This is a genomic window from Psychrobacillus soli, from assembly GCF_006861775.1.
Taxonomy (GTDB): domain Bacteria; phylum Bacillota; class Bacilli; order Bacillales_A; family Planococcaceae; genus Psychrobacillus; species Psychrobacillus soli.
In genome coordinates this window covers 1-57671 of record NZ_VDGG01000003.1, presented here as the reverse complement: position 1 = coordinate 57671, position 57671 = coordinate 1, and the positions used below count along the sequence as shown (strand labels likewise).

47 protein-coding genes and 3 pseudogenes (1 of these 50 running past the window's edge) are annotated in these 57671 nt (G+C 36.8%); 9 read left to right on the top strand and 41 right to left on the bottom strand.

Annotation, left to right across the window (positions count from 1 at the left end):
- Both FG383_RS02185 and FG383_RS02180 read right to left on the bottom strand, forming a co-directional pair.
- Positions 1 to 1208, bottom strand: partial view of a GMC family oxidoreductase gene (locus FG383_RS02185; protein ID WP_142605208.1) — the 5' portion only. The gene continues 505 nt to the left of window position 1, outside the view; the window shows 1208 of its 1713 coding nt (coding positions 1-1208); the start codon lies at positions 1206 to 1208; its stop codon lies off the left edge, out of view.
- Positions 1209 to 1229: 21 nt separating this feature from the next.
- Positions 1230 to 1979, bottom strand: coding sequence for a gluconate 2-dehydrogenase subunit 3 family protein (locus FG383_RS02180; protein WP_142605207.1), 750 nt, complete (start codon positions 1977 to 1979; stop codon positions 1230 to 1232).
- Positions 1980 to 2215: 236 nt separating this feature from the next.
- Here FG383_RS02180 and FG383_RS02175 point away from each other — a divergent pair, with 236 nt between their 5' ends.
- Both FG383_RS02175 and FG383_RS02170 read left to right on the top strand, forming a co-directional pair.
- On the top strand, positions 2216 to 3025 hold the full coding sequence (locus tag FG383_RS02175) for an alpha/beta fold hydrolase (RefSeq protein WP_142605206.1): 810 nt from the start codon (positions 2216 to 2218) through the stop codon (positions 3023 to 3025).
- 431 nt (positions 3026 to 3456) lie between these two features.
- Positions 3457 to 3693 (top strand): LysR substrate-binding domain-containing protein, encoded by a 237-nt coding sequence (locus tag FG383_RS02170; protein WP_221887498.1) that lies wholly within the window; start codon positions 3457 to 3459, stop codon positions 3691 to 3693.
- A gap of 425 nt (positions 3694 to 4118) precedes the next feature.
- On the opposite strand, the gene hxlA is transcribed toward FG383_RS02170, so the two are convergent.
- The 18 genes and pseudogenes from hxlA to FG383_RS02080 all read right to left on the bottom strand — a co-directional run bounded on the left by hxlA (position 4119) and on the right by FG383_RS02080 (position 28330).
- The gene (gene hxlA / locus FG383_RS02165; protein ID WP_142605204.1) at positions 4119 to 4742 is read right to left on the bottom strand and encodes a 3-hexulose-6-phosphate synthase; all 624 of its coding nucleotides are present in this window, start codon (positions 4740 to 4742) and stop codon (positions 4119 to 4121) included.
- Positions 4742 to 5578, bottom strand: coding sequence for an SDR family oxidoreductase (locus FG383_RS02160; RefSeq protein WP_142605203.1), 837 nt, complete (start codon positions 5576 to 5578; stop codon positions 4742 to 4744). The genes hxlA and FG383_RS02160 overlap by 1 nt, the downstream gene beginning before the upstream one ends.
- Positions 5579 to 5590: 12 nt before the next feature.
- Positions 5591 to 6652 (bottom strand): mannonate dehydratase, encoded by a 1062-nt coding sequence (gene uxuA / locus FG383_RS02155; RefSeq protein WP_142605202.1) that lies wholly within the window; start codon positions 6650 to 6652, stop codon positions 5591 to 5593.
- A complete protein-coding gene (locus tag FG383_RS02150; protein WP_142605201.1) occupies positions 6649 to 7281 on the bottom strand; it encodes a bifunctional 2-keto-4-hydroxyglutarate aldolase/2-keto-3-deoxy-6-phosphogluconate aldolase in 633 nt (210 codons plus the stop codon). The genes uxuA and FG383_RS02150 overlap by 4 nt, the downstream gene beginning before the upstream one ends.
- Positions 7282 to 7292: 11 nt before the next feature.
- A complete protein-coding gene (locus FG383_RS02145) occupies positions 7293 to 8312 on the bottom strand; it encodes a zinc-binding alcohol dehydrogenase family protein (protein ID WP_142605276.1) in 1020 nt (339 codons plus the stop codon).
- A gap of 12 nt (positions 8313 to 8324) precedes the next feature.
- Positions 8325 to 9599 (bottom strand): TRAP transporter large permease, encoded by a 1275-nt coding sequence (locus FG383_RS02140; RefSeq protein WP_142605200.1) that lies wholly within the window; start codon positions 9597 to 9599, stop codon positions 8325 to 8327.
- Positions 9596 to 10084, bottom strand: coding sequence for a TRAP transporter small permease (locus tag FG383_RS02135; protein ID WP_142605199.1), 489 nt, complete (start codon positions 10082 to 10084; stop codon positions 9596 to 9598). Before FG383_RS02135 ends, FG383_RS02140 begins: the two co-directional genes overlap by 4 nt.
- 70 nt (positions 10085 to 10154) lie before the next feature.
- On the bottom strand, positions 10155 to 11153 hold the full coding sequence (locus tag FG383_RS02130; protein ID WP_142605198.1) for a TRAP transporter substrate-binding protein: 999 nt from the start codon (positions 11151 to 11153) through the stop codon (positions 10155 to 10157).
- 86 nt (positions 11154 to 11239) lie between these two features.
- Positions 11240 to 12250: an ureidoglycolate dehydrogenase gene (gene allD / locus FG383_RS02125; RefSeq protein ID WP_142605197.1), complete on the bottom strand. Its 1011-nt coding sequence runs from the start codon at positions 12248 to 12250 to the stop codon at positions 11240 to 11242.
- A gap of 10 nt (positions 12251 to 12260) precedes the next feature.
- Positions 12261 to 12797: a 6-phospho-3-hexuloisomerase gene (gene hxlB / locus FG383_RS02120; protein WP_142605196.1), complete on the bottom strand. Its 537-nt coding sequence runs from the start codon at positions 12795 to 12797 to the stop codon at positions 12261 to 12263.
- Positions 12798 to 12801: 4 nt separating this feature from the next.
- On the bottom strand, positions 12802 to 13758 hold the full coding sequence (locus FG383_RS02115; RefSeq protein WP_142605195.1) for a sugar kinase: 957 nt from the start codon (positions 13756 to 13758) through the stop codon (positions 12802 to 12804).
- An 18-nt stretch (positions 13759 to 13776) separates the two neighbouring features.
- Complete coding sequence (locus FG383_RS02110) at positions 13777 to 14781, bottom strand: LacI family DNA-binding transcriptional regulator (RefSeq protein WP_142605194.1); 1005 nt, start codon at positions 14779 to 14781, stop codon at positions 13777 to 13779.
- A 370-nt stretch (positions 14782 to 15151) separates the two neighbouring features.
- Positions 15152 to 16045: an NAD-dependent epimerase/dehydratase family protein gene (locus tag FG383_RS02105; protein WP_142605193.1), complete on the bottom strand. Its 894-nt coding sequence runs from the start codon at positions 16043 to 16045 to the stop codon at positions 15152 to 15154.
- A 24-nt stretch (positions 16046 to 16069) separates the two neighbouring features.
- Positions 16070 to 16528 (bottom strand): nucleoside deaminase, encoded by a 459-nt coding sequence (locus FG383_RS02100; RefSeq protein ID WP_142605192.1) that lies wholly within the window; start codon positions 16526 to 16528, stop codon positions 16070 to 16072.
- A 195-nt stretch (positions 16529 to 16723) separates the two neighbouring features.
- A pseudogene (locus FG383_RS02095) lies at positions 16724 to 20830 on the bottom strand (endonuclease); the annotation flags it as partial.
- Positions 20831 to 21625: 795 nt separating this feature from the next.
- The gene (locus FG383_RS02090; protein ID WP_142605191.1) at positions 21626 to 24634 is read right to left on the bottom strand and encodes a lamin tail domain-containing protein; all 3009 of its coding nucleotides are present in this window, start codon (positions 24632 to 24634) and stop codon (positions 21626 to 21628) included.
- Positions 24635 to 24935: 301 nt separating this feature from the next.
- Entirely contained in the window at positions 24936 to 27599 is a 2664-nt protein-coding gene (locus FG383_RS02085) for a 5'-nucleotidase C-terminal domain-containing protein (protein WP_185907820.1), read from the bottom strand.
- 251 nt (positions 27600 to 27850) lie between these two features.
- Positions 27851 to 28330, bottom strand: a complete 480-nt coding sequence (locus tag FG383_RS02080; protein WP_142605190.1) for a metal-dependent hydrolase — start codon at positions 28328 to 28330, stop codon at positions 27851 to 27853.
- Between the two features lie 183 nt (positions 28331 to 28513).
- Here FG383_RS02080 and FG383_RS02075 point away from each other — a divergent pair, with 183 nt between their 5' ends.
- Positions 28514 to 28924, top strand: a complete 411-nt coding sequence (locus FG383_RS02075) for a hypothetical protein (protein ID WP_142605189.1) — start codon at positions 28514 to 28516, stop codon at positions 28922 to 28924.
- 43 nt (positions 28925 to 28967) lie between these two features.
- Here the strand turns inward: FG383_RS02075 and FG383_RS02070 are convergent, their stop codons facing one another.
- The 3 genes from FG383_RS02070 to FG383_RS02060 all read right to left on the bottom strand — a co-directional run bounded on the left by FG383_RS02070 (position 28968) and on the right by FG383_RS02060 (position 32467).
- The gene (locus FG383_RS02070; protein ID WP_142605188.1) at positions 28968 to 29999 is read right to left on the bottom strand and encodes an SGNH/GDSL hydrolase family protein; all 1032 of its coding nucleotides are present in this window, start codon (positions 29997 to 29999) and stop codon (positions 28968 to 28970) included.
- A gap of 146 nt (positions 30000 to 30145) precedes the next feature.
- Entirely contained in the window at positions 30146 to 30805 is a 660-nt protein-coding gene (locus FG383_RS02065; protein ID WP_142605187.1) for a ribonuclease H family protein, read from the bottom strand.
- Positions 30806 to 31591: 786 nt separating this feature from the next.
- A complete protein-coding gene (locus FG383_RS02060) occupies positions 31592 to 32467 on the bottom strand; it encodes a helix-turn-helix domain-containing protein (RefSeq protein ID WP_246096816.1) in 876 nt (291 codons plus the stop codon).
- A 45-nt stretch (positions 32468 to 32512) separates the two neighbouring features.
- Here FG383_RS02060 and FG383_RS21445 point away from each other — a divergent pair, with 45 nt between their 5' ends.
- A complete protein-coding gene (locus FG383_RS21445; protein WP_281285236.1) occupies positions 32513 to 32638 on the top strand; it encodes a hypothetical protein in 126 nt (41 codons plus the stop codon).
- 159 nt (positions 32639 to 32797) lie between these two features.
- Complete coding sequence (locus FG383_RS02055) at positions 32798 to 33760, top strand: putative bifunctional diguanylate cyclase/phosphodiesterase (RefSeq protein ID WP_142605185.1); 963 nt, start codon at positions 32798 to 32800, stop codon at positions 33758 to 33760.
- A 28-nt stretch (positions 33761 to 33788) separates the two neighbouring features.
- Here FG383_RS02055 and FG383_RS02050 read toward each other — a convergent pair whose 3' ends face one another.
- Both FG383_RS02050 and tcuA read right to left on the bottom strand, forming a co-directional pair.
- The gene (locus FG383_RS02050; RefSeq protein ID WP_142605274.1) at positions 33789 to 34811 is read right to left on the bottom strand and encodes a tripartite tricarboxylate transporter substrate binding protein; all 1023 of its coding nucleotides are present in this window, start codon (positions 34809 to 34811) and stop codon (positions 33789 to 33791) included.
- 129 nt (positions 34812 to 34940) lie between these two features.
- The gene (gene tcuA, locus FG383_RS02045; RefSeq protein WP_142605184.1) at positions 34941 to 36449 is read right to left on the bottom strand and encodes an FAD-dependent tricarballylate dehydrogenase TcuA; all 1509 of its coding nucleotides are present in this window, start codon (positions 36447 to 36449) and stop codon (positions 34941 to 34943) included.
- A 177-nt stretch (positions 36450 to 36626) separates the two neighbouring features.
- On the opposite strand from tcuA, the gene FG383_RS02040 reads away from it, so the two are divergent.
- Entirely contained in the window at positions 36627 to 37484 is an 858-nt protein-coding gene (locus tag FG383_RS02040; RefSeq protein ID WP_142605183.1) for a LysR family transcriptional regulator, read from the top strand.
- Between the two features lie 219 nt (positions 37485 to 37703).
- Here the strand turns inward: FG383_RS02040 and FG383_RS02035 are convergent, their stop codons facing one another.
- The 16 genes from FG383_RS02035 to FG383_RS01960 form a co-directional block, all read right to left on the bottom strand.
- A complete protein-coding gene (locus FG383_RS02035; protein ID WP_142605182.1) occupies positions 37704 to 39191 on the bottom strand; it encodes a class I adenylate-forming enzyme family protein in 1488 nt (495 codons plus the stop codon).
- Between the two features lie 30 nt (positions 39192 to 39221).
- On the bottom strand, positions 39222 to 40403 hold the full coding sequence (locus tag FG383_RS02030; RefSeq protein ID WP_142605181.1) for a thiolase family protein: 1182 nt from the start codon (positions 40401 to 40403) through the stop codon (positions 39222 to 39224).
- Positions 40400 to 41191, bottom strand: a complete 792-nt coding sequence (locus tag FG383_RS02025; protein ID WP_185907819.1) for an enoyl-CoA hydratase/isomerase family protein — start codon at positions 41189 to 41191, stop codon at positions 40400 to 40402. The genes FG383_RS02030 and FG383_RS02025 overlap by 4 nt, the downstream gene beginning before the upstream one ends.
- Positions 41192 to 41340: 149 nt before the next feature.
- Positions 41341 to 42180 (bottom strand): 3-hydroxyacyl-CoA dehydrogenase family protein, encoded by an 840-nt coding sequence (locus FG383_RS02020; protein ID WP_142605179.1) that lies wholly within the window; start codon positions 42178 to 42180, stop codon positions 41341 to 41343.
- A gap of 80 nt (positions 42181 to 42260) precedes the next feature.
- Positions 42261 to 43403 carry an acyl-CoA dehydrogenase family protein gene (locus tag FG383_RS02015; protein WP_281285235.1) on the bottom strand — a complete coding sequence of 381 codons (1143 nt, stop codon included), beginning with the start codon at positions 43401 to 43403 and terminating at the stop codon, positions 42261 to 42263.
- Between the two features lie 299 nt (positions 43404 to 43702).
- Positions 43703 to 45169 carry an NAD-dependent succinate-semialdehyde dehydrogenase gene (locus tag FG383_RS02010; RefSeq protein ID WP_142605178.1) on the bottom strand — a complete coding sequence of 489 codons (1467 nt, stop codon included), beginning with the start codon at positions 45167 to 45169 and terminating at the stop codon, positions 43703 to 43705.
- The gene (locus FG383_RS02005) at positions 45135 to 46184 is read right to left on the bottom strand and encodes a zinc-dependent alcohol dehydrogenase (protein WP_142605177.1); all 1050 of its coding nucleotides are present in this window, start codon (positions 46182 to 46184) and stop codon (positions 45135 to 45137) included. The genes FG383_RS02010 and FG383_RS02005 overlap by 35 nt, the downstream gene beginning before the upstream one ends.
- Before the next feature lie 8 nt (positions 46185 to 46192).
- Positions 46193 to 46897 (bottom strand): ABC transporter ATP-binding protein, encoded by a 705-nt coding sequence (locus tag FG383_RS02000; protein WP_142605176.1) that lies wholly within the window; start codon positions 46895 to 46897, stop codon positions 46193 to 46195.
- Positions 46890 to 47612 (bottom strand): ABC transporter ATP-binding protein, encoded by a 723-nt coding sequence (locus FG383_RS01995; RefSeq protein WP_142605175.1) that lies wholly within the window; start codon positions 47610 to 47612, stop codon positions 46890 to 46892. The genes FG383_RS02000 and FG383_RS01995 overlap by 8 nt, the downstream gene beginning before the upstream one ends.
- Positions 47593 to 48594 (bottom strand): branched-chain amino acid ABC transporter permease, encoded by a 1002-nt coding sequence (locus FG383_RS01990; RefSeq protein ID WP_142605174.1) that lies wholly within the window; start codon positions 48592 to 48594, stop codon positions 47593 to 47595. The genes FG383_RS01995 and FG383_RS01990 overlap by 20 nt, the downstream gene beginning before the upstream one ends.
- Positions 48591 to 49472 (bottom strand): branched-chain amino acid ABC transporter permease, encoded by an 882-nt coding sequence (locus FG383_RS01985; RefSeq protein ID WP_142605173.1) that lies wholly within the window; start codon positions 49470 to 49472, stop codon positions 48591 to 48593. The genes FG383_RS01990 and FG383_RS01985 overlap by 4 nt, the downstream gene beginning before the upstream one ends.
- A gap of 22 nt (positions 49473 to 49494) precedes the next feature.
- Positions 49495 to 50721: an ABC transporter substrate-binding protein gene (locus FG383_RS01980; protein ID WP_142605172.1), complete on the bottom strand. Its 1227-nt coding sequence runs from the start codon at positions 50719 to 50721 to the stop codon at positions 49495 to 49497.
- A 24-nt stretch (positions 50722 to 50745) separates the two neighbouring features.
- A complete protein-coding gene (locus FG383_RS01975; protein WP_142605171.1) occupies positions 50746 to 51501 on the bottom strand; it encodes an SDR family oxidoreductase in 756 nt (251 codons plus the stop codon).
- Positions 51502 to 52665, bottom strand: coding sequence for an iron-containing alcohol dehydrogenase (locus tag FG383_RS01970; protein WP_142605170.1), 1164 nt, complete (start codon positions 52663 to 52665; stop codon positions 51502 to 51504).
- Positions 52658 to 53866, bottom strand: a complete 1209-nt coding sequence (gene lhgO / locus FG383_RS01965) for an L-2-hydroxyglutarate oxidase (protein WP_142605169.1) — start codon at positions 53864 to 53866, stop codon at positions 52658 to 52660. Before lhgO ends, FG383_RS01970 begins: the two co-directional genes overlap by 8 nt.
- Positions 53867 to 53870: 4 nt before the next feature.
- A complete protein-coding gene (locus FG383_RS01960; protein ID WP_142605168.1) occupies positions 53871 to 54518 on the bottom strand; it encodes a GntR family transcriptional regulator in 648 nt (215 codons plus the stop codon).
- Between the two features lie 743 nt (positions 54519 to 55261).
- On the opposite strand from FG383_RS01960, the gene FG383_RS01955 reads away from it, so the two are divergent.
- The 3 genes and pseudogenes from FG383_RS01955 to FG383_RS01940 all read left to right on the top strand — a co-directional run.
- A complete protein-coding gene (locus FG383_RS01955; protein ID WP_142605167.1) occupies positions 55262 to 55570 on the top strand; it encodes a DUF3870 domain-containing protein in 309 nt (102 codons plus the stop codon).
- A 279-nt stretch (positions 55571 to 55849) separates the two neighbouring features.
- A pseudogene (locus tag FG383_RS01950) lies at positions 55850 to 56977 on the top strand (CaiB/BaiF CoA transferase family protein).
- 195 nt (positions 56978 to 57172) lie between these two features.
- Positions 57173 to 57671: pseudogene (locus FG383_RS01940) on the top strand (acyl-CoA dehydrogenase family protein); the annotation flags it as partial.

Here is a 57671-nt window from a genome sequence, read left to right as displayed (position 1 = left end):
CCCCATGTAGGCGTATCACGCTGAATTGGATTTGTTTCAATCGGTCTCACACCAGTTTGTGTAATAGAAAGACTTGCCCCATGAATAAAATCTAAGTCGCTATGATCGAAACTATCCCCATTAAAATCATCAATCGTCATACCAAGTGCCCCCGCACCCATAAACGTATTCATCTGCTCATCAAAATAACCGTTAACACCAGGTAGAATTTGATAGCAATAGTTTTTTCCAAGCGTTCCCTTTCCGGTATCTGGATTATATTGTTCACCAATATTAGATACCATTAGCAGTTTTGCATTATTCATGACATAACTTGCTAGAACAACTACTTCTGCTTCCTGGATAAATTCTTCACCAGAAAGTGTATCTAAGTATTTAACACCAGATACTTTATTCCCATTTTTAATCACTTCAACGACATTTGCTCGGAATCGCATTTCAAAGTTATTCGTCTTCTCAGCAGTCGGTATTACGGTGATTTCAGGCGAGCTCTTTGCACCATATTCGCAGCCGAAACGCTCACAGAAACCACAATATTGACAACTATTTATCGCCGCTCCATCCGGATTTGTATAAGGTTCAGACAAATTGGCAGAAGGCAACATAAACGGATGATAACCCAACTTTTGAGTAGCGCTTTCAAATTTCTTTAATATCGGCGTCTTTTTCATCGGTGGCGTTGGGAATGGATTTGTTCGTTTTCCCCAAAAAGGATTCGTATCTTCACCAGAAATTCCAAGCGTTTGTTCATATTTATAAAAATATGGTTCTAACTCCTCGTAAGTAACTCCCCAATCTTGCAGCAAATAATCCTTCGATAATTTATTGGGTCCATATTTTTCATCCGTCATGGTTTTAATTTTAAAATCATACGGTAAAAATATCCAGGAATGCCCGTTCCAATGCGTACCTGATCCTCCTAATCCGTTTCCTAGTAAGAAAGAACCTAATTGGCGCATTGGCAACGCAGGCATTTTACGGTGATTTCGAATAGTAATGGTCTCTTTCGAAAGGTTTTGCATTAACTCATATCGAACCGCATATCGATATTCGTCATGGACTTTCAAATAATCCTCCGTATTTCGGGCTTCTCCTCTTTCCAAACCAACAACCTTTAGCCCTGCTTTCGCTAATTCAGCAGCCATTATACCACCCGTCCATCCTAACCCAACAACAACAGCGTCCACTTTCGGTAATGTAGTAGCCATTAGTAATACCCCTCTCTATTCTCACATACTGCCAAGCGATTTCGGCTCAATTTTTTGGAATTTGTCACTTTCAATTACGCTAATGTAGGACATTTGGTGTCCAGGGAACTCTTTCATTCTCCAGCCATCCATATTATTGTTTCCACTATACATCGGATCTGAGTATGCACCTTCTAAAGTTGCAGCTCGAAGCATTTTAAAGAAAAAAGCGGCGGTCGTTCCAGACATTTTCACTTCATCTTTCGAAAAAGCAGTTAATATTTCATCCATTTGCTCCGGCTCAAGACTTGAAAATCCACTTTCATATCTTTTATTAGCCTCTTCTTCTAATTTCTCAATTCCCTGCTTAAAAACTTCAGCGCGTGTCAAACGACTCTGATACCCTTGCGTTGGAGCACCCACCGCAAATGGTCCATGCATATACTCCCTCGAGTTGCTTCCATACTGCCCTGCTAATTGACGATCAATAAAATAAGGAACTCCTAACTCAATTGCACCTGGCCCTAAATCATCTTTAGGAAAAATTCGCTCCGTCGCGTTGGAAAGCACCTCAAAATCTCGATTATTTTTGAAAAACTGAAAACCAGCATTCGCATGTTGCGTATGATCACTCGGGCTCGTCCCTTTTGGTGCGGTAGTTGGACTAGTACCATTGACGTTATAACCAACCAATCCGCCAATTAGCCCCCCACCGATTAAAGCTCCAGCAGCAACCCCTGATGTTTTTAAAAAGTCTCTTCTCGTGGAAAGATTTTTCTTTTCTTCTGCCATACTCATAGTCTCCTTAAAAATAATGATTTCAAAAATTACCTACTCCGCAAAAGCATAGACAAATTTAACCACCCTCAAACATCCCTAGAAAATTTTGTTGTTCCAGAATTAAATATTTCTATTTTGTTACTGGTGCCTGGCACCAGTAACAATTCTGTAACAATCATTGAATATCTCTATTTCATTGCTCATACATTAGTAAAGTCGGTAAAAAGCTGTTCATTGGAGGAATATGAATGGGGTATTACGTGAAAGTGGAAAAAGGAGTTAATATTTTTGTGGAGGATATTAACTCAACTTCGAATAAAACTATTTTATTTATCCACGGTTGGCCTGCGAATCATCGAATGTTTGAGTATCAATTCAATCATCTCCCAGCGATGGGCTACCGTTGCATTGGAATCGATATTCGTGGCTTCGGAAAATCGAGTAAACCGTGGAGTGGATACAATTATGATCGGTTGGCGGACGATATCCGCATCATTATTGATACACTTGGTCTAGAAGATATAACCCTCGCTGGGCATTCGATGGGAGGAGCTATTTCCATTCGATATATGGCTAGATATAGTGGATACAAAGTGTCAAAACTAGCGTTAATAGGTGCTGCTGCCCCAGTTTTCACAAGACGACAAGATTTCCCATACGGAAAAACAGTGGAGGAAGTAGATAAATTAATAGAAGAAACGTACACAGATCGGCCTAAAATGTTAAGTGATTTTGGGGATATCTTCTTTGCACGCTACTTAACAAAAAGTTTTATCGATTGGTTCCATGACCTCGGCTTAGCTGCATCTGGCAACGCTACGGCAAAATGTTTAGTTTCCCTTCGAGACGAAGATCTTCGGAATGATCTGCGACTTATAAACGTTCCAACGGCCATTTTGCATGGAAAACAAGATAAAGTATGCTCCTTCGATTTTGCCGAATTAATGCATCGAAGCATAAAAGGTTCCATCTTGATACCGTTTGAATACAGTGGACATGGACTATTTTATTGCGAGATGGATAAATTTAATGAGGAAGTTGCAAAGTTCATTGGATGAAAAAGCTATTTCACAATGGACTTCCCTTTGTGAAATAGCTTTTTAATTATCAGAATAGTTTCCGATTTGTGTGGGTGCCAGGCACCCGAAATACCAGGCACCTGAAATAATAAAAAATCAATCTATTAATAGCGATGAGTATGATACGCTTCAATATAATGATCAGAATAGTTAGTCTATATAAAAGAATGGGGAACCATAGATGCAGTTGGAACAATTAGTACATATTCTATATGCAAATAATTTCGTTCATTAACAAAAGCTGCTTAGGAACTTTTTATTTCATAGTTTGCACTTAGTCAATCTATTTCTAAATTAGAAAAAGAGATAGGAGTAATATTATTTACCTGCTCTCGAAATGGGGGTGTTCCTACAGGAGAAGCCTCATTTTTTTAGAGCAAGCACAGAAAATAATGGCGGTTATTAATGAAATGAAAGACAAATCTATGGAAATAAAACAATCGAATAGAAAGCTTATAATCGGTACGGTTGCAGGATTACATTTATACTTTTTAACTCCTGCTTTACTTTCCTTTCAAAAAAAATTCCCTCAACTCGAAATTGAGTATATTGAAGCGAGTTCATTGTCTTTAAGGGAATCTGTTATTAACCAAGAAATTGATATAAGCTTAATAGCTATTTATGAAAAGACAATATACAAGCTTTAATGGATATTCAGTTTTACGTACTAGTATCAAAGAATTCTGCATTATCCGATTAAAACTATGACTTACGAGGATTTAAATACACAGCCAATAATTATGTACAAGGGTGAATTCATGAATTGGTTTTTAAAAGATTATATGAATAGAAACGGAACTTTAAATATTCTTAAATCCATTTCACTTAACTAATTTTTCTGAATTACTAATTTCATAATACGTTTTTCCCTACACATTGAAAACTTCAAAAAATTAATAGTACTATAAGTAAAATTAATAGATTAAGGAATAAGCTATAAAACAGAAGGGAAGATACCATTGTTAAAAATATGGTATCTTCCCTTTCGTTTTATATAGTTATTTCAAGTATAAATTCCAAAAAATACTTTTTTATTGATTAGAAAGAGTTACAAAGTCGTGTTAGAAACCTGCTACTCCACATTTGCTAGTTGTTTAGCACTCGCACTAGGATTTTCACTACCTGTAATAAAACTTCCAACAATAAGGATATCAACACCAGCTTCCAGAAGTCCAGGGGCAGTCTCTATATTCACACCACCTGCAACTGCAATACGAATATCTTCTAATCCTTCAACTAGTTGAAACAGGAACGAGGTTGCTAACTCTCCCTCTTGCTGCATATCTTTTCCAACATGAAGACAAAATAGTCGTGCTCCAAGTGAATATATCTCATTTACACGTTCGGCATTCTCAACACCGAGTAAATCTACCATTACTTCGCCGTTGTAATTAGATGCTACTTCCAAACACTGTCTGATCGTCGCATTTGGAGAAAAGCCCATGACAGTTGTAACATTTGCACCCGATTCGAACGCCTGAGTACTTTCGTGCTTCCCTGCATCACATGTTTTCATATCAGCAACAATGATTTTTTCAGGAAAACGAGCCCGCATTTCTCGAACGGAGATCATACCGTATTCTTTAATCACACCTGTGCCAATTTCAATCCAATTGATAGACTCTTTTGTTTGTTCAGCTAAATTAATGCAATCTTCTATTGTCATACGATCTAGTGCTAACTGTAATTTATGCATTATACACCTGAATACGCCATAAATCCGCCATCAACAGGTACCGTGATACCAGTGACAAATCCAGAGTATGTATCATCCACTAACCAGAGCATCGTCCCCAACAAATCTTCTGGTTTTCCAAATCTTTTCATCGGAGTACTTGTTATTATTTTTTCAGACCTTGGAGTACGCGTTCCATCTTCATTCAACAATAGATTTCGATTTTGGGTTGTCAAAAAGAAGCCTGGAGCAATTGCATTAACACGCAAGCCAGTCTCTGCGAAATGAACTGCCATCCACATAGTGAAATTATTAATAGCTGCTTTAGCCGCACTGTACGCCGGAACTTTCGTCATTGGAGCGTACGCACTCATGGAAGAAACATTTAAAATGACCGATGAATCACGTTTTAACAATTCACGCCCAAACACTTGGCTAGCCAAAAATGAACCCGTGAAGTTTGTTGCAAACACTTGTGAAAATCCGTTTTCTTCTAACTCAAAGAAAGACTTCTCCGTATTTTCATTTTCATACGTTTCCACTGAGGTAATTGCATTTGAATGGTTTCCACCAGCTCCGTTAACCAAAATATCCACTCGACCAAACTTTTCTAGAATGAAATCACGGGCGCCTTCTAACGAAGTTCGGTCAAGAACGTCAGCCGCTACAGCAATAGCTTCCCCACCACTTCCGACAATCTCCTGTGCTACATCTTTCCCTTTTTCTTCTGTCCGATTCAATATTGCTACTTTCACACCATGTCGCGCTAATTCTACCGCCATTCGGGAGCACAATACTCCACTTCCCCCAGTAATAACAGCTACTCGACCCGACAAGTTTTCGTGTATAGGTATCATTTCATCGTCCTCCTATTTACTCGCTTTATAAGCGTCCCAAAGTCCGTGAAGATACATAATTCCTAAAGCTCGATCGTATAATCCGTACCCTGGACGACACTTTTCACCCCATAAATGACGCCCATGATCTGGACGTACATATCCTTCATATTCAATTGAAGATAGTTCTTTCACTACATTTGTGATATCTATTGATCCATCAGAAGTTAAATGAGACGTTTCAATGAAATCACCATTATCAAAGATTTTCACATTACGAATATGAGCAAAAGGTGAATACCGTGCATATTTCGAAGCCAAATCTACCATATTATTCAATGGATTCGCTCCCAATGAACCTGTACAAAACGTTAAACCATTTGATTTTGAATCCGAGATAGACAACAATCGTTTAATACTTGCTTCACTAGTCATAATTCGAGGTAAACCAAAGATTGGCCAAGGTGGATCATCCGGATGAATCCCCATTCTAATATCACACTCTTCGGCTACTGGCAATATAGCTTGCAAGAAATAACTTAAGTTTTCCCATAATCTTTCCTCATCTATTTCTTTATACGCTTCAAACAATTCACCAATACGAGCCATTTTTTCTGGTTCCCACCCTGGTAATGTCAAATCGCTTGCTTCAGAAACCGTTTGGACTAACTCTTGTGGGTCTAATCCTTCTACTTTCGCCTTCTCATAAAATAATGCAGTCGAACCATCTGGCAATGGATGATACATATCTGTTCTTGTCCAATCGAATACTGGCATGAAATTATAACAAATTACCTTCACACCGAACTTGGATAAGTTACGGATAGTTTCTTTATACTTTTCAATATATTGATCACGCTCTGAATTACCTAATTTTATGGACTCGTGAATGTTAACACTTTCAACTACATCCGCATGGAATCCAAAAGATTGAATATATTCTACTTCTGAACGAATCTCTTCTAACTCCCAAACTTCCCCCACGGGTTTTGCATGAAGTGCCCAAACGATTCCTTTCACATTTGGAATCTGTTTTACTTGATCAAGCGTTACAGTATCGTTATCACGACCATACCAACGAAAAGTCATATTCATTTTGGATCACCTCCTGTAAGTTCTACATATTTCTTCGCAAGTTCCATAACGGCGGAAACACCATCATTACGATATGCTTTCGTTAAATCACTGCCTATTCCAACCGCTACTGCTCCTGCGTCAATCCATTCCGAAGCATTTTTCAGTGAAATACCTCCTGTTGGCATCACTCGTACATTAGGCAATGGACCATTTACAGAACCAATAAAACTTGGTTCAAATTGATTCGCTGGAAACAGCTTAATAATGTCGCAGCCGCTTTCAACTGCCCTTACCATTTCAGCAATTGTCATACATCCTGGGAAGTACGGAACACTATATCGATTACATAATGTAGCGATTTTTTCATCGAAGTTAGGACTAACGACGAACTGTGCGCCATTCAAAATAGCATCTCTTGCAGTCTCTGAATCTAGAACAGTTCCAGCACCAATTACTGCGTTCTCGTCTAGTAGAGCTTCAAACACTTTTCTCACTTGAGGTGTTGTATAAGTTACTTCAATAGCACGAATGCCACCAGCAATTGCAGCTTTTGAAATGGCAATGGCTTCTTCAAAAGAACTACCACGTACAACCGCTACTACTCTTTCATTTACAGCTTCTTTTATGCTTTCATACTTTGGAAACATAGTATTCCTCCTCACTCAAATACGATAACCGCTTTTCGAACTTTATCCGGATTTTCTTCCACAAACTTAAACGCTTCCTGTACATCATTAATAGAAAATCGATGAGTAATTAGTCCATCATGACTTAGCTTACGTTCGTTTAATAAAGTGACCACTTTACCAAATTGATTTGTTTGTAAACGTGATCCAACAATTGTTAATTCCTTTTTCGTAATAGGCAATTGAGCAATGGAAGAAGGTCTTTCGTCAAATCCAAGCACCACTACAGTCCCAGCAACTGATGCAACTTTCACGCCAAGTTCAAATGTAGACGGTAAACATACAGCATCGATAACCACATTTGCCCCTTCTCCATCGGTTATTTGGTTCACTTTGTCGATTACAGACTCTTTTCCAGCGTCGATGACAAAATCTGCTCCATTCTCTTTAGCAAACTGTAAACGTTCTGCACTCAAATCTGTCATCATTACGGTAGCACCATTAATTTTAGCCATTTTCAAAATGCAAATTCCAATAGGTCCACAGCCTTGTATTAATACTGTATCTCCTGCAGAAACTCCACCACGCCAAACAGCTTGCGCTCCAATAGTATACGGCTCTGCTAAAACAACCTCATCCCATTCTAAATCAGCGTCTACAATATGTAATTGGTTTTCAGGTAATACGATAAACTCACGCATGCCTCCGTCTTCATGGACACCAAAGACAGATAATTTTTCACAAACATTTCGTCTACCACTTCGACATGCGTAACATGTTCCACACGTTCTGATTGGCTCTACTACCACATGATCACCGACCTGAACACTTTCTACTCCCTGACCAATCGCTACAACTTCTCCTGTAACCTCATGCCCAACGATACGTGGGTATGTAGCTAGAGGGTTCGTTCCATGATAAATGTGCATATCCGAGCCACATATACCAACTCTCTTTACCTTTACTAGTACATCCGAATCCCCTACTACTGCTGGTTTTTCAATATCAATTAATTGTAATTCTAACGCTTTAGGTATTAATACTGCTTTCATCATTTCATACACCTACTTCAATAGACTTGGTAAATACAACGTAATTTGCGGTACAAATGCCACAAGTAAAAGGATAATTAAACTTACACCTAAAAACGGAAGTAATTCCTTCGTCGTTTTTCCAATGGAAACTTTACCAATTTGAGAAGCAACGAATAAACAAACTCCTACTGGAGGTGTGATTAATCCGATAACTAAGTTCAATACCATCATGACACCAAACTGAACAGGATCCATTCCAACTTCCATTGCAACTGGCAGTAACACTGGAAATAGTATGACTAATGCTGCAATAGTTTCCATAAACGTTCCTACAAACAGCAATAAAAGATTAATTAATAAAATAACGATAATTGGATTATCCGAAATCCCTAAAATTACACTTGCTACTAATTGAGGAATTTGTTCACTAACCATAATCCAACCAAAAAGGTTCGCAAACCCAACTAACAACATAATAGAAGCTGTACTTGTCATCGAATCTAGCATAAGCGATGGTATCTTTTTAATTGGCAATTCTTTGTATATGAAGATTCCTACAACTAATGCATATAAAACAGCAATGATAGAAGCTTCTGTTGGTGTGAAATATCCACCTAAAATACCAAACAAAATAATAACCGTCATAAACAATGCCCAGAATGCACCTGTAAAACTCTTTCCAATCTCTTTCAAACTCTTACGTTCACCTTTTGGATAATTACGTTTTACGGAAATAATATAGGTAGGAATCATTAAACCAAGTCCTAGTAAAATTCCGGGTAAGGCGCCAGCTAAAAATAAGTCTCCAATAGAAACAGACGCAAGGGTCCCTACAATAATCATTGGTAAGGAAGGAGGAATGATTGGTCCAACAGTGGATGAAGATGCCGTTACAGCTGCTGAAAAACCTGCTCCGTACCCTTCTTTTTTCATCGCCGGTATTAAAATTGCACCAATACTAGATACATCTGCCAAGGCGGTACCTGATATCCCTGCAAATCCCATAGATGAGCCAACATTCGCTAGTCCAAGACCACCTCGAATATGTCCTATAAAGTTATTCGCAAAATGAATAATACGATCGGTTATGCCCCCTGCATTCATAAGGTTACCTGCTAATATGAATCCTGGGATACATAACAAAACGAAGGAGTTTAATCCACCAAACATTTTTTGAGGAATAATTGTAAGTGGAATATCATTTAAAAATAAATAAAATAAGGAGGAGAGTCCTAAACTAAAAGCAACTGGAACTCCTAGAAAGATTAACGCGATAAAAGATAGAAATAGCAATAATGCCATCATGAGTCTTCCCCCCCGAAGTCTTGACTATAGTCTTGTTCATTACGTATCAAATGAACAATTTTCACAACAGAATAAACAGCTAAAAACATGGACATGATTAAGATCGCTGCATGAATGAACGACATTTGAAACGGCATAGTAGCAGAAGTTTGACTATGACCGATTAATGTAAATCTGTAACCTTCATAAATCATAACTGCGCATAATAAAAGAATGGCTATGTATATTACTATTTCATAATATCGACGGAATGCATTGGACATCCGGTTCAATATTAAGTCTACATTGATAAATTCATTTCTTAATAGTGCAAGCGGTGCTCCAAAACAAATTGCATACAAAAAAAAGTACCGTGTTAATTCCTCTGTCCATATAGCTGTATAAGGTAAGTACCTCGACATAATTTGAATTGTTACTGTTATAATTACCCCGGCAAAACTAAGTACGGTAAGTAGACCTAAAATACGCTCTATAATTTTTCCCATGGTATACATCCCTTCCTTTCTATAGGAAAGGCACAGCTGACAACATTCATCAGAAGTGCCACTTCATGTGTTACTTAGCGTTCAATATTTTCTCATATATTTCAAATTGTTCTGGAGATAGAGTAGATTTAATAGCTGGCAACATGATTTCGCGGAATGCGTCTTGATCAACATCCACAAATTCCATTCCTTTTTCCTTTAAATCCGCTTCAATACTCTCAATTGTTTCTGTATATAACTCATCACCGAATTTTTGTGCTTCTGCTGCAGCCTCTAATACTGCTGTCTGTTGATCTTCGTTTAAAGCTTCAAATTGTTTATTACCTACTAATACATAAATCCAAGAATACACATGCTCGGTACGGTTAACAAAATCTTGCACTTCATACAATCCACCACTTTGGATTAAGTCCACAGGATTTTCTTGTCCACCAATTACGCCTTGTTGTAATCCTGTAAATACTTCGTTAAAGTCCATAACTTGTGGCTTGGCTCCAGCTGCTTCCCAAACTTTCAAGAACAATGGTACGTTTGGTACACGCATACTAAATCCTTTTAAATCTGCAGGTGTTTCAATTTTTTCGTTTGACGTTAAATTTCGTGGTGCACGAGTATGATAGTAAAGAGGTGTTAATTTTACTTTTTCTTTAATTTCCCCTTCAATCTCTTTCCCAATTTCACCTTCCACTACTGATTTCACATGATCAAGATCACGGAATGCATATGGAACAGCCATTAGTGCTGCTTTTGGTGCCCAGTTTTGCATCGTTTCACCGGAAATCACCATATCCGCAGTTCCCGCTTCAATTGCATTAATCGTATCCGTTTCTCCACCAAGCGAGTTATTTGGGAAAATAGATATTTTAATTTGTCCATCTGTTTTTTCATCTACTAAACTTGCAAACTCTTCAGCTGTTTTGTGCCAAATATGATTTTCATCTGCTAAGTGACCGAACTTCCACTTGATTACTTCTTCTTTCGAGGAACTTGAACTTCCTCCGTCCGAACTACAAGCTGCTAATAGAAGTGATGCTGCTAAAATACCAGAAAACAATTTCATTTTTTTCATTTGTTTATACCCCGTTTCTTTTTTATATGATAAGATTTGCAAAACACCCCTGTTAATTTGAACACATCCCCCCCTTCAACTATTCTTCAATTAGTTAGATAGTCGTAAACACTAGATGCAATTGTAATTCCGTTTTTGCGGTTGTTTTCCTCGTTTAATTGTTCTATTTCACCAGGTATATAAACTTTCGTGAATCCTGGAGCTGGTTCGGAATCATGTAACTCATCAATCATTTGATCCATATTAGTTAAGAAAGTTTCTAAATCATTAAAATTTGCCGGATTGATTGCGCAAAAATAGTGACCCAATTTACGTTTTTTATCTAAATCATCGTACATTTTCCCGATATGTGGACCAAATGCTGCACCTGCAAGTAGACCAGAAAAAACATCAACTATTAGAGATAGTCCATATCCTTTTGGACCTCCAAAAGGTGTTAAAGAGACTACTTCAGCTGGGTTGGTGACGGCTTTCCCTTCTGCATCGACACCCCAACCTTCTGGAATAGATTTTCCTTCTTCTTTGTGCTGTAACACTTTGCCAAGTGCGACTGTCGATGTTGCCATGTCCAAGATGAATGGTTTATGTGTTTTCGCAGGAATTCCATAAGCAATTGGATTTGTTCCTAAGAAGGATGTTTTTCCACCGAATGGAACGACAATTTTATCTGTGTGTGTCATCGCTATTCCAATTAAATTCGACTCTGCTGCTTTTTGGACAAAGTAACTTAGTGCACCACAATGACTACTGTTCATAGCCGTTACCATACCAACGCCATTCTCTTTCGCCATTTGAATCGCATGGTCCATCGCGATATCTCCAATGACATGACCTAAACCATCGTCCCCGTCAACAACACCCGTTACAGTTCCTGTTTGGTTAAATGAAATGTTTGCAGTTGGATTTATTCCTCCTGCTTTTATACGATTTACATAATGCTCTGTTCTCAAAACACCATGTGAGTTAACATTGCGTAAGTCTGCATGAATAAGAACTTCTGCTACTTTTTCTGCGTGTTCCTCCACTAATCCAGCAGCCACTAATTTGTTAATGGCCAACTGTTTAGCATCCTCCTGTTTGATCGTAACTGTCGACATGGTAGACCCCCTATTCCAAATTGCTATGTTTACTTTTCATAGTGTCGTTAGACTGTCCATTATTAAAACTGTCAATAATCGCTGCATCTAAAACTAGATGTGCTGCTTGATCAAATTGATTTCCTAAAGGTTGAATCGTATCTGGTTCACCTGGCAATCGATACTTTGTTGCGGCGTGTACGAGCAGCCCACTATATAATTCCAGTACATCTCTGTTAGTGGTGATTAGAAAGATTAATGCTTCAACTTTTGAAGCGCTTTCTAAAATATTTAAGGTATTTGGTGTCTTCCCAGAACCAGAAACTACAATCAACACATCCGATTTCTCAATAGCCGGTGTTGTCGTCTCCCCAATAACAAATACTGTCTTTCCACTATGCATCAGTCTCATAGCTATTGCTTTAGCAATGAGCCCTGATCTTCCCTCTCCACTGAAGAAAAAGCGATTATTGCTTTGGAAAATTTCCACAAGGTGATTGTATTCCTTGTCATTTATATTGGCACAAACCGTGCTTATCTCTCCAAGAATGGTTGAAATTGTATTCATACAATCACCTTTCAACTATGTTTTCATTATGAATAAAAGCATTTACTTCTTCTAAATAAGGAAGTCCTTCATTGTCACCGGAAACCGTGGTGACAAGAGCTCCTACACCATTTGCAAACTGCAATGTTTCCTCAAGTGAATAATTATGGAGATAACCATATACAAATCCTGCATCAAAACCATCCCCAGCACCTACAGTGTCAATTGCTCGAACTTTGAATGCTTTCGCCTCAGTCCATTTACCGTCCTGGTACACTTTGGAACCTTTTTCTCCGTCTTTTATTACTAAACTATTTATCTCATAGTTTTTTGCGAACTTTTCTAAATCTACAGTTGAATCGAAACCTGTAATTAGTCTAATTTCATCCAGTCCAGTTAGCAGTATATTTACATACGGAAATATTTTTTTATAGGTTTCTCTCGCTTCTTCAATCGTCCACAACTTTAAACGAATATTTGGATCGAATGAAACAGGAATTCCTTTTGATTTTGCAAGTTGTAAAATTCGCTCTGCAATTGAGAAATTCACATCATCAATAGCTAAGAAAACGCCCGTGATGTGGACTAAGCTTACTCCACTTAAAATATCATCATGAATATCCGATGGTTTGAGTGTTAATATAGGCGAATGATGTCGATAGTAAAATGTTTTGCCTGCACCGGATTCGCTAATTTCTTTAAAGTTCACGGAAGTTGGGTGATTCTCTACAAACTCTACTTCAGATACATCCACGCCTTCCCCTTTTGCGAAATTATAAATAACACGGCCAAACTCATCCTTTCCCAATCGGCTAACCCATTTGGCATTCAGACCCAATCTTGCACAGCCGATCGCAAAGTTTAGTTCTGCACCACCTAATTTTCGTTCAAAATGAGTAACATAACGAAGTGGTCCTGTTGTAACAGGGTTCATTGTAATCATGGCATCCCCTATAGTTAATACTTGAAAGTTAGTTGACATTCACCATTCTCCTTGCTGTTATAATGACTTCCGTTCAATCAAAGTCGGGGCATAACGTTTAATATCATATGTATTTTCTAAACTTTCTTCTGTCATCAGTAGCAACAGTTTTCTTACTGCTTCTTTTCCCATTTCAAATGTAGGCTGTTTAATGACAGTTACTGGTGGATTCGATATTTCTAAAAATGGCGAATCATCTATCGCTATAACGCTTACATCTTGTGGAATTTGAATATTATTTTCTCTTATGAATTTCAGTAACTCTATTAAAGACAAATCATTTGTAGCGAAAAATGCTTTCGGGCGAATATTCGAAGACCAAACCTTCTCAAGTTGACTTTTTATATTCTCTCTATCTACTGCAATGATCCAATCCAAATTTGGCTCAATGCCATTATCCAATAGTGCTTCTTTAAATCCATTTATACGCTCCACACGTGGAGTCACGTTTCGAATGATGGAAGTAGCTACTAAAGCAATGTCTTTTCTATTTTTTTGCAGAATCGATTCTACTGCAAGTTCAGCAGCTTTTTTATTGTCTAGTAAAATTGTTGGATACAAAGGTTCATCAATCTTTCTATCGACAAAAATAATTGGGAAATTCGCTAGCTTTAACCGTTGATATAAATCTACATTTCCATTCGTCGGGAAAATAATTAAACCATCTACTTGCTTAGCGACTAACATATCAATATAATCTCGTTCTTTGTCAGGGTCGTCATCAGCATTACACACAAATAAATGAAAATTATTGAACCCACATTCATCTTCTATGGAACGAATAATTTCAGTAGAAAAATTATGTAAAATGTTTGCAACAATAACTCCAATTGTTGCAGATTTCTTTTGCTTTAAGCTTTTTGCTGTAAAGTTAGGAATATAACCTAGTTCATTTATCACATCTCGAATTCTCTCCTGGGTGGAGTCTGCCATATATTGAAACCTGTTATTTATAAATTGAGATACAGTGCTTTTAGACACACCAGCTTTCTGTGCGACATCAGCCATTGTTACTTTATTCATAGCAATCCCCTTCTTAAAATTTCATAAATCGATTTAGAAAACCGATTTAGTAAAAGTATAAATGAAAGCATTTTCAAAATCAATCGATTTATTTAAAATATTTCTATTAATAATAATTAACTGTCATTTCGTTGCAACTATGATTCACGGAAAAATATTTTATTTATTATCATTCATTTTCAGTAAAATAATGTTGGAAAACTTAAAGTTAATGTATGTGAGTGGATTAACGGGAGAACTTTATTCTTGTAATAGAAGATCATTGGATATTCTATTACGAATTAGATAGTATTCGGAAGCTTGCGTGGCTTATTGCATAAGAAAATCCCCGATTCAAGTATTGCTTGATGGGGATTTCACAGTATTTTATTTATCTTTCCTTGTTAGACTCCAATATATCTCCAATGAGTACTGGCAGCCACTCATTTAAGTCTATAAATTGGAAACCTAAATTTCTAGCTTTTTCATTGTTTATTAACCAAGACTCGGAAATATTAAAAGGTGAAGCGTTCGTTTCATCTGGTATAGAAGAAATAATCGCAGAAATTTTTGTTTTTTCTTCTATAGTAGTAATCATTTCGCTTAATTTCACTTTTCCGTTAGACAATGCATTAATTGGTCCAGAGAACGCTGAACTACCAATCCAAGCTAGAAACTCCCCTGCTTCTTCTTCCGAGATAAAATCAATAGATGCATCTGGATTTATCAGATGTATCTCTTCATGATTCACTATTTTCTCAATATGAAAATGGAGTCTTTTCGTATAGTCGTTCAGTCCCAAAACGATTGGAAATCTCACTGCTACTACAGGAAATGACGCTTTTTGAAAAAATACCGCTTCCGCTTGTCGTTTTCCTTCATCGTATGTGAAGTCTTCTTTTTGTCCTGGAATAATGTTGTAGTCGTAAGGATTAAAATCTGCCTCGACAAATCCTACTTCCCCATGTCCTTCACCATAGACGGATTTAGAAGAAGTGAACACATATTTCTTCGTTTTGTCCCGGAACACTTCAATAGCTTCTAGTGCTTCCTGTGATGAATAACAAATTTGGTCGAAAATAATATCCCAAGTTTCATTTCCACATCGCTCTTTAAGCTCTGCAAAATTCAATCGATCTACGATTATACGATTGACTCTAGTTGAAAACGGATCTTGCGTTTTGCCCCTTGTCGCAATCGTTACATCGAAGCCTTCTGCTAACAATGTTTCTACTAAATGCACTCCGAAAAATCTTGTGCCTCCTATTACAAGTGCTTTTTTCATTTTTTCATCCCCCTTTTCTATTATTTATTGCTTGCTAAACCCTTTCCATAACTTCATTGGATTCACCATTTCTTCTTCAAGCTCCATAGAAACCATCGGCAACTCTCTCTCTTCTGGTTGCTTTTGTAAATCTTCATATATCAACGCAGACTTTCCCAGACCAACATTTTTTGCCTCTTCAAGACTTGCACAATAAAAAACCTTCTCTACTCCAGCAAAATTCATCGCAGCAAAACACATCGGACATGGAAATCCACTAGCATACATCGCAGTGCCAGATAAATCATTCGTTTGTAATTGTTCCTGTGCACGACGAATAGCCAATAACTCAGCGTGCCCACTAATATCATGTTTAATGTGTAGCTCATTAACACCCTCACCAATCACTTCCCCATTCTTTACAAGAACTGCACCAAAAGGTTGTCCCCCATTCCGTACATTTTCAATAGCCAATTCAACCGCTTGCTTCATAAACTTATCCATGATCAAACCCCTCTCTTTGAAAATATAATAGCATAACTTCCAATTATATTATTACGGGTGACTAGCACCTGTAATATCCCAACTTTTTAGTATAGCAAAAGGGGTTGCTCCAAAGTCGACTTTTACCGACTTTGGAGCAACCCCTATATTACATTTATATTACGGGTGCCAGGCACCCGTAATACTTCTGAAACATTAAGATACTTTTTGAACACTAGCTGATCCTGGTTGTTTCCAGATTAGGTTGACCCACTCTGGATGGTCGATGAATGGATTACGATTGCCTTGCCATTGTTGGATAATATTGTTTCGCTTACGTTCCACTTCATCAACTGGATCTTCGAGATGCCATTGTAAAAGCACTGAAAGTTTTCCATGGTAAGGATCTTTTCCATTATTAAGCTTTTCGTTTAGCTCTAAATCCACTTTATCACCCGGTTCGTAGCGAGTAGCCATGTAGAAGAGAATTCTTGCAACATCGCCTTTTACACGATCGGGTGGTTCAAATGAAGTTGCTGTTTTAAAACATCCGTTACATCCATTAACTGGACTCCCACCGTTATCAAAATCTAAATTCCCTCTCAAACCATTTACTTGTACATCTGTAGCTCTTAGATGATGAATATCGGTTCCTGGTCCTTTACTTGTCCCGAAGTCACCGTGTGATTTCGCCCATGTATGTTCGCGATTCCATTGTCCGGAATTTCCGCCATTGCTATTTTTAGAACGTGAAACTCCTGAATAAAATAAAATCACATTATTGTTATTGTTTGGATCTTCATCCGTCTCTCTTAAAGCTTCCCATACTTGAGCGTAAGTTAACTCGGTATGATCATCAATAATTTCATGAAGTGCGGCTTTTAATACTTGTCCCTCTTTACCAATTGCACCTCGGTAATATGTTTCAAGTGGTGACTCTTCTACTGAACCCACTGTAACTATAAAGCTTGTAGTAATAGATTTATCACCGTCAGTTGCAGTAACCCCAACAATATGGCTTCCAACTTCAAGGGTTAACGTTAATGTAGCTCCTTCAATAATCCCTTTTGTAGAAGTAAATATGAGTTTATCATTATCAGAATCAGAGAAGTAGTCTGTTAATAAAACCGATACCTTTTCCCCTCCAATCACCGTTGCATTAGGAATTGCTTTTTTAATAACTGGTGCATTGTTGTCATTAGGAAAAGAAGGAACCTCAGTAATGAGGTTCCCTTCTCCGTCTACGAATTCAATGTTTGCTGGTGATGCTCCGTTCTTGTATTCAATTTCAACATTATCTGGAAGAGCACGAATTTGTTTTACATTAGTACCATCAATAATTATTTTTTCAATAATAGTTCCTTTGAAATCAATAATCGCACCAGCTTTATTCGGTTTGATTGTTACTGTTTGATCTGCAAATCCATCACCGTGGAATTCTGCATAATCCCCTGTGAATAAAACACCATTTGTAATCGTAGTATTTTCACCAAGTGTAAGTGAAATACTTGGCTTCGTAATTGTTAGTTTGTTCGTTTTAAGGTTTTTGAAATCATATAGTTTCTGAGCTGTGATTGGTGTTACTACATCTTCTGCAGCCGCTAGATCAATTTGCACTAACACTGGGTCATGGTCAGATGCGCGACCTTGTGCATCCGTAAAGTTTGCATTGATATGAATCATATCGGCAACTGTAGCATTTACTAAATTATTAGATACTAAAATATGGTCAAGTACTTGGTTGTTCCCTTGGAAGAAGTAAGAGAAACGATCTTCAACTGGAACTTTATCAACCATATTTGTTAATACTCCGCCTTTAAGCGTTTCAAGTGCAGGTGTGAATTCAAAGTCGTTCATGTCTCCAGCAACCACAATATTCAAATCAGGATTTTTTGCAAGCCCTTCGTCGATAAAGTCGTTAATTGCTTGAGCTAGACCAAGACGTTCTGGAACTGACCCTAATACTGGTGGTTGAGTTGGGCCCCATAAAGATCCATCCCCACCTTTTGAATTTAAGTGAGCACCGATCACGACTACTCGTTCACCTTGGAATTCAAATTCAGCCGCAAGTGGTTTACGTGTATCATTGAACTTAGTTGGATCAATGAAACCTGGATTCAGCGCTAAATTACCCGCATTTGTCCAAGAGTTAGCATCCGTGCCAGTTCCTTTTGCTCCAGTTACTAGTGATACTCGTTGTGGATTATATAAATAACCTATACGAATATTACCACCTGGTGCACCACCAACTGTATTATCAACTGGAGTTACATCTACCCAATCATAAGATGGACCATCAGCAGCTTCTATTGCGTTAATTAAACGTAAGTAACTTTCGGATGCATCCGCATTACCAGAATCTGTTTGACCATCATTATCTTGCACTTCTACTAAAGTAATAATATCTGGTGATTTCATATTCTGAACAAACGTCCCTGCAATTTTCGCTACTTTTTCATCTTTTGTGTTATCTTTGTTATTTGAGAAGTTTTCAATATTATATGCTGCTACTGTTAATTTATCGGCTGCTTCTGTAATATGTGTCACCTCTTGAAGATTGTTTGCTTTTGTTACTGTTGGGAAAACATTATTCGTGTTTAATCGGTAACCATCTGTAAAGTTTTCTACAAACCCAATCAGATTTGCGTCAAAGCGGTCACCAGATTCATAGTCTTTATCCGACACGCCTTCAAGCATAATTTTTTCTGGATTATAATCATCTGCTGCGATATTTAAACCGCCATTGACATTAAATGTGTTGTTTGTTGTGCTTGGGACAACGATTGGCACATCATTACTATATGGTGGTCCAACTATTCTCGCATCCGGGAATGATACGTTCATATACTCGATTGATTCCCAGAAATCGATTCCATCTTCAGCTGGGTCAAATATAGCAAAGCCATCGTTGTCGATGATTTTGTTCGGTGGCGTAATGTCTTCGCCAATCACTAGTGGTGCTGGTAATTCTGCTGTACCGTCTTTCATGATAGATGTTGCCGCAATGCTTGTATCAGTTAATCTTGAATTACCACCAGTTTCTCCCACAACACCAGTTACTTTTACTTTATCACCTACATTTACCCCATGAGATGATTTGTTTACTTTGATAGCATTCGATTTTACATTGTCATAAGTTGAATTATTAGCCTCTTGCATAATGAAGTTTGAAGTATTAATTACGTAAGTAACCACTCCTTCAACTTCATTTACAGTTAAGCCAAGATATGACGAAGTATGATTTGCTCCTTGGATGCCGCTGATCGTTGCGCCATCAGTATTAATAATTTCATACGTAAAGGTTGCAATTGCACTGTCGGTTAAACCTTCTTTTACGGCAGTTGCTTTTATTGTCATTGGTTCATTTATTGTAATCCCGCTAGTATAGACCGCGCTAGACGTTGTTGGTGTTGACCCGTCCATTGTATAGTGGATAGTTGCACCTTGTGTAATTGTTGAAAGTGTAACACTTGTTCCCGCTGTTACACCGCCAGATTTAGAAGCTTGAACATTTTGAACTTTTGTAGTATCTTCAACCACTGAAATAGGAAGAATTTGATGGACCGTACCGTATTGTCCAACAATCCCTGTAATTTCACCATAAGTTACTCCGGCAACTAATCCTGAATCTTCTGTTTTATCATAGATAGCAAATTTACCATCAGCATCCGTTCCAGTAAAATCGCGACCCGCTCCAGTAATTGAAACATTTTTGAGTGTGACTAACTTTGATTCATTTTCTTCTATAACACCTGCACTTGTCACTTCAAGTGGTGCAGGAAGTGTGGATGCAGTTGGTTCACCCACTAATGTGATATTCGTTAATTGTATTAGACCACTGTATTCAGCTACCGTTCCTTTAACAGTAACTATATCTCCAACATTCGCAGAAAGGCTTGACGCTGGATAAATCGCAATAGCCCCAGTGCTATCTTGGATGTGAGCTGTTGCTGTATCTAATAATGCAGTCACTGTCCCCGTTACCATGACTTCTTGACCCTTTTTTTCTATTTCACGAGCTTCAGCAATAGAAATAGTTGTTAGTGGCGCTTGAATTGTGTAAGTAAATGTAGCAATGTCACTATTATCTAAATTTCTAGTGATATCATTATCTACTGCAATTGCCTTAATAGTTGTATCTTCAATAATTGTAATTGGTGCTGTGTATTCATTGTCTGCTGTCGTAGGTTCAACTCCATTAGTTGTGTAAAAAATAGCTGTATCTCCAGTTGTTGCAGTTGACAATTCAACTTTAGTGCCAGCTTCAACAGTACTAGAAGTAGGAGTTGCTTTTACTTCTTTCACCTGAGTTTCAACAACAGGTTCAGAAGCCTCATAATTTGTCCAAGTTATGTTGTCAATGGTAATTTGTCTCCCCGTTGGACTTGACTTACCCACTATTTTAATTGTAAACGGTCCAGCGATGTTGATGTTTTCTAGTTCAAATGTTTGAGTTGCAGTATTATCTGTATTAACGGCTGGGGAAACACCTTTAGACTCACCATTAATAAATACTTCAATTTGTCTTTCTCCCGCACTTGTATATGCCGTTTTATAATCTACAGAAATTTTACTAATACCATCTTGTATCGTATTCGATTCAATATAGGAAGCATTTCTAAGCATTAATCCTTTTCCATCAATAGTATAGGCATCAAGCCCACCTCGACTATCTGCATAGTTCCAAATAATACTATTGATACCAACAAAATTTTCAGTTACATAAGAATTTGTAGTATTCGTTAAATTATCAAACGTTTCTACAGTTTTAGTTGTTTCCGCTACTACTGTTGTTGGTAGAGCTGGGATGAACAGACTTGCTACTAAGATAACAGATAATACGGCATTAATTGGCTTCTTCCAATTCCATTTACTCATCTAAACAATTCTCCTTTTTTGTTAGGGATTCTTTGTTCATTATTAAGATGGCGAAACCTTCTACAACAAGTGAAGAAGGTTTCGCAAAAATTGTTATAGTATTACATCACCATTTGCATTTAATTTTTCAATCGTAATATTATCGGCACTGTTTGTTTAGCACTGTTTGTTTAGCACTGGGTGTTTTATTCCCCCAAAAACAGGAGAACTTAAAATATTCTCCTGTCCTTTTAATATGTTTTAATTAAAAATAATATTTTCAGCGCTAGCTCCATCATCATACTCAATAGTAACTTTTTCGCTACCACGAATTTCTTTTACATTTGTTCCACTAATCACTACTTTTTGAACTTCTATTCCTTTAAAGTCGATAATAGCACCGGCTTTTTTCGGTTTAATAGTAATTGTTTTATCTACAAAACCCGCACCATGGAATTCTGCATATTCTCCTGTGAATACAACACCATTATTGATTGTAGATGCGATATCTACAGTGATTGATACGCTTGGCTTGTGAATCACCAGTTTGTCAGTATGATAGTTTTTGAAATCATATGATTTTTGTGGAGTGATTGGTTCTACATTATCGTCATCTACACTTTCTTTATAATCAGATGTAATAGAACCTATAGATAAAGAGCCAGATTTTTCTCCATCTTTAAATCGATACACAGGTCTTTGACTATCTTTAGTAAAAATTGCCTCGGCAATAGCAAATCCTTCATTATTAGCACTCACATCCACACCACTTGCAGGAATGATATGAATAATTTCTGGATTTTGCTCTCCATTGAATGATATTTTTGCTGAACGATTATTATATCCATTGTCCGCAACAACCCACAATACATTTTCATACGTATCATAGTCAAGAGCCATAGCCCCACCAATTTTAGCGTCAATATCAGCAATTAGTAAAGAGCTTCCATCTTTATTTAAAACATATGCATATACATGACCATTATCTTCTAACGCCACAAAGAACACACCACTTGCAATTGCGTTTGGATAATTAGTTGCGTCAAATACTGTATTCGTATTTTGGTCATATAGTTTACCATTCACATTTGCGTTTGATACCCATTCTACAGCTTCAATCCCCATATTGGCAGAAACCACTGGTAATGAATCTGTGATATCCCATTGCTGTAATGCAATTAAATCATTGTCTTCTTTAAGTGGATCAACTTGCAAAATCATATTAAAGTTAACGCCTTTAACATTATTATCACGTTCAGAAGCAATATAGACAAAACCATTTCCATCTACTGTAATTCCTTCTGCATCCGGACCTGCTGCTTTTGCATCATCTGCATCTTTTTGGAATCGAACTCGCTTACCGTCTTTAAAACCTTTTGCAAAGCTTAGCTCTCCATTTTTTGAAACGTCTAAAATCCAAAACTTACCTGTACCATTATCTACTGCATATAATTGGTCTTTAAAGAAATCCAACCCTGAAGAATCTTCTAAAAATGTCGGTTCCTGATCAAAAATTACAACTTCACCATTACCTGGCCATGCAATCATTTCAGGGATATCTTCAAATTTATTCGGTGCACCTGGTGTTTCTTCTCTTGTATTTCTATATTCGGTTCCCTTTACATCTGGATACAATCCCCAAGTAGGATTTGTATGCTCTGGCCATGTTGCGCTAGCTATTAATCGATCATTTTCAAACAGACGTACAGAATCATTCTTTCCAAGTCCAAAACCAAATATTTCATCTGTTAATACCAAAAATCCATACGCTGGAATTGTTGTACCATTAGGAATAAGATATTGATGTGTATCATCACTATCTTTAATTATTACTCCAGAAATATCTAAAACTTCTCCTGTTGGATTAGCAAGTTCGATCCAATCAGGTCCATCATTTGGGTCATTTGACTGTACTTCATTTAATAGAACAGAATTTGTTACAATATTTGCTTTTCCCTTAGTCGAAGTGGGAAATTCTACAAGTTCTCCTGTTCCATCTGGAATACGTGCGTATACACCATTTGCATGTACTTCCCACGAATATTCTGCAATGGACACACCACCTTTATTGAAGATTGTAACTTGGTCAGCCTTTCCTAAACCAAATGTAAAATCCTTATTACCATCAAAAACATAAAATTCACCTGGATTAAGAACTGTTCCATCTGCTACGGGATTTATATCAGCAACATGTCCTACTGGGTCATTATCATATAAATACCAACCAGATAAATCTACAGTTGTTGTTCCTACATTATATATTTCAACCCAATCTGTTTCATCATCGTTAGACTCTACTTCATTGATTACAATCTGAGGATTATACCATTCGTTTGTTAGTCCCTTTGTTTCTTTCGTTAATCCAAACGAACCAGTCCCATCTGGATATCTTCCGAAAGACGCTAATGCTGCATCACCTTGATAACTAGCATGCTCAGTCCAGGAATATTCATCAAGTAAATTCCCGTCCTTGTCATATAAACGAATAGAATCTCCGCCACCAATACCAATTGCTGCCTCGAAACTACCTTCAGCAAATGCATCTGTCTGATCATCATATACTTGACCAAGCGAATTTGCTTCAACTACAAACAATGCTCCTGCTTGCAGACTTGTTCCCTCTGCAAATTTCCAACGATGGTCATCAGAATTATCCCGAATTTCATATCCAGAAAGATCCATCTCTTCTGTTCCTAGATTAATAAACTCGACCCAATCATCCGGCTGAGAATTAATCTCATTAATTACTAATTTATGATTAGGTAATTCTTGTTTTTCTACAATATTTAACGCACCTTTAGTAGATTCCTGATCAACAAATTCTCCTGTCCCGTCTGGAACTCTTGAATATGTACCAGCTGCATGACCTACATAAGTATAAGAATCCAATAACGTATTACTACTATCATACAAAGAAGCTGTATCATCTTTTCCTAAAGATAGATTATTCAGAGCATCGCTATGTTCAATAACAAGTATTTCACCAGCTTTTAATACAGTCTCATCCGCAATACGCCATTCTTCACTATCTGTCAATCGCTCTAAACCTTTATCATCTGTAACAAACCATCCACTGATATCAATATCACTATTGCCAGTATTAATAATTTCAATCCAATCGTTATCTGTCACTGGATCATTAGATTCGATTTCATTAATAAAAACTGTATTTTCTACTTCTGCTGCCTGTACAAACTGCATTGGAGATAATACTATGGATGCAATAAGAGACACGCTTAAAACACTCATTCTTTTTTTCTTTTTGTTCATTTTCACACAACTTCCTTTTCATTTTTATAATTTTATTAGGCCTTTGTTAAATGAACTAACAGATGTTCCCTGTGTGTCCGGAGTTATCACATAGGTTGGGTGCTATAAACGATTTCTGATGAGTCCACACTAAGATCCGTGACACAGTTAAAACTCATCGCTGTTTTACCTGCTTCTGCCCCACCACCAATATTATTGAAATTAGTTTTGACTCCATCTTTTTTAGTACTCATTTCTAACAAAATTCCCTTTTTTATTAGGTAAGCACAAAGCCTTCTAATAAAAGGCTTTGTGAAAAGAATTAAAGAGTTGTTTCTCCTGTTACCGTAATTCCGTGAAGGTCAATGTCTCCCTCAAGTCCTGATAAATCGAAATTACCTTCAACCGAAATATTCTCGAATGACACTTTTCCTGATGGAGTCCCTGTAAGAGTTAAATTACCTTTGACGGTTACATTTTCTAACTTGGAAATATTAGCAACGTTTACTGACACATTACTTTCATAAACTTTAGGTGCAGCACTTGTACCAGAGAAATCCTCAGCAGCAATTATAGTTGTACCTGCAACATCTACAATACGACCTTCAATTTCAGTTGGGATGGTTTCTAATGAAATTAAATGTTCTCTTAAGTTTTCCCAATCTGATAGACCAAGATCCGTTACGCGACCATCTACATAGGCTTTGGCAAATACATCATAACTATCTCCACCTTTAGCGGTGAATGCGTTTGTTGCAATTGTATATGTTTTGTTGTCTTCAATTGCTGTGTATTTGTCACCATCTAAATAAGTAATAGATACAACACGTTGTCCGGTTGGTTTTGAAGAATCATATTTTACTTTTCCTCCAGCTACATGTAAGAAACCACCGTTTTCTCCTGGTAGAGATTTAAAGCTGATTTCAAATGCTTGTTTTAATTCAGCACCTGTTAAGTCCATTGTTGCTAACGTATTACCGAATGGAAGTACTTTAATAACTTGTCCAACTGTAATTGAACCAGCCGGAATAGTTTCGCGGATTCCCCCACCATTTTGGAATGCCATTATAACGTCTTCGTTATATTGTTTTGCTTTTGCAAGCATACCATCTGTGATTAAATTCCCTAGAATTGTTTCATTTTTACGCACACTTGGTTTTGAAGGATTGCCACTATCACGAGGAGTTTCTAATGCATTTACAAGTGTTACTCCGATTTCTTCTTCTTCAATTTCTTTTACTTTACTGGAGTATTTCTTTAATAGCTCAGCCGCCTCAGCATCTTCTACTTTATCTGCGGTCTTAATTAGCTTTCCATCATGTTTTACTACGACACCTTTTTTATCAAATTCAACATCTAAAGTACCAAGGAAATCTGAATATTGGTACGCTTGTACAATAATTGTCTTATCTTTCGCTTGACCAATTTCATCTTTTTCTACAACTACAGGTTTGTCTAATTGCGTATGACTATGTCCACCTACAATTACATCAATCCCGTCTACATTTGAAGCTAATTCTAGATCATTGTCCATAGCAGCATTATCATCGTGACCAATATGTGTAAGTGCTACTATTTTATTAACACCCATTGCTTCAAATTCAGCTACCATCTTTTTCGCATCTTCAATATAGTTAGAGAATGTAATTTTCCCTGGACTTGCAATGTCTGCGGTTTCAGCAGTTGTAAGACCAAAAATCCCTACTTTCTCTCCTTTAACTTCTTTTACAATCCCTGTATAAATATTTCCTTTTTCAGGAGTAGAAGAAACTTTTGTATTGAATAAACCTGTAAATAATTCATCTTGTGAAAAATCTACGTTTGCAGATACAAATGGGAATTTTGCAGCTTTAATGAAATCAACTAAAGCTTTATGTCCCTCAGGAGATGAACCAAGGTCAAACTCATGGTTACCAAATGTCATAGCGTCGACTTTCATTAAATTCATAAATTCTAAGTCTGCTTGACCTAGGAATTCATTAAAATATAAAGTACCTGAGAAAACATCCCCTGCATTTAATAACAATGCATCTGGTTTTTGAGTACGTACTTCTTTTACTGCAGTTACAAGTTTTGGAGCTTTGTCCGTATTGGCATGTATATCATTAACGTGCATGATAGACAGTTTGAAATTTCTAGAACCCGAGTTACCACTGTCACTATTCCCACCATCACTGTTTCCACCACTTGTCGGAGGAGTTGTTGGAGTAGTCGGATTTGGAATAACTTCAATTCCAGCTTTTTTAGCTACCACAATCACTTCATCTAGTAACTCTTTCAACATAGGTAAAGCGCTAAGAGATGGCACTTTATTTTGTAAAGGAATAATAGATTCTAACACTTTAGCAGCTTCTTCTTTTTTCCCTTCTGCTAATAGTTTATCTGCTTCTTGCACTTTCATATAAATTGTTACTGGTACCATTAACTGTTCACGTTTTTGGTTTGCTGGTTCTTTATATAAGTCTAACAATAGGTCACGAGCGGCTTTTCCGCTAAAACGATAGAGGATTGCAGTACGTGATTTCAACTGAACAGATAATTTATGATATTGTTTTTCAACCTCTGCCCAATCTTTATCAGCCTCTGCTTTTTTAATGTCTGCCATAATCGGGTTCAAATATTTGTCTGCATAGTTATAAGCGTCAATGTACGGAACAATACCTTTTGTAATTCGCTCATTGTATAATTCGTTTAAATCTTTTAGTAAAGTTTCTTTGTTTTTTGCATTCGATTGTTCAATTGCTTTCTTTGCTTTCTCATAATTTGCTTTTGCTTTGTTTAATGCTGGATATAATTCCTTACTTGTTACAATTTTCCCATTTTGAGATGGAACTACATAATCATAAGCCGCATCCTTCATATCTTTTCGAGCTTGGTCTACTATTTCTTGTAGGGAATTATTCGCATAACCTACATTTGTAGAAGTTAATAGAGACGTTGCAAGAGCAGCAGCAATTACAGACTTTTTGACCGTATTCTTTTTCATTGTTTTCCTCCTATTTTGTTGAACAATTTGATCTTTCTACTTATTAAATTCCAAATAGGTAGACTACTTGGAATAATAAGGTGGCTTCTTAAAGATAAACAAAAGAAATATTGAGTACAATCTGATAATTGTAAATATTATGTAATATTTTGTTAATTAATATTTACAATTCGAAAATTTAAAAAAAGAGTGTTACAGAATTGTTACTGGTGCCTGGCACCAGTAACAATTTTGTAACACTCTTTCCTCAATCAAAAGTATTCCACAAAAACTCCATACCCAAAATACACCGTTAACAACGATAGAGCAGCAAACACTACATCTTCCACTGCTCCTCCCGTTTTTGTTGTAATCGGGAAACGCACTCTTACTTTAAACGGATACAGCAATTTGATCCCGTTTTTCGTCGCCATATCCAATATATAATGGCTCGCCATACCCACTAAAATTCCTGCTACAATGGATTCATTTGTCACGAATGAATTCAAAAGAATCCCCATGAGAAACAAAAACAATAAACTATGTGTAAAGGAACGATGCCCAAAAATAGTGCTAATGATTTTAGATAGTAATGGCAATTTCCGACCGATTTTACTACCTCCATGGCAAATATCTGGTATTAATGCACCGACGACGCCGCCTCCAACTAAAAGTATGGCTTCATAATTTGCAGTTTGTGCAAAAGCAAGACTTGCTGTAATACCGCCTATGATGTGTGTCTTTCCTGTCATGCTTTTTTATTCTCCTTTTCATTACAAGCTAGATTATTATTTTACACTATTTTTCCAACTGACTAAATAGTCTAGTAGTAACTATTTGCTAAAAATAATAATTCGAAACAGCCATTTACGAAAATGTTTGACAGCTATTTAAAATGGGTATCATATTAACAATACATTTAGGGAGTGATGAAGATGTCGAAGAAAACTAGATGTGCCTTATTAATTGGAGGAATTGCCGCATTATCTTATGCGTATTTCACTAAATTAGAAAATAGAGAACAAGCAATGACAACTTTGAAAAATACAAAAACGAAAATGAATTCTTATGCGGATACTAAAAAGCATAAACCAACACAAATGACGAAAGCCGGTTTCTCAGACCCGAAAGACCCAGACGATAACCGTATGGTTGAAGAAGGAGCCATGACAAGCGTTCAATATTACAATGAAAAAGTGCAAGAGCCCGATTCAAAATCCGAAGCAAAAAATGCCTTTCCAAAATCTCAACAAAAAAAGCTTCCTAAATCGGAAGAATCTTTACCTGATGCAAATAACGAATCGCCAGCAAAACAACAAAATACCAATCATAATGCGCAAAACTAGTAAAAGCGGCTGAAGTGAACAAACTTCAGTCGCTTTTTTGTAATTATTTCGTCTTTTGTAACAACGATAACTTCGCTTTAGATGGAGTTTCGTATCGAATTGCATTACTCTTTTGAACGAAGCTACTTCCCCCTAAACCATAAAGACCATTCTGCTGTCCTTTATAGCTATAGACCCGGTATTCTTCTCCCTTTTTCAGAGTCCGAATAGTAGATAAAGAACCATCATTTTCGATTTTCATAAGATAAGTATCTTGAAGAATCGTTACTTTACCGATTTGGCCAAGTTTAAGCTCTGTTTTCCCCCACATTACTTTCGGGACGTGAGTTGGAACCTGTACAGGCATCAAGTAATGCTGAAAAAACCGATCGGCTAACACTTGATATCCAGCTTCATTAGGATGAATATCTTGCGGGTTCTCCAAAAATGAAGCACCATTTACATCAAAAGCAGTTGCGATTTCAACAAAATGAATACCCTCATTTTTTGCAATTCCTGCCATTCTACTATTTACAAAATTAAAAGCAAGTTTCAATTGTTGCTTGACCTCACCATCGGCAATATGCGGTAATGGAAAATAATAACCAAATAAATAAATATCCGCTTCCGAATTAAGAGCTTTCACCTGTTGAATGGCAGACGTCAAATTACTACCCACCGTATTCAACAATGCCGTCGCTTTCGCAAGATCTGCATTAATACTTTCATCTAGCGGATTGTACATTTCACCTATGAAATCGTTAGCACCACTAATGATTGTCACAAGCTCCGCATCTTTCAAGGATTTTTGCACATCCGGACGTTTTAAAGTTTCCAACAAACCGACACTAGTTTCACCCGTCATGGCAAAATCTTTATTAAATGATGCTAACAAATCTTTCTTAGCAAGCTCTTCACTAATAATATCTGTGAAGCCCCTACCAACCTTACTCCCATAAGGTGTATGACCGGCTGCCAATGAATCCCCTAGCGCTACATAATCAATCTTTCCACTATTTGCTTGTGCTGCAGGAGTCCATACGCTAAAAATAGACACTGTTATAACTAATAAAAAAGTCCATATTCTCTTCATCATCTATTCCCTCCTCATCCTGTCTATACTATGCACCAGTATTTTCTTCCATTCAAGTATATTTTTTAGTGTATATCCCTGTGCAAGTCATCATTTGTTTAAAATTCAGAGTTGTGCCTTAATAACACTTTGCACAGGAATATAAATTACTACTCCACCAATTCTTTCGTTCCTGTAATATCAATTCCATTTAATGCTTGCGTCGCCAGTCGGTCCGCTTCACCATTCGATTTACGTGGCACTAATTCATATGTTGGCTGGATGCCTAGCTCTTTCATTTTCACTTCGATTCGATCTGCCCAATTAGCCAAATCCTTTTCGACTACAGGCCATTCCTCACTTAGATGATTCAAGACAACTTGAGAGTCCCCGATGAATCTGACAGGCAGATGATGAACTCCTAAAAGTTCGAGCTCTTGCAAGCTAAAGTGCAGTGCTGCATACTCCGCCTCATTATTCGAAGCAAGCCTGTCAACAAATAAGTTCCTTCTCAATCTGTACGACTTTCCGTTCTGCACATAATAAATAGCACACCCCAAACCGGAGCTCTTAGTATTTCGATCAAAACCACCATCAAAATAAACGGTCACATTATGTGGTTCGGTTTCGATTCCTTTTAAGTATCCCTTCAATTCTTTTATCGTCCACGAACTATCAAAACGGTCAACGAATCTCACACTTTTCGTGCGTCCCGTCTTCTCCAAATCCTCGGCAACCAGCAAAGCTTGAGCTACCGGCATCTCCTCAGACCGAAAAAGGCTTTCTGCTCCCTTAGGCGATCTGTACATCCACTCGATTAAAACGTTCATCGCAATTCCCCCAAATTAATATGTCGGTGTAGTAAGTTTACCCAATACGTTTTGGTTTTAGAAGCGAGTAAAAATGTACCTGTGCAAGACGTAATCCTACCACTTTTATAATTGTCTTACACAGGAACAAAAAAGAAAAAAGCGCAATCCAGTAGGACTACGCTTTCTTCTTTCCCCTAAACGGGGATACACTCGGAAAATTCGCTAATGTTGCTTCTTTAAACCGTTACTGACCATTTCATCATTCATCTCGTCAGTGCCGTTCACTTCATCTGACAGTTTCCCATCAAACATTCAGTTGCACTTCCACAAAAAACTTTTCATTCACTTGCTTGGTAAATCACGTTGGATCGAACCTAAATATATCGGTTCCCGACGAGAGTGCCTTTCGCCAGTAAAGCAAATTTTCCGCCAAGGCTGTACAAATCATCCTTTGGAGTCCCAAGTAAACACATTGTTTACCCGTCCCTTCCTACGGTAGTTCCGCCTTGTACTATTTTTATACCCCGCTTAAAATCTATTAAACATCTTTTTCAACTTTTTCTTTTTTATCTTACACTGAGTGCAAGTTCAAAAGGAAAATATCCATTTGTGCATAACCTAAAGATTATTTGTTGCAAAAATAGTATATTAGAAATGCAAAAGATATGCCACATAGAATTTATTAAGTAATTTGTACTCCTTGTAAATACTCATTTGTTCCCACTTTTAAGTATTAAGAGGAGTACAACATCTTAATTCTATCATTAGAAAGCATGTTAAAGATCGCAAACCAAATCGTCCTACTTAGTCTAAGAACTGTTTTTTATTTAGCTTTATGGCTCGGATATAAAACGGAAGCTCTAGGAATTCGAAGAAAAAAAGAGCTTGTTTGTATACTTCTTTGATTTCTGCAAGAGGAGCATTCTTTTTTTCCAAGCATTGTGCTTTATAGTAAAAGAACTTTCCTACTAAAAAAACATAGGAGGTTTCTTTCGATTTTTGTATCCCTTTATTGGCAGTTTCTAGTGCAGCATCGAAGTCCTGTATATCGTAAAGAGTTTTACATTTATTAAATAGAACGGTAATGAGCGTTTCATAAATTTTATGATCGGTGTAATTTTTATGCATATGCTCTTTCAAGATTTTATTGTAGTAATATAAACTTTTTTGACTTTCGCCATTTTCTCCGTATACATTAGCAATTGTATTGTAAATTTTTATATGTAAAAAACGGAACTGAATGGTCGTTTGGTTTGAAAAGTTCACAATACTTTTAAGCTCAGATATACATTCCTCGGATGTAATAATTTTTAAGTTGTAGCGAGTTATTTGTAGAATATGCTCTAGGTATAAATTTAACCAATTATTATTTGTATCTGTTTTATTTTGTTTAATAATCAATATTACCTTGTTATAGTTGTGCTCTTTTAAGTGAAATTCAATTTCTTTTATTAATCGTTCGCTTTCTAACACGTTTTTATGAAATAACATTTCGATAAAATATTCGACTGGGACTTGTAGCTTTAATGCGATTTTTAATAAAGTATCTATTGCTGGATACACTTCTCCTGCTTCTATTCTACTAATAGTCGACTGTGTACAAATATTTTTTGCAAGTTCATTTTGAGACATTCCAAGTTCAGCTCTAAGTTTACTAATTTCTGATCCTAAGTATTTCATTTCCAAAAGTATCACCTCATCTTATTAAAAAAGGACGGTAACGACATGAAAAAATTAACTATTATTTTATTAATCGTATTAGCGGTAGCACTATATCCAAACGCAAGCAACGAAAGTGCTAAATTTATCGATAAACCAATCACTACTTTAGATTTACCATATACTTGGTAAATATAGCGAAATCCAATAAAGTTATTATTCTATTAATTTTATTGGATTTTTCAAATAATACAATGTAAAATATTACCATCAACCTCTCCTAAAACCCTTCCTAACTCGCATTTCAATCGGGGGAGAGCTCTAAAACTAAAATCAACAAGGAGAACTACTATGCAACTAAAAGCAAATATTGGCGATCATTATCCATCACAATTTAAGAATAGCACAGACAATAAAAATAACGATCCAATAAACACAAATTCTGAATTGAATAAAGTAGAGAGAATGGATAAACACCGGGATCAAGAATTTGCACCTGCAGTGGACAACCAAACAAAATCACATTCACTGGAGTTGGACCTTGGATTTGCAATAGAGCGAAACCAATTGGAATTGTATTATCAGCCTAAAGTTTTTGCAAAAAACAATCAAATTATTGGCGCAGAAGCGCTAATAAGATGGAATCATCCGGTACTTGGTATGATTTCCCCAAATGATTTTATACCTTTAGCAGAAAAAACGGGATTAATAAAAGAGATTGGAAAATGGGTCACAAAAACAGCATGCATGCAAAATAAAGCATGGCAAGATGCAAAACTACCGCTAATTCCAATTTCCGTTAATTTATCAGCGACGCACTTTTTAGAAAAAGACTTGATCACCAACATAGTACAAACATTGAAAGAAACGAGTTTAGAACCTCAATACTTAGAAATAGAAATAACCGAAACTTCCCTTCTAGAAGAAGAAGAAATAGTTTTCTCCATTTTAGAAGAACTAAGAAATTTAGGCATTAAAATTGCTTTAGACGATTTCGGAACGGGCTACTCTTCTCTTTCTTATTTAAATCGTTTTAAAGGAAAAATAGATATACTTAAAATTGATCGTTCTTTTATTCATAATTTAAGTAGTTCGCACGAAGAGGACGCTAATTTTATCGTCAATATGATTATCCAATTATCTCATCAGCTGAAGATGTGCGTGATTGCTGAAGGTGTGGAAACAAATGAACAATTAAAAGTATTACAAAACTATAATTGCAATACAATCCAAGGGTATTTGTTCTCTAAACCTCTTCCTGCTGAGGAATTTACTCAACTTCTCAAAAAGTCCCTATGTGAGAAACAAACCTGAATTGTTTCTTACATAGGGACGTGATTGATTATTTAGCCATATCCAACGCATGAAGTAATTCAGCAATTTGATCATTCTGCTGATTTAAAAATAGTTTAAAGTCTTCTGAGTTCTTATAGTCACTTTCCCAGCCAGAACTTGTCATAGCTGTTTTCCACTCTTCTGTTTCGACCATTTCTTGAATTTTATCGTTCCAGTAACGAAGCGCATCTTCACTCATCTCTTTCGGTCCAAAAATTCCTCGCCAAATCATAAATTCAGCATCTATCCCGAGTTCTTTCATAGTTGGCACGTCTTTCAGCTCACCGCCGATTCGCTCTGGTGAAGCGACAGCGAGTACTTTTACTTCGCCTGCTTTTAAATACTGAGTAACAGAGGAGGCATCTGTTGCAATAGCACTAGCATTCCCACCTAACAAAGCAGTCATTGCTTCTCCGGTGCCATCATACGATACATATTTGATTGATTTATGATCTATCCCAGATTTATACGCTGGCAAAATGGAAACTAAATGATACATCGAACCAGGACCAGATCCTCCTGCAAATGTCACAGAGGTGGGATCCTTTTTCAAATCATCTAATAGAGACTGGAGATCGTTATACTTGGAATCTGATTTAACGACAATCGAGCCATAATCTTTCGTTAATTGAGCAAGGGGTGTAGTATCTTTATGTCCAAAAGGACTATTCCCTTCTTTTTTCAAATGATTGATCAAAACAGGAGGCGAACCAGTGAATAATTTGTAGTCATTTTTAGCGTCTTGTGTGGCATAACTAGCCATAAAGACAGTACCGCCACCGCCGGGCTTATTTTCAACCATCATGCTTCCATCCACAAGCTTAGATTCTGTCATTACTTTCGTAAATGTCCGTGCTGTACGATCCCATCCCCCTCCTGGTCCAGAAGGTGCTACGACAACAATTGCTTTTTCAGGGTATACATTTTTATTAGCTCCGCTTGCCGAATTACTCCCTGCTCCACTACAACCTGCTAAACCTAACGCCATGACAGTGCCTAGTAGAATACCTCTCCATTTCGCCGATTTCATCATTACTACTTCACCCCTTCAGATAGTATGAATCTTCTATTTTTATAGCAAACCATGAAAGCGCATTCATTATTACTGAAATGAATTTCTCCCCAACACTAAATCAGGGAGAATTCATTTCGTATAAAGTTAGTTCACTAGCTCGGCATTTTTTCCTAAAATATATTGTGCAGCGGATGTACCGGCTAATTTACCATACACAGCACCAGACATCAAACCAGATCCGCCTGGATAGTTTTCGTAAAAGATTCCACCAATCATTTCACCAGCCGCAAACAGTCCTTTAATCGGTTGTTCTTCTTTATTTAACACTTCTCCCGATGTATCTACATGTATTCCACCGAACGAGAATGTAATACCACATGTCACAGGGAACGCGTAGAATGGCGATTTCTCGATTCGGAGTGCCCAGTTCGATTTTGGTGGAGTAATTCCTTTCGTTCCTTTTCGATCTTTCTCTGCTGGTTTGTAATCGCCTTCTTGCACAGCTTTGTTATACTCCTCGATTGTCTCTAGGAATTGTTTTTGATCTACTGGCAATAAATCGCCAAGTTCTTCAAGGGTACTCGCTTGATAAAAAGTTGCTTCTTCCAAATCGTATTCTTTCCGCAACATTGGGCGTACTTGTGCATCGTAAATTTGATAAGCTACATGTCCAGGTTGTTTCAATACTTCACGACCATATTTGGCATACGTATAATTACGCAAATCTGCTCCTTCATCTACGAAACGTTTTCCTTCATTATTCAGCATAATACTGTAAGGATACGAATGCTTTTTAAAAATATCACCCGGTTTTGTAAAATCTCCCACGATTGGTGCGTTAGAATCTGTCCCAATCGAATGACAGCCGGACCATTCTCCAAATTTTTGAGCCCCTACTTCTAAAGCCATGGAAATACCGTCTCCCGTATTAAATTCAGTTCCTCGGACAATGGCAGCTTCCCATTCTTCACCGATATGCTCACTTCTCATTTTTTTATTTGCCTCAAAACTTCCGCAAGCTAAAATGACACTAGCTGTATTTACCATAATTGCTTCTCCGCTTTTTTCCACAACAATACCCGAAATTTGGTCTCTCTCTTTGATTAATTTCACTCCGCGTGATTCATACCAAATATCGATACCGAGTTCTTTCACTCTTGCAAAAAGCTGCTTCATTAGCCCAACGCCTTTATCTTCCGTTTTTATAGGTAGACCACCCCAAAAATGACGTTTGCCATCTTGTATAAAAGATTGATTATCATAATTCAACTCAAATTTAATCCCTTGATCTCGCATCCATACAATCGTTTCATACGATTTAGAAACAAGTTGCCTAGCCAGTCCAGCATCGCTTTTCCCACTCGTTACACGCATCAAATCATCAAAATAATCTTTTTCACCGTATTCAGGCATCACAATTAGTTTTGCTTCTTCGTCTGTCAATTTCGGTATGACCTTTCGGATAGCATCTAAATTATTGTAGGCAACACGAATCGCTCCATCTGTAAAAAATGAGTTCCCCCCACGTTTTTCCACTGGTCCTCGTTCTAATACAAGAACTCTTGCTCCATTCTCTTTTGCTGCGATCGCAGAACATAAAGCTGCATTACCTGCCCCAACTACAACTACATCGTAACTTTGTGTATGTGGCATTTCGACCCCTCCTGTTCAGTTTTTGTAACTCTTAAACGTTATAGTAAAGTAAAATGAAAGATAAATATAATATCGTTTTTTTATTTCAATCCATAAAAAAAATTTATTAATAAGTACTCTAGTGATATGATGAAATTAATTGATCGAATATTCTTTCTCATAAAGGAGAGGCTTTTATTGGATGAAAAAGATTGGCATATATTAACTACGCTTCATGAGGAGAAAAATATAACGAAGTCCGCACAAAGACTCTATATTTCGCAGCCAGCATTAACATATCGAATACAACAGATGGAAAAAGAATTTGATTCAAAAATCGTATCGAGAGGGAAAAAAGGAGTCGAATTCACAGTAAAAGGAGAGTTTCTTGTCCAATACGCACATGACATGATTCAACAACTACGCCAAACGAAAGAACATATATTAAATATGGACAACACCATAAAAGGTACACTGCGATTAGCAGTGTCTGGACTATTTGCTCGATATGAACTTCCTACCTTATTAAAAGAGTTTTTAGCCGTATACCCGGATGTCGAGGTTAATTTAAAAACAGGATGGAGTTCCGATATTCATAAAATGATCCAAAAAGAAGAATCGCATCTCGGAATTGTAAGGGGCGATTATAACTGGAAGGAAAATAAAATATTACTACGAGAAGAAAAGATTTGTATCGCTTCAAGTAAAAAAATTGACTTTAACGATCTTCCTTACCTACCAAGAGTGAACTATCAGACGGATCAATCGTTAAAAAATACGATTGAAAACTGGTGGCAGGAAACGTATTCTGTCCCGCCGATGATATCGATGGAAGTAGACCGGATTGATACATGCAAGGAACTTGTACTAAATGGTCTGGGATATGCCATTCTGCCGGAGATTTGTATTAAGAATGATGAGGAACTGTATATTGCACCTATTCTTTTGGATGAGAATAGGTATTTACTAAGGAATACGTGGATATTTTATCGGGATGCTTCGTTGGAATTAGCTCAAGTAAAAGCTTTTATTGATTTTTTGAATGATTCAAAGTAGGAGAATAATAGAAACGATTAAGTGAATTAAATGTTGGTAATTTAAAACGGTTCGTAAAAGTGGACTTTTACGAACTTTGGAAAAAAGATTATGCAGAACTCGTTATTATTCGGGTTAAGAAGATATTAAGTTATTATATACAAAAGTAAAAACTTGCATAAACTAGCTAGGTTGATTTTATTTTACTACTTTCAAATCACGTACGAATGTAATTAACATTTAAACATACAATTCCCGTAATTTAGCTTTAATAATTTTCCCTAAATTTGTTTTCGGTAACTCTTTTACAATTTCAAATTTTTGGGGGACTTTATAAGTTGCTAATCTTTTTTTGCAAAACTCTTCTAATTCACTAGTGATATTTTCGATGCAATCATCCTTTAAAAGTACAACTGCCTTCACCAACTCACCTTTTTCATTATCAGAAAATCCTATGACTGCCGCTTCCAATACTGCAGGGTGTTGACATAATACATCTTCCACTTCTTTTGGGTATACATTGAAACCAGAACGAATAATCATGTCTTTTTTTCTATCCACAATATACAAATAACCATCAGTGTCTCTCTTTGCAATATCTCCCGTTTTAAACCAACCATCTATAAAAGCTATTTGAGTATCCTCTAAACGTTTATAATAACCTTGCATTACATTTGGACCCTTTACGAGTAGCTCACCTGGTTCATCAATTCCAACCTCTTCGAATAATTCATTCACTATTTTAACACTCACATCATTTATAGGAATTCCTACACTTCCTAACTTTTTCCTTCCGTTAGGGGGATTAATTGATACGACTGGAGAACACTCTGTTAGTCCGTATCCCTCTACTATTTCAAAACCCATTGTTTCACGCCATTTATTAAAGAGGCTTGAAGATAACGGAGCTCCACCTGTGTATGCAAATCTTAACTTTAAATTGTACTCTTTAATATTTGGATCCGATAACATGTATGTGTACATAGTGGGTGGGCCAAAAAAGAATGTTGTTTTTTGCTCCTGCATAGCACTCAATGTCTTTGCACTTGATTTCCACCTTGGTAGTAGATAACTGTATCCACCACTATACATTATTGAATTAAGACAATTCGACTGAGCTGCTGTGTGAAATAACGGTGCAACGATTAATGTTTTTTCATCTTCTTTCATATTAAAAGCTTCTGCAAAGGTTTTGGCATTATGATAAAGATTTTGATGAGTTAAAATTGCACCTTTTGGGGTGCCTGTAGTACCAGATGTATATAAAATGGTACCTTCCTCTATCTCTATTAAGTTCATTGAAGTCTGCATCGAATCATTTGGGATAGGATTATTGAAGTTTTGGCTACCAACTATAAAATATTTAGGATCACATTCCAAATTAATATTTAGTAAAATTTCTTTTACAATTTCATTTGTAACAATTATTTTAGGAGTACTATCGTTAATGATAACGCTAAATTCCCGAGAGGTAAAATTGGGATTAATGGGAACAGATATAGCCCCAACACGCATACATGCGTAATAACTAATGACAAACTCTGGACAATTATCAACTATGAGGGCAATTCGATCTCCAGCTTTACTACCATTTAGCAAAAAATGAGTAGCAAGATTTTGGATTTTTTCGTTTAATTCCTGATAAGTATATTCTCCTGATTCCCAACCTAGTGCTAATTTATTTGGCGTCGTTCTTGCGTGTTTTTGTAATACAGTATCTAAGTTCATAATTATATTAACCTCCTAAATTACTTCAAGTTACATGTTCATGTTTTCAATAATGACAGATATCCCCTGACCTCCACCGATACATAAGCTTACTAATCCGAATCTTTTACCCGTTCTTTTCAATTCATAAGCTAATGTTAATAAAAGCCTCGCTCCACTAGCTCCAACAGGATGACCAAGAGCAATAGCACCCCCATTTACATTAAGTTTTTCAAGATTAATCCCTAATTCTTTTTTTACAGCAAGGACTTGGACAGCAAATGCTTCATTGATCTCTATCAAGTCAATATCCTTCATTTGCAAATTTGCTCTTTTTAATGCTTGCATCGTGGCAGGAACAGGTCCAATCCCCATGTATCTCGGATCGACACCGGCTATTCCCCAAGATACGATTCTTGCCAAAGGATGAGTTTTAAGCTTTGCAATTAGTTGGTCATCACCCAAAATCACTGTAGCTGCTCCATCATTAATTCCACTTGAAGTAGCTGCAGTGACACTACCATCCTTTTTAAAAGCAGGTCTTAATGTATGGAGTTTTTCTAATGTAATATCTGGTTTAGGGTGTTCATCATCTTTCAGTAGCATGTTCCCTTTTTCATCGAGAACTGACACGATTTCTTCTTCAAATACTCCTTTCTCTTTAGCCTGTGACACTCTGTTTTGGCTTAATAAGGCGTATTCTTCTTGTTCTTTTCGGGTAATTTGGTATCTTTCTGCTAAATTTTCAGCGGTCATTCCCATTCCTAATTGGCAATATTGATCTACTAATGTTGTAGACAGGACATCTTCGAAGTGGGGAACACCCAATTTGATGTTATTGAAGCGAATATCTCTTACGACATGAGGGCTCATGGACATGTTTTCCGCCCCACCTGCAGCTGCCCCACTCGCTTCATCTAGTAATATCGCCTGTGTGGCATTTACAACCGCTTGAAGACCGGAACCACATAAACGGTTGACCGTTAGCGCAGGTGTTGTCTCTGGGATTCCTGCTTTTAATGAAATATGGCGAGCTAAGTAAGGAGAATTAGCACTTGTATGAATCACATTCCCAAAAAAGGTCTGTTCAATAGACTCAACAGGAACCCCACTTTTTCTTAGTGCTTCTTTCGTTGCAATCGCACCGAGATCTGTTACTTCCGTTTTTTTCAAACTTCCCCCAAATGCCCCAAATGGTGTTCTGGCTCCTTCAATTAAATAAACATTTCTCATCGTTTAACCTCCTCTTTTCCTACAAAGTTTGGCTTTCTTTTTTCAAGAAAGGCATTTATACCTTCTCTTGCATCTTCACTTACAAACATTTCTGCGAACATTTCCATTTCATATCTAAGTCCTTCGGCTAACGAAAGTTCCAATCCATGATTAATTGTTTTCTTAATTTTTTGCAAAGCAACTTTAGGTTTATCTTTTAGCATGTTGGCCCAGTTCAATGCTTCCTCTTCCACATGTTCAAATGCGACAATTTTGTTCACAAGCCCATACTGTTTTGCTTCCTCTGCGTTAATAATCGTTCCAAACATGATCATTTCCATTGCTTTTGATTTTCCTATTAATCTTGGAAGTCGCTGTGTACCGCCTGCTCCAGGAAATATCCCCAAATTGATTTCAGGTAAGCCCATTTTCGTATTTTCATCACAAATTCGGAAATCACATGCAAGTGCAAGCTCTAAGCCGCCTCCTAGTACATGTCCTTTTAAAGCTGCAATCACTGGGATTGGAAGCTGTGTTAATAATTCAAATGCCTTATGAAAACCAGCTGTCAAAGAAATATCTTTACTTCCAAGTCTTGATACAAATTGATTAATATCTGCACCAGCTGAAAATGCCTTCTCCCCAGCGCCTTTAATAACTACAACATTTGCTTCATCATTCCTATACAATTCTTCTAAAAAGGTTATCATCCCTTCAAAAATAGCTGAATTTAAAGCATTGTACGGAGGTCTATTAATGTCTATAATCGCAATTTTTCCTTCTATTCTACATAAAATATCTTCCTTCATTATTTCCCTCCTCAAAATCTTAGTGGCATGGGCTCTTTTTAGAATACCCATGTGATTAGGACCGCTGCAGAATCTGTAGCAGTCCTATCAAAAAGGGTGCATTTTTCCTTTTCACCCTAACTTTGACTTTCAAATATGCCTAGGTGTACTTAATTGTAGGAATAAAACCCTCTGCCTGTTTTTTTACCTAAATCTCCTGCTTCCACCATTTTTTTTAATAGAGGACAAGGACGGTATTTTGAATCATTAAAACCTTCGTAAATTGCCTCCATCGCCCATAATGCTGTGTCTATTCCAGCCATATCGATCGTTTTTAATGGGCCCATGGCATGTCCATATCCATCTATAAACCCTTGATCAATTTCTTCTGGAGTACCTACTCCCTCCATGACTGCAAAACAAGCTTCATTAACCATTGGCAACCAAATACGATTCATTAGGAACCCTGGAAAATCTTTTTCAGCTGTTATCATCCTTTTCCCTAACTTTTCTCCTACTACTCTAGCAAATTCAGTAGTTTCGGCAGATGTTTTATACCCCTTCACTATTTCTAGTAATGGCATCAAAGGTACAGGACTAAAAAAGTGCATACCAATAACCTTTTCAGGTCTTGAAGTGACACTAGCAATCTCCGTAATAGACAAGGAGGATGTGTTTGTTGCAAGCAAGCAACTGTCTTTCGCCAATTGATCTATTTTTTTGAACGTTTCTTTTTTAAAATCCATTCTCTCCGGAACAGCTTCAATAATTACATCTGCATGTGAAACAGATTCCCATTGTGAAGAAAAGGTAATATTTGATAAAACTTCTTCAGGATTATTAATTCTATTTTTTTGGGCCAACTTAACAACTGAATCCGAAATTCTATTTTTTGCTTTTTCAAGCGAAGCTTCTGATACATCAATAATAGTTACTTTAAAACCAGCTTGTGCAGCAACCTGGCCGATTCCTGAGCCCATTAACCCTCCACCAATGACCGTTAATTGCATATAAAATCGCTCCTTATTCACTAACTTATATTTTCGCCCGCTAAAGTGTGTTTCTCTAAGACTAAAATGAATCTCCTATTTTAGTTGCTCTCATTGGCTAATAATTGCTTTGCAATAATAACTCTTTGAATTTGGTTAGTACCTTCATAAATTTGGGTTATCTTGGCATCCCTCATCATTCTTTCCACCGGATAGTCTTTTACATATCCATAACCACCTAATAGCTGTACAGCATTGGTAGTTACTTCCATCGCAACATCTGATGCGAAGCATTTTGCCATAGAAGAGTTTGCGATTACATTGGGGTCATGTTGATCAAGCATCATAGCCGCTTTTAGAACGAGTAATCTTGATGCTTCTATTTTCATCGCCATATCAGCTAGCATCATTTGAATTATTTGAAAATGATGCAGAGGTTTGTTAAATTGCTTTCTTTCGATAACGTAATTCAAACAATGCTCATAAGCACCTCTAGCGATACCAGTTGCCTGCGCACCTACTACAGGTCTCGTCTCGTTGAACACATTCATTAAAATTTTAAATCCATCTCCCTCATTTCCAATTCTATTTTCCATTGGAACAAGGACATTTTCTAAAAACACTTCTCTTGTAACAGATCCTCTAATGCCCATTTTTTCTTCTTTTTTACCAAATGTAAGACCAGGAGTTCCTTTTTCTACGATGAATAACGAAATTCCTTGGGTTCTGTTTTCCGATGTCCTCGCAACAAACACATAGATTTCCGATTCTCCTGCATTTGTAATGAATACCTTATGACCATTTAATCGGTAAAAGTCCCCTTCTTTAACCGCTGTTGTCTTTACGCTCGATACGTCGGACCCTGCTCCAGGTTCTGTTATACCAAATGAACCTAGGACCTGCCCTGTTGCAAGAGGGGGTATATATTTTTTCTTTTGTTCTTCAGTTCCCGCTATAAGAAGGGGGGCTAATGTCAAGGCTTGAGTCGATAAAGAAACAGAGGTAGATGCACATGCAGAAGCAATCTCTTCCACTACAGCAACATGGCTTACCATGTCTGAACCTACGCCTCCGTATTTTTCTGGAACATGGATACCAAAAAAACCATTATCCGCGAGTAATTTTATATTGTCCCATGGTGTTTCTCCTTTTTCATCCACTTCCTTTGCACGTGGTGCAATTCGCTCTTTTGCAATTAATTGTGCGACTTTTTGAATCATTATATTTTGTTCTGTTAATAACACGATTGTTCCCCCATTTCAGTATCTTCCTTTGATAAACATCTTTTTATAAATTTTTTAGCGTTTAATAATAGGCTGAATACGTTTCTACATCTCCTAAAATAGTAGTAGGAAGTAAGAAATTCCCTTCGACTTTGCAGTCAGATTAAATAGTTTCCTTGCCATATGAGGATTAATAGATATAAGTTAAAATTTCTTTTTTCAATTTAAATGTTCCATCCCATCCATGTCTTTATAACATGTAGAAAAAATGCTGTTTCAATAACGATTAACATCCCTATTGAAACAGCCTTATTTGACATTTAAATTTGTATCGAAATATACTTTTCCTCTAAGTAATCACTAATACCTTGATGCCCGCCTTCACGACCATAACCACTGTGCTTTATTCCACCAAATGGCGCTTGTGATACACCTGGTGCTGCATCATTCAAACCGATAATACCGAATTCTAAGCGCTCTGATACAGTGATTGCTGTTGCTAAATCTCTCGTATAGACATATGCGGCAAGACCATATTGTGTACTATTTGCTTCTTGGATTACTTCATCGATTGACTCAAATTCAACAATCGGCGCTACCGGGCCAAACGTTTCTTCTGACATGATTATCATGTCGCTTGTTACGCCCGATAAAATAGTTGGCTTATAGAAAAACCCTTCGAGACTGTCTATCTTCTCTCCACCAGTTTCAATTTTTGCTCCTTTATTTACAGCATCTTGAACTTGTTCTTCAACTTTTAATAATCCTTCTGCATTCACAAGTGGTCCGACTTGAACAGTAGCATCAATGCTTTCGCCTACAATGAGTTTTTCAGCTTTTTTTACAAAAGCTTCCTTAAATTGTTCTGCAACGTTTTTGTGTACGAAAATACGATTAGCACATACACAAGTTTGACCTGCATTACGGAATTTACTTAAAATAGCTCCTGTTGCAGCCTGTTCGATATCGGCATCTTCCAGCACTAAAAATGGTGCATGACCACCGAGTTCTAGCGAAAGCTTCTTCAGTGTTTTTGCAGAAGCTTTCACTAAATCTTTTCCAATTTCTGTTGAACCAGTGAAGGATACTTTACGAACAACGTCACTTTCGAAAATTTCATTTGATATTTCGCCTGTTGCACCAACGATAATATTAATAACTCCTGCTGGCACCTCTGCTAATTCGACAATACGTGCAAATGCAAGTGCTGTTAATGGTGATTGACTAGCTGGTTTAACAATTGACGTACAGCCTGCCGCCAAAGCAGGTCCGATTTTACGAGTCATCATCGCAATTGGGAAGTTCCATGGTGTAATTGCCGCAACAACCCCTGCAGCTTGTTTAATAACCATTAATCGTTTACTCGCATCAGAAGCTGGGATTGTTTCCCCGTAAACACGTTTTCCTTCCTCTGCGTACCAGGTTAAGAAACTTGCTGCATATGTTACTTCACCTACAGCTTCTGTATAAGCTTTTCCCATTTCAAGACTAATAATCGTACCGATTTCTTCTTTATGCTCTAACATTAAATCGCGAATTTTCAGTAAATAATAACCACGCTCTTGCGCTGTTAACTTTGTCCAAATTGGAAATGCTACCTCTGCTGCATTAATTGCTTGTTTAGCTTCCGTTGATCCACCCTTTGGTACTTTTGCAATTACTTGCTTTGTTGATGGGTTGACAACATCAAAGGTACCTTTTGAACCCTCATGAATCCATTTACCATTTATAAATAATCCTACTTTGTCAAAATCAATTAGCTGAAATTGTTGTGTTAAAGTACTCATTGTTATTCTCCTCCACGCTTCCAATTTTAATAATTGCTTTCATGACTTGTTTGTTCAATGAATCCGTAAATGCCTGCGTAATATTTTCTAAATCATAATAAGTTGGTAACGCCTTCAGTTCCTCCTGGTGTTTTTGGATAAATTGAAGCGCTTCTTTATATTCATTTGGATCACTACCGTACGATGGGATAATGGACCATTCATTTCTCACAACTGGTGTGAAAAATACTTCCGTAGGATGTTCATACAATGCAACGAGCATAATTTTGCCGTTTTTTTTCAACACCTTAGTATTCATTAAGAGTGCATTAGATGAACCTGAACATTCAAATATAACGTCCACCTTTTCTTCCATGTCTGTTTCTCCAACAACATGTGACTTTACTCCCCAAGATTCCGCCTTACTCAAGCGTTTTTCATAATCGTGTGGCAGTCCTGATAAATACGTATTTGCTCCTTTACTGACGCATAAGATGCTGACGAAAAAACCAATAATTCCGGGACCTTGTACAAGTACGGTTTTACCTTTTAAGTCGATTTGCAAGCGATTGATTGCATGTACAGCAATGGTTAATGGCTCGGCTAATAAAGCAATTTCTACATCAATTCCTTCTGGTAATAATTCGACATACTTTGCATCAATTTTAAAATATTCTGCTAATCCACCGTCAAAATGAAGACCAAGTACTCGATTATTAGTACAAAGTGAAAAGTGACCATTTTCGCAAGCCTCACATTTACTGCAATAATTCATCGATTGTGCAACTACCTGACGATACATCAACTCGTTAGGCACCTTCGCTCCAATTTTTACGATTTCACCGCTAACTTCGTGACCCAGCGTTACATTCTTTGCAACGAATTCATAACCTGCTGAGAAATTATACGCATGTAAATCGCTTCCGCAAATACCACAGGCAATCGAACGAATTAAAACCTCATTTTCACCGATTTCTGGAATATCTTGATGAACAATTTCAATTGTATTCTCCGCCTTCAATTGAGTCTTTCTCATCACATCACCTACATTCCTAAATATGCTTTTTTCAGGTGTGGATCTTCCGTTAATTGCGCTGCATCCCCTTGGATAGCTACCCTACCATTTTCTAAAACATAAGCATAATTTGAGATTGCTAGAGATTGTTTTACATTTTGTTCAACAAGCATAATCGTAATGCCTTCATCTTTTATCGTTGTTAGTGTACGAAGTAATTCTTGTACTAAAATTGGTGCTAAACCAAGTGATAATTCATCTATAATTAATAGTTTTGGATTGCTCATAAGTCCTCGACCTATTGCACACATTTGTTGTTGACCGCCACTCATATCACCCGCTAACTGATCTTTTCTCTCCTCTAGTATTGGAAACATGTCATAAACACGTCGTATATTCTTTTTTATATCTTTACGAGCATGTTTTGAATATGCGCCTAGCAAAAGATTCTCCTCAATTGTCATGAAGTTGAAAAGCTTTCTACCTTCTGGTACTTGGATAACTCCTAGCTCAACAATTTCATGGGGTGCCATTTTGGAAATGTCCTTCCCTTGAAAAGTAATGCGACCACTTGAGATTTTCTCAATTCCCGAGATTGCATTTATCGTGCTGGATTTCCCAGCTGAATTCGCACCAAGCAATGCAACAATTTGACCTTCTGGAATTTGGAGTGACATATCCCATAGAACTTGAATTTCCCCATAGGATAAATTAATTTGTTCTATTTTAAGCATATGAAACCTCATCTCCTAAATAAGCTTTTATTACTTCTGGATGATTCGCAATTTCTTTAGGTGTCCCTTCAGCAATTTTCTCTCCATGATGTACCACAACAATACGATCACAAATTGTCATAACAACTTCCATTAAATGCTCAATAATGACAATTGTTATTCCCTCATCACGTAACTGCAAAATCAAAGGAAGAATTTCTTTTACTTCACTAGGATTTAGACCTGCCATTACTTCGTCCAATAATAGTAATGCTGGCTGTGTTGCCAAGGCTTTCGCTACTTCTAATCGCTTTTTATCCGCTAAAGTCAAACTATTTCCAATTTGATCACGTTTTTCATAAAGACCTACTTGTTTTAATATTTCCTTGCTAATTTTAGCCGCCTGATCACGCGAGTTATGTTTATTAAACGCGCCTACCATCACATTTTCTAATACGGAGATTGTGCCAAATGGTTTTACAACCTGATATGTTCGACCAATCCCCTTTTTACAAAGGATGTACGCTTTTTGATTTGTAATAGTTTCTCCTTTAAATTCAATTGTGCCAGAAGTAACCGGTAATGATCCCGAAATAAGATTGAATAGAGTCGTTTTCCCAGCACCATTCGGTCCAATAACACCAACAATCTCTTTTTCTTCTACGTGAAATGAAGTTCCATTTACTGCTTTGACACCTTGGAAATGCTTCGACACGTTATTGACTTTCAAGATCATATTTGGTCACCCCTTTTGTTTTAGATACCTTTTTCCGGAAAATTTTATCCCACCATTTCGTAATTATTGGGAGTAAACCATTCGGTGTTAAAATAACGATAACAATTAACAAAATTCCATAAACAAAATAGTTCATACCATGGATATCTGGGAATGAAGCTCGTAGAATTTCATTCAGTGGAATGATAATGAACGCTCCGAGAATCGGTCCATACACAGTACCAGCTCCTCCGATAATTGCTATTAGTGCAATTTCAGTAGAAATATTCATATGGAATACTGATTCAGGTTCAAAAAACAAATTAAATTGTGCATAAAATACACCAGCTAATCCTGTAATACCAGTACTGATCATCATTGCAAGCATTTTGTACTTACTTGTATTAATCCCTAATGTTTCCGCAGCGTCTTCATCTTCACGGATCGCTTTCAAGTAATAGCCCATCTTGTTACGATCAATCCAATGTACAAGTAATGTCGTTAAAACTAGTAACCCCAAAATTAACCAGTAATAATATTCATATTCTTTGAAAATCATAGCTGCGAAGCTCGGTTCGTATTTAATGTTTAATCCCATCGAACCATTCGTTAGGTCCCGCCAGTAAAGCGTGACATGACGAATTACTTCTGCAAAGGCAATTGTTCCAAGTGTAAAGTAAGGCCCTCTTAATTTGAATGTCGGAATACCAATTAACATGCCGGCAATAATACATACGATAACGGCTATGATCATGCCAACCCATGGTGATAGACCAAAGTTTAAATACAATAGAGTTGATGTATATGCCCCGAGTCCGAAGAATAACGCATGTCCTAAAGATAACTGACCACCATACCCACCAAGAATATTCCAACCACTTGCAATGGTTGCGTAAAGAAGAATCATAATTAATATATTCATAATGTAACGATCGTCAGAAAGTACTGGATATAATGCTGCACATATTGCTAATAATATTGGGAAAATGTGTTTTTTACTCATAGTCCCACCGCCTCTGAACCTTTACCTTTACTGAAAATACCAGTTGGTTTAATAAGTAATACTAAGATAAAAATGATAAAGTATATAACTTCTTTTAATCCTGGTGAGAAAATTACACCGGCTAATGATTCGATGACACCAATCATTAAACCACCGTAGAAAGCGCCAAACATGTTACCCATGCCGCCTAGTACAACTACAACAAAAGCAATCAATACAAATGATGCACCAAGTGTAGGATAAACTGAATAAATCGGCATTAACATCGAACCGGCTAAACCTACAAGGGCTGTACCGATACCGAATGCTAATAAGTAAATACGTTTTACGTTCACTCCCACCAAATATGCTGCTTGTCGCTGCATAGATACAGCTCGAATCGCACGACCGACCATAGTTTTTTGTAAGAATAAATAAAGTAATATTACAATCGCGATTACTACACCAAAGGAAACCAGACGTGGAACGCTTATCGCGATACCTAAAAGATTCACAACACTCGATTGATACGGAGTAGTAACTGATAAATAGTTAGCGTCAAATATCATTAAAGCTAAATTTTGTAGTACTATCGATAAACCTAGCGTTGCAAAAATTTTCGTAGAAGCTGGTTTATCTAAAATGGGCTCTATTAATCCTTTTTGGGTTATTAAACCAAGTACAAATAAAATGATAACTATAAATATTGCCGATACGTATGGATCCATTCCTCCCCATGCATAAAAGATATAGCTTAAATACATAGCAATCATCAAAAATTCACCATGCGCAAAGTTGATGATCCTTACGACACCGAGAATCATGTTAAGCCCCATACTAATAAGCGCGTAGATTCCGCCTAGTAGAATACCTGAGATTAACGTTTGTAAAATCATCATAGGCTACCTCCTCACCAAAAAATTATTTTTTGAATACTGGCTCATGTATGGATACTTCTTCTGGCCACACTGTTAATAGCTCGCCATCAATCCATTGTGTTAAATATGCTTCACCAGCGGTATTTTGACCCGATTCGCTGTCAAATTCAACACCCCAACCAGTCGCTGTTGTGCCTTTTTCTATCTTTATGTTCATGGCTGCCTCGCGAACTTTTTCAACATCAACTGATCCAGCATCATCAATTGCTTGAATCATCACTTTCATGCCCATATAGTTTGATAACGAGTGACCAGATTGTGGTTTCTCACCATATTGCTCTTCATACAATTTCATAAATTCTTCAAGACCAGGTGTGAAATCTGTGTTAATCTCGTATTGTGGGAAATCGATATTGAATACGCCATTTGCTAAATCACCAACTGATTTTTGGTAATCAGTTAAAGTATGACCTCCACCAGAACCTACTAAAATAGGAATTTTGTAACCTAATTCTTCAGATTGTTTACTTAATAATATGGCGTCATTAATATACGAAACTGCTATAACCAGATCAGGTTGTGCTTTTTTTAAGTTTAAAATAACAGAACTTAAATCGTTTGATGTGGAAGAATATGATTGAGTTGTCACTATATCAATACCTTCCTCTTTTGCCAGTTTTTCTGCTTCTTTAGCGATTGTTGTACCGTAAGCTGAGTCTTCATGTGTAATTGCTACTTTAATATCCTTTAGCTCTTTCCCAATTTGCTCTGCTACAACATTTTTAATAAAATTAATATGCGTAACTGAGAAATACGAAGCTGGTGGATTTACACGAATAATAGATTGATAGTTTCGATCCGTAACATTATCAGCAACTGCACCTAGCTCCCAATATTGAGCGCCATTGCGTTCTGCCACTTCACTTGCCGCATAAGAAATACCACTTGAAAAAGAACCGACTAATAAGTTAATTCCCTCTTTGTTAATTAAACGTGTTGCTTCAGACTGCGCAGCATCTGCATCAACTGCATCACTATTTACAAGTTTTACCTGCTTACCATCAATACCGCCATTTGCATTTACTTCTTTAACAGCTAACTCAACACCACGGAAACTTTCACCACCTAAAAGGGCTAAACTCCCTGTAAGTGGAAATACAGTACCTATTTTGATTTCTTCTGATCCTTCTCCTGCACTTGTTTCATCTCCACAAGCAGCTAAAACCATTGCCACACAAATTACAACTACCAACATCCACTTTTTCTTCATTTGCTCATCTCCCCTAAATTATATTTAACTAATTAACCAGCCACCATCTACATAAATTGTTTGTCCTGTAATATAATCAGATGCCGAAGATGCGAGGAATACAGCTGTTCCTTTTAATTCATCTGGCACACCAATTCGTTTTAATGGAATACGCGACTTCATCCAAGCGACTTTTTCCTCATCTTCAAACAGTGACATCGTCAACTCAGTTTTAAAATAACCTGGTCCAATCGCATTAACTAAAATACCGTCATTTGCGAATTCGACCGCTAATACTTTCGTTAATTGTGAAACAGCTCCTTTGCTCGCTGCATACGCTGCCATATTAGGGAAGCCAAGCTCACTCGTTAACGATGCAATATTAATCACCTTGCCATATTGTTGTTTTTGCATATATGGGATGACTACTTGAGATACAATGTAAACACTTCTTAAGTTTGTATTAATAACTTGATCCCATTCATCTTCAGGAAATTCTAAAAAACTATGCCGACGATTGATTCCTGCTGCGTTGACTAAAATATCGATAGAACCTGTTTTTTCAAATAGTTCCTTCGCAAACTTTTCTATTTCTTCCCTATTTTGAACATCGACGGCACTATAATGGCATGTACCACCATTTTCTTCAATTTCTTCTGCTGTCTTTTTTAATTCCGACTCTGTTCTACTGACAATGGCAACCGTAGCGCCTGCTTCTGAAAGTGCCATCGTAATTGCTTTACCTAATCCTCGACTCCCACCTGTAATGAATGCAGTCTTTCCTTTTAATGAGAAATTCATTTAATATTCACCTCGAATAGCTTTTCTATATAAATTTTTAATATCCTCTGCACTAGTTTTACGCGGATTAACTAAAATATTGCCACTTAACATTGCATCCCTTGTTAATAAATCTATTTTTTCCTCTGTTACATTGAATGACTGTAAATCAGTTGGTAAACCGATATCAATAGAAAGTTGACGAACAATATTTGCAGCATTTATAGCCTGCTCTGTCACTGTTAAACCCTCTATATTTCCACCTAAATCCTCTCCAATATGACGATATAAATCAGGCGCTGCATAACTATTAAACTTCATCACATATGGGATCAAAATTGCATTGGCTACACCGTGTGGCACTGCATATACAGCGCTAATTGGATGACTCATCGCATGGCAGTTACCGAGACGCGTATTGTTAAATGCTAACCCCGCTAATAAGCTTCCCATCATCATTTCTTCACGGGCAATGATGTTATCGCCGTCATAAACTGCTTGGCGTAAATACTTTCCAATTTTACGAGTTGCTTCACGTGCGAGTGTTTTTGTAATGTCATTTGCTTCTTTTGATGTATATGACTCAATTGCATGAACAAGTGCATCTAAACCTGTTGCAGCAGTAATGTGTGGTGGCAAGCCGTATGTTAACTCTGGGTCGATTATTGCCCATCTAGCAGCTAATCTGGAACCCCCAACTGTAAGTTTATATTGGCGTTCCTCATCAGTAATAACAGTGAAATTTGTCACCTCACTCGCTGTGCCAGCTGTTGTTGGAATTGCGATGAGTGGGAGTAGATCATTTTTAAACTTCCCTATTCCTTCATAATCATCAATTGAACCCCCATTTGTTGCTAGTAGCGCTACAGCTTTTGCAACATCTAACGGACTTCCACCACCGATACCGACAACTACATCTACATTATTTTCTTTATACAATTTATATGCTTCTTCACAATTTGAAATCGTCGGATTCGGTAGTGTACCATCGTAAATTGTTATGTTAGCTTCTCTAATTGATGGAACTACGATATCTATAATGCCTGCACTACTTATTCCTTTATCTGTAATAACCAGTACATTTTGAAATTCATTTTCCTTAATAATCTCTGTTAGCTTAGAAATGGCACCATTTCCAAATGAAACATTCGTCAATATATTGAAAATTCCGACTTTATTAGACATACTGATTTACATCCTTTCTTGTATTAATTCTTCTTACAATTTCTTTCCCAATTTCAATGGATGCTGTTGCAGCAGGTGAAGGTGCATTGCATACGTGAATCACACGTTTACCTTTGATAATAAAGAAATCATCGACCATTTTACCATCACTACTAATAGCCTGTGCTCGAACGCCGGCAGGTGCTGGTATTAAATCTTCTTCTTGGAGTTCAGGAATAAGTTTTTGTAAACTCTTTGTAAATATTTTTTTACTAAAAGAGCGTTTATATTCTTCAAATCCCTCACTCATAAAACCTCCTGCCATTTTCCATAAACCTTTGTATGTTAAAAAGCTAGCAAGCTCTTTGATATTAATATCCGTTTTTTTATAACCTTCTTTCTTCCAGCTCAGCACTGCATTTGGTCCTGCATCTACCTCACCACCAATCATGCGTGTAAAGTGTACTCCTAGAAACGGAAAATTCGGGTTTGGTACTGGATATATTAAATTTTTTACTAAGTATCGTTTTTCAGGTCGAAGTTTATAGTATTCGCCTCTAAACGGTATAATTTTCATATCCGTTTGATACCCGGCTTTTTTAGCAATTTCATCACTGTGTAGTCCTCCACAATTAATCATACATTTTGCTTGAAAAGATTTTGTTCCCACTTTCAGTTCAACGTGGTCATCTTCTTCAAGAATGCCATCTACTTTTGAATTCAAATGGATTTCACCGCCACTTTTACAAATCAATTCAGCAAACTTTAGGCTTACCTGCTTATAATTTACAATCCCCGCTTGTGGAACACGAATAGCTGCAACTCCATTGACATGAGGCTCATATTCAGGGATTTGCTTCTTCGTCAACCACTCAATTGCAAGACCATTTTCAAGACCACGTGAATATAAATTTTCAAGTAGCGGGACTTCCTCTAAATTAGTAGCGACGATGAGTTTACCGCAAATATCATGTTCGATATTATGCTCTTTACAAAATGCAACCATCGATTGACTACCTTCTCGAGCAAATTTAGCTTTAAAACTCCCTGGCTTATAGTAAATACCAGAGTGTATCACTCCACTATTATGGCCCGTTTGATGAAATGCGAGCTCCTTCTCTTTCTCAAAAACAATAATACTTGCACCAGGATATGCCTTAGTCAACTCAACACCTGTAGACAATCCAACGATTCCACCACCTACAATAGCAAAATCATACATAGATTCACCTTCCACTTTGTTTTCTATTATTCAAGTAATATAATAAATTATTTTTTGTGCGATGAATGTGATACTCTATCGCAGCCTGAAGTTCTTCTGGGTCATTAATCATGATAGCTTCAACAATTCTTCGATGTTCATCTTGAATTGATAGTCGATTCTTTATTAGTAAATCTGGTGCCATTGAAGCGGAGGCTAAGTTCTCTACCATCTTTACAGATCTTTTCCATGGAGATTTTTCTCTTAATAGTCTATGAAATTGATCATGTAATTCGTTGTACTTGGCATGTTCTTGTTCATTTACAGCTTCCACCATATCATTAAATACATGCTGAATTTTTGCTTTTTCATTTTCGCCAATATACGGAAGCGCTTTCAATACGACCGTACTTTCTAAGAAACTTCTAATGTAGTAAAGTTCCTCAATATCATCTTGTGTAATTGTGCTGACAATTGCTCCTTTATGGGGAACAATTACTACAAGTCCCTCCATTTCCAGTTTTGATAATGATTCTCTAATAGGAATTCGACTAACACCCATTCGCTCTGCCCATTCAGCTTGAATAATGCGCTCACCTTGTTTTAATGTTCCGTCTAAAATTGCATTTCGCATCACTTTAGTAACTTCTGTAGCACTGATTTCATTTGTCATAAAAACCACCTCAAAACCACTATTGTATACACTTCTAATAAAAAATATAGAATTTTACACAAAAAATACAGTATTTTCTGAAATTTGTATACAAACCTAATTTATTTCATTTACAAAATAAAGTCAATTTCTTTTTTTAGATTTTTTTTTTTTTGAACATTTAATTATCTACAAAAACTTAGTAATATTATTTTAAAATACTAAAATAAATGAGATATAAATAGCAAGCACTTCTAATTGAAATTAATTTAGTATTCTAATATACAAAATTATCAGTTTATTGTCTTATAAAATTCTATTAATAATTTTTCATATCCCAAACTATTGTGTGTAAAAAAATTTCACACCGGAAATTTAGTGAAAATTCAATCCTTCAAAACTTATACTTCAAATTTCAGAGTAAATTAATTATTTTGGGTAGTAGTCCCATTTAGAGAACGTTAAAACCGATCCTTACTTGTTTTAAATACATTAAGTTTTTTCAATTAAATTTTCGCTAGCACATCGGAAAACATCTAATATTTAATATAAACAAATAATTAGTTTTAGTTATAAGCAACAAATTAATATAAATCCTCACGTTTTATTAAACTAATCATACAAATATATTGACAAGTGTTATTTATAAGAATAGATTAACGATATATTGCCTTTACAAAGATGATTTCTCGTCTCCTTGCATGCCCAGCAATAAAAATTGTGTTCATAGATTTTCCATGCCCCTTCTTAGACTTAAATCATATATGCTTAGTACATTTACTCTTACGATTATTCGTCACAAAAATGGATTTTATATTTTGAGAACTTTGACCATAACAGCTGAAATCGATAAAAAATATGGGGTAATTGTTAGGACCAGTTCTACTTTAGCGACGATACAAGGACAAGAATTTGTACAACAATTGTTGCGAGGACATAGTTTACAAGATGGTATTGAGCTACCGCTGGCAAGTATAAAAAATCATTATTTAGGCAAGGTGGGTAACGCGTTAATGTCAGCACTGAAGGATTTATTCAAACATTACGAACTACATATTACTTCACAACAATAATTAACCAAATAATTTAAAAAAACTAAGTATTTAGTTTACAAGATTGTATTTATGTACTAGAATAAGAACAAACGAGTCATGTCGAAACGTTTAAGCGTTCATTACCCATGACCAATCTGTAAGGAAAAAGTTAAAAAGCCACTACTGCCTAATCTGTCAAAAATTCTTTCCGGGATTTTAACCGCAGATAAAAAGCCAGTTCAATTCGACGTACAGCTAGTCTGTAGTCTTTTTGGATTGGCTTTTTGAATTTATAGGTAGAAAGGAAGGAGTCTTAATATGACGGGAGCGCTGGAGAATATAAAAATATTAGATTTATCACGTGTTCTCGCTGGTCCATATTGCACGATGATTATGGGTGACTTAGGTGCAGAGGTCATCAAAGTGGAAGCACCTGGAGGAAGTGATGAAACACGTAAATGGGGACCGCCATTTAAAGAACAGGTAAGCGCTTACTACTTGAGTGCAAATCGCTACAAAAAGGCAATTACTTTAGACTTAAAGTCAGAATCTGGTGTTGAAACGATTAAAAAGTTGGTTCAAGAAAGTGATGTAATTATTAATAACTTCAAAACAGGGACGATGGATCGTTTCAGTTTAGGTTATGACATCTTAGCGGAGCTTAATCTACGTATTGTGTATTGCTCGATTACAGGGTTTGGTGAAACTGGACCTGATCGACATATACCAGGATATGACTTTATCATTCAGGCGAAGAGCGGGTTAATGAGCATTACCGGTACGAAAGAATCAGGACCACAAAAACAGGTGTTGCAATAGTAGATGTTCTGAATGGGTTATATGCATGCATTGGAATTCAAGGTGCTTTTTAGAGCGAGTATAATCCGGGAAAGGACAAAAGTTAGATATTTCCCTTTATGATTCTGCAGTAAGCGCACTAGTGAATATTGGAAGTAACTATTTGATGGCTGAACAAGTTCCGAAAGCTCTCGGAAATACCCATGCAAATATTGTTATGTATCAGGCATGTCAAACGTTAGATGGAGAAATGGTCATTGCAGTCGGAAATGATCATCAGTTTAAGGCATTTTGTGATGTGCTCGGAAAACCCGAATACGTTCAAAATGTTCTTTTTCAAACGAATCCTAACCGCGTGAAAAACAGAGACCAATTAGTTCCATTATTACAAGCTATTTTATTAACAAAAGAAACCGCCTATTGGCAAGAACAATGTAGAAATAATAATATTCCAAGTGGTCCAATTCAAAATTTAGAGGAAGTTGTCCATGATAAACAGCTTCAATCGCGTAATATGTTTATCACGCAAGAACATCCAACAGCTGGACACATAAACTGATTGGAAGCCCACTTAAGCTCTCCCTGACACCGGTTCAGATGAAGTGTCATCCACCTAACCCAGGCGAGCGTCATGAATCCAAGGTCTGATAGTTTCGTATAAATAGCTGGGTCTGATTTTCCTGCACGATCCCATTTTCCAATATAAAGCATAATTTCTTTGTCGACAAATCCTCTTACCGTTTTACGTAACATGTTTTGTTATGCTGAGAATGAAAAGTTCATCATATATCTCTCCTTTATTAATTGGTTTTTTTGTATCATACCTAATTGATTCATGATTTCCTCATGGGTGTTTGTATTCCAGAAGAATATGGCGGAAGCGGGATGGACTACAATTCGCTTGCAATTGTATGTGAAGAGCTAGAGCGCGGTGATACTGCTTTCCGTACAGCGGTTTCTGTACACATTGGGCTAAATAGTTTGACGTTGTTGCAGTGGGGAACAGAAGAACAGAAACAAAAGTATTTAGTACCTCAAGCAAAAGGCGAGAAAATTGGTGCGTTTGGTTTAACGGAACCAGCAGCAGGGTCTGACGTAGCAGCGCTTGAAACAACCGCTGTAAAAGATGGGGATCACTACATTTTAAACGGACAAAAAGCATGGATTTCCCTATGTGATGTTGCCGACCACTTTTTAGTTTTTGCTTATACAGGGGACAAATCGGAAAAACATAAAGGGATTTCTGCTTTTATCGTAGAACGTACGTGGGAAGGGTTTTCTTCTATTGCAACAAAAGGAAAACTAGGAATTCGTGCTGGAAATACAGGCGAGCTATTTTTCG

What these genes read in the sequence shown, in the direction of transcription:
- FG383_RS02140 (WP_142605200.1), bottom strand. Translation starts at nt 9,599, where the DNA reads ATGATGGCATTATTGCTATTTCTATCTTTTATCGCGTTAATCTTTCTA.
- FG383_RS02050 (WP_142605274.1), bottom strand. Translation starts at nt 34,811, where the DNA reads ATGAAATCGGCGAAATGGAGAGGTATTCTACTAGGCACTGTCATGGCG.
- FG383_RS01960 (WP_142605168.1), bottom strand. Translation starts at nt 54,518, where the DNA reads ATGACAAATGAAATCAGTGCTACAGAAGTTACTAAAGTGATGCGAAAT.
- FG383_RS02115 (WP_142605195.1), bottom strand. Translation starts at nt 13,758, where the DNA reads ATGTCAACTAACTTTCAAGTATTAACTATAGGGGATGCCATGATTACA.
- allD (WP_142605197.1), bottom strand. Translation starts at nt 12,250, where the DNA reads ATGTCGACAGTTACGATCAAACAGGAGGATGCTAAACAGTTGGCCATT.
- tcuA (WP_142605184.1), bottom strand. Translation starts at nt 36,449, where the DNA reads ATGCCACATACACAAAGTTACGATGTAGTTGTAGTTGGGGCAGGTAAT.
- FG383_RS02090 (WP_142605191.1), bottom strand. Translation starts at nt 24,634, where the DNA reads ATGAACAAAAAGAAAAAAAGAATGAGTGTTTTAAGCGTGTCTCTTATT.
- FG383_RS02075 (WP_142605189.1), top strand. Translation starts at nt 28,514, where the DNA reads ATGTCGAAGAAAACTAGATGTGCCTTATTAATTGGAGGAATTGCCGCA.
- hxlB (WP_142605196.1), bottom strand. Translation starts at nt 12,797, where the DNA reads ATGAATACAATTTCAACCATTCTTGGAGAGATAAGCACGGTTTGTGCC.
- FG383_RS02145 (WP_142605276.1), bottom strand. Translation starts at nt 8,312, where the DNA reads ATGAAAGCAGTATTAATACCTAAAGCGTTAGAATTACAATTAATTGAT.
- FG383_RS02110 (WP_142605194.1), bottom strand. Translation starts at nt 14,781, where the DNA reads ATGAATAAAGTAACAATGGCTGATGTCGCACAGAAAGCTGGTGTGTCT.
- uxuA (WP_142605202.1), bottom strand. Translation starts at nt 6,652, where the DNA reads ATGAATATGACTTTTCGTTGGTATGGTCGTGATAACGATACTGTAACG.
- FG383_RS02030 (WP_142605181.1), bottom strand. Translation starts at nt 40,403, where the DNA reads ATGAGAAATGTTTATTTAATTGAAGGAGCCAGAACACCATTTGGGGCA.
- FG383_RS02035 (WP_142605182.1), bottom strand. Translation starts at nt 39,191, where the DNA reads ATGAACTTAGATACTGTATTACAAAAACACGCAAGAACGACGCCAAAT.
- FG383_RS01985 (WP_142605173.1), bottom strand. Translation starts at nt 49,472, where the DNA reads ATGATGATTTTACAAACGTTAATCTCAGGTATTCTACTAGGCGGAATC.
- FG383_RS02135 (WP_142605199.1), bottom strand. Translation starts at nt 10,084, where the DNA reads ATGGGAAAAATTATAGAGCGTATTTTAGGTCTACTTACCGTACTTAGT.
- FG383_RS01990 (WP_142605174.1), bottom strand. Translation starts at nt 48,594, where the DNA reads ATGAGTAAAAAACACATTTTCCCAATATTATTAGCAATATGTGCAGCA.
- FG383_RS02085 (WP_185907820.1), bottom strand. Translation starts at nt 27,599, where the DNA reads ATGAAAAAGAATACGGTCAAAAAGTCTGTAATTGCTGCTGCTCTTGCA.
- FG383_RS02100 (WP_142605192.1), bottom strand. Translation starts at nt 16,528, where the DNA reads ATGGATAAGTTTATGAAGCAAGCGGTTGAATTGGCTATTGAAAATGTA.
- FG383_RS02105 (WP_142605193.1), bottom strand. Translation starts at nt 16,045, where the DNA reads ATGAAAAAAGCACTTGTAATAGGAGGCACAAGATTTTTCGGAGTGCAT.
- hxlA (WP_142605204.1), bottom strand. Translation starts at nt 4,742, where the DNA reads ATGCATAAATTACAGTTAGCACTAGATCGTATGACAATAGAAGATTGC.
- FG383_RS02065 (WP_142605187.1), bottom strand. Translation starts at nt 30,805, where the DNA reads ATGAACGTTTTAATCGAGTGGATGTACAGATCGCCTAAGGGAGCAGAA.
- FG383_RS02160 (WP_142605203.1), bottom strand. Translation starts at nt 5,578, where the DNA reads ATGATACCTATACACGAAAACTTGTCGGGTCGAGTAGCTGTTATTACT.
- FG383_RS02170 (WP_221887498.1), top strand. Translation starts at nt 3,457, where the DNA reads ATGAAAGACAAATCTATGGAAATAAAACAATCGAATAGAAAGCTTATA.
- FG383_RS02060 (WP_246096816.1), bottom strand. Translation starts at nt 32,467, where the DNA reads ATGAAATACTTAGGATCAGAAATTAGTAAACTTAGAGCTGAACTTGGA.
- FG383_RS01970 (WP_142605170.1), bottom strand. Translation starts at nt 52,665, where the DNA reads ATGTCTAATAAAGTCGGAATTTTCAATATATTGACGAATGTTTCATTT.
- FG383_RS02025 (WP_185907819.1), bottom strand. Translation starts at nt 41,191, where the DNA reads ATGAAGGAAGATATTTTATGTAGAATAGAAGGAAAAATTGCGATTATA.
- FG383_RS02055 (WP_142605185.1), top strand. Translation starts at nt 32,798, where the DNA reads ATGCAACTAAAAGCAAATATTGGCGATCATTATCCATCACAATTTAAG.
- FG383_RS02005 (WP_142605177.1), bottom strand. Translation starts at nt 46,184, where the DNA reads ATGAGAAAGACTCAATTGAAGGCGGAGAATACAATTGAAATTGTTCAT.
- FG383_RS01955 (WP_142605167.1), top strand. Translation starts at nt 55,262, where the DNA reads ATGCTTAGTACATTTACTCTTACGATTATTCGTCACAAAAATGGATTT.
- FG383_RS02080 (WP_142605190.1), bottom strand. Translation starts at nt 28,330, where the DNA reads ATGACAGGAAAGACACACATCATAGGCGGTATTACAGCAAGTCTTGCT.
- FG383_RS01995 (WP_142605175.1), bottom strand. Translation starts at nt 47,612, where the DNA reads ATGATCTTGAAAGTCAATAACGTGTCGAAGCATTTCCAAGGTGTCAAA.
- FG383_RS02010 (WP_142605178.1), bottom strand. Translation starts at nt 45,169, where the DNA reads ATGAGTACTTTAACACAACAATTTCAGCTAATTGATTTTGACAAAGTA.
- FG383_RS21445 (WP_281285236.1), top strand. Translation starts at nt 32,513, where the DNA reads ATGAAAAAATTAACTATTATTTTATTAATCGTATTAGCGGTAGCACTA.
- FG383_RS02070 (WP_142605188.1), bottom strand. Translation starts at nt 29,999, where the DNA reads ATGATGAAGAGAATATGGACTTTTTTATTAGTTATAACAGTGTCTATT.
- FG383_RS02020 (WP_142605179.1), bottom strand. Translation starts at nt 42,180, where the DNA reads ATGCAATTAACGGTCATTGGTGGAGGGTTAATGGGCTCAGGAATCGGC.
- FG383_RS02175 (WP_142605206.1), top strand. Translation starts at nt 2,216, where the DNA reads ATGGGGTATTACGTGAAAGTGGAAAAAGGAGTTAATATTTTTGTGGAG.
- FG383_RS02000 (WP_142605176.1), bottom strand. Translation starts at nt 46,897, where the DNA reads ATGCTTAAAATAGAACAAATTAATTTATCCTATGGGGAAATTCAAGTT.
- FG383_RS02130 (WP_142605198.1), bottom strand. Translation starts at nt 11,153, where the DNA reads ATGAAAAAAATGAAATTGTTTTCTGGTATTTTAGCAGCATCACTTCTA.
- FG383_RS02150 (WP_142605201.1), bottom strand. Translation starts at nt 7,281, where the DNA reads ATGTTTCCAAAGTATGAAAGCATAAAAGAAGCTGTAAATGAAAGAGTA.
- FG383_RS02180 (WP_142605207.1), bottom strand. Translation starts at nt 1,979, where the DNA reads ATGGCAGAAGAAAAGAAAAATCTTTCCACGAGAAGAGACTTTTTAAAA.
- FG383_RS01980 (WP_142605172.1), bottom strand. Translation starts at nt 50,721, where the DNA reads ATGAAGAAAAAGTGGATGTTGGTAGTTGTAATTTGTGTGGCAATGGTT.
- lhgO (WP_142605169.1), bottom strand. Translation starts at nt 53,866, where the DNA reads ATGTATGATTTTGCTATTGTAGGTGGTGGAATCGTTGGATTGTCTACA.
- FG383_RS01975 (WP_142605171.1), bottom strand. Translation starts at nt 51,501, where the DNA reads ATGAATTTCTCATTAAAAGGAAAGACTGCATTCATTACAGGTGGGAGT.